The 49,267-nt window shown below is 64.0% G+C and carries 45 protein-coding genes and 1 pseudogene; 23 read left to right on the forward strand and 23 right to left on the reverse strand.

All coding sequences use genetic code 11. The features are described 5' to 3' along the window. The 7 genes and pseudogenes from LH128_RS01245 to LH128_RS34940 form a co-directional block, all read left to right on the forward strand. On the forward strand, nt 1-906 hold a 906-nt coding region (locus tag LH128_RS01245; RefSeq protein ID WP_327195013.1), incomplete at its 5' end, for a nucleotidyl transferase AbiEii/AbiGii toxin family protein. A gap of 39 nt (nt 907-945) precedes the next feature. After that, complete coding sequence (locus LH128_RS01250; protein ID WP_008827752.1) at nt 946-6,093, forward strand: DEAD/DEAH box helicase; 5,148 nt, start codon at nt 946-948, stop codon at nt 6,091-6,093. Continuing rightward, nucleotides 6,093-8,879 (forward strand): DEAD/DEAH box helicase, encoded by a 2,787-nt coding sequence (locus tag LH128_RS01255; RefSeq protein ID WP_037517008.1) that lies wholly within the window; start codon nt 6,093-6,095, stop codon nt 8,877-8,879. The genes LH128_RS01250 and LH128_RS01255 overlap by 1 nt, the downstream gene beginning before the upstream one ends. After that, nucleotides 8,879-13,681, forward strand: coding sequence for an Eco57I restriction-modification methylase domain-containing protein (locus tag LH128_RS01260; RefSeq protein ID WP_008827754.1), 4,803 nt, complete (start codon nt 8,879-8,881; stop codon nt 13,679-13,681). Before LH128_RS01255 ends, LH128_RS01260 begins: the two co-directional genes overlap by 1 nt. Before the next feature lie 106 nt (nt 13,682-13,787). Then, complete coding sequence (locus LH128_RS01265; RefSeq protein ID WP_202950077.1) at nt 13,788-15,647, forward strand: chromosome segregation protein SMC; 1,860 nt, start codon at nt 13,788-13,790, stop codon at nt 15,645-15,647. Next, on the forward strand, nt 15,644-16,420 hold the full coding sequence (locus LH128_RS01270) for an HNH endonuclease (protein ID WP_008827756.1): 777 nt from the start codon (nt 15,644-15,646) through the stop codon (nt 16,418-16,420). Before LH128_RS01265 ends, LH128_RS01270 begins: the two co-directional genes overlap by 4 nt. A gap of 717 nt (nt 16,421-17,137) precedes the next feature. After that, a pseudogene (locus LH128_RS34940) lies at nt 17,138-17,434 on the forward strand (Arm DNA-binding domain-containing protein); the annotation flags it as partial. A gap of 40 nt (nt 17,435-17,474) precedes the next feature. Here LH128_RS34940 and LH128_RS34945 read toward each other — a convergent pair. From LH128_RS34945 to LH128_RS01285, 3 genes are all read right to left on the reverse strand, one after another. Beyond that, a complete protein-coding gene (locus LH128_RS34945) occupies nt 17,475-17,696 on the reverse strand; it encodes a hypothetical protein (protein ID WP_442800351.1) in 222 nt (73 codons plus the stop codon). Between the two features lie 71 nt (nt 17,697-17,767). Then, nucleotides 17,768-19,015, reverse strand: coding sequence for a type II toxin-antitoxin system HipA family toxin (locus tag LH128_RS01280; RefSeq protein ID WP_008827758.1), 1,248 nt, complete (start codon nt 19,013-19,015; stop codon nt 17,768-17,770). Beyond that, nucleotides 19,008-19,343, reverse strand: a complete 336-nt coding sequence (locus LH128_RS01285; RefSeq protein ID WP_008827759.1) for a helix-turn-helix domain-containing protein — start codon at nt 19,341-19,343, stop codon at nt 19,008-19,010. The genes LH128_RS01280 and LH128_RS01285 overlap by 8 nt, the downstream gene beginning before the upstream one ends. Before the next feature lie 169 nt (nt 19,344-19,512). Between LH128_RS01285 and LH128_RS32955 the strand changes: the two genes are divergently transcribed. After that, on the forward strand, nt 19,513-19,764 hold the full coding sequence (locus LH128_RS32955; RefSeq protein WP_172704866.1) for a hypothetical protein: 252 nt from the start codon (nt 19,513-19,515) through the stop codon (nt 19,762-19,764). A gap of 6 nt (nt 19,765-19,770) precedes the next feature. Here LH128_RS32955 and LH128_RS01290 read toward each other — a convergent pair whose 3' ends face one another. The 7 genes from LH128_RS01290 to LH128_RS01320 all read right to left on the reverse strand — a co-directional run bounded on the left by LH128_RS01290 (nt 19,771) and on the right by LH128_RS01320 (nt 25,082). Beyond that, the gene (locus LH128_RS01290; RefSeq protein ID WP_008827760.1) at nt 19,771-21,249 is read right to left on the reverse strand and encodes a hypothetical protein; all 1,479 of its coding nucleotides are present in this window, start codon (nt 21,247-21,249) and stop codon (nt 19,771-19,773) included. Nucleotides 21,250-21,279: 30 nt separating this feature from the next. Then, a complete protein-coding gene (locus tag LH128_RS01295; RefSeq protein ID WP_008827761.1) occupies nt 21,280-21,681 on the reverse strand; it encodes a DCC1-like thiol-disulfide oxidoreductase family protein in 402 nt (133 codons plus the stop codon). Beyond that, nucleotides 21,678-21,875, reverse strand: coding sequence for a hypothetical protein (locus tag LH128_RS01300; protein ID WP_008827762.1), 198 nt, complete (start codon nt 21,873-21,875; stop codon nt 21,678-21,680). Before LH128_RS01300 ends, LH128_RS01295 begins: the two co-directional genes overlap by 4 nt. Nucleotides 21,876-22,060: 185 nt before the next feature. Further along, nucleotides 22,061-22,468 carry a hypothetical protein gene (locus tag LH128_RS01305; protein WP_008827763.1) on the reverse strand — a complete coding sequence of 136 codons (408 nt, stop codon included), beginning with the start codon at nt 22,466-22,468 and terminating at the stop codon, nt 22,061-22,063. Between the two features lie 171 nt (nt 22,469-22,639). After that, entirely contained in the window at nt 22,640-24,058 is a 1,419-nt protein-coding gene (gene tldD, locus LH128_RS01310; protein ID WP_008827764.1) for a metalloprotease TldD, read from the reverse strand. Nucleotides 24,059-24,112: 54 nt separating this feature from the next. Beyond that, nucleotides 24,113-24,322 carry a zinc-finger domain-containing protein gene (locus LH128_RS01315; RefSeq protein ID WP_008827765.1) on the reverse strand — a complete coding sequence of 70 codons (210 nt, stop codon included), beginning with the start codon at nt 24,320-24,322 and terminating at the stop codon, nt 24,113-24,115. Between the two features lie 190 nt (nt 24,323-24,512). Further along, a complete protein-coding gene (locus LH128_RS01320; protein ID WP_008827766.1) occupies nt 24,513-25,082 on the reverse strand; it encodes an FMN-dependent NADH-azoreductase in 570 nt (189 codons plus the stop codon). 91 nt (nt 25,083-25,173) lie between these two features. Here LH128_RS01320 and LH128_RS01325 point away from each other — a divergent pair, with 91 nt between their 5' ends. From LH128_RS01325 to LH128_RS01335, 3 genes are all read left to right on the forward strand, one after another. Then, the gene (locus LH128_RS01325) at nt 25,174-25,599 is read left to right on the forward strand and encodes a winged helix-turn-helix transcriptional regulator (RefSeq protein ID WP_008827767.1); all 426 of its coding nucleotides are present in this window, start codon (nt 25,174-25,176) and stop codon (nt 25,597-25,599) included. A gap of 116 nt (nt 25,600-25,715) precedes the next feature. Continuing rightward, nucleotides 25,716-26,039, forward strand: a complete 324-nt coding sequence (locus LH128_RS01330; protein WP_202196460.1) for an usg protein — start codon at nt 25,716-25,718, stop codon at nt 26,037-26,039. A 77-nt stretch (nt 26,040-26,116) separates the two neighbouring features. Then, nucleotides 26,117-26,662, forward strand: a complete 546-nt coding sequence (locus LH128_RS01335) for an NADPH-dependent FMN reductase (RefSeq protein ID WP_008827769.1) — start codon at nt 26,117-26,119, stop codon at nt 26,660-26,662. Nucleotides 26,663-26,819: 157 nt separating this feature from the next. Here LH128_RS01335 and spt read toward each other — a convergent pair whose 3' ends face one another. The 3 genes from spt to LH128_RS01350 form a co-directional block, all read right to left on the reverse strand. Further along, the gene (gene spt, locus LH128_RS01340; RefSeq protein ID WP_008827770.1) at nt 26,820-28,037 is read right to left on the reverse strand and encodes a serine palmitoyltransferase; all 1,218 of its coding nucleotides are present in this window, start codon (nt 28,035-28,037) and stop codon (nt 26,820-26,822) included. 5 nt (nt 28,038-28,042) lie between these two features. Further along, the gene (locus tag LH128_RS01345) at nt 28,043-28,282 is read right to left on the reverse strand and encodes an acyl carrier protein (RefSeq protein WP_008827771.1); all 240 of its coding nucleotides are present in this window, start codon (nt 28,280-28,282) and stop codon (nt 28,043-28,045) included. An 88-nt stretch (nt 28,283-28,370) separates the two neighbouring features. Beyond that, complete coding sequence (locus LH128_RS01350; protein ID WP_008827772.1) at nt 28,371-28,733, reverse strand: response regulator; 363 nt, start codon at nt 28,731-28,733, stop codon at nt 28,371-28,373. A 51-nt stretch (nt 28,734-28,784) separates the two neighbouring features. Here LH128_RS01350 and LH128_RS01355 point away from each other — a divergent pair, with 51 nt between their 5' ends. The 5 genes from LH128_RS01355 to LH128_RS01375 are packed head-to-tail and all read left to right on the forward strand — an operon-like array spanning nt 28,785 to nt 32,060. Further along, nucleotides 28,785-29,069 (forward strand): DUF3572 domain-containing protein, encoded by a 285-nt coding sequence (locus LH128_RS01355; protein ID WP_289357446.1) that lies wholly within the window; start codon nt 28,785-28,787, stop codon nt 29,067-29,069. After that, nucleotides 29,066-29,728 carry a hypothetical protein gene (locus LH128_RS01360; protein WP_008827774.1) on the forward strand — a complete coding sequence of 221 codons (663 nt, stop codon included), beginning with the start codon at nt 29,066-29,068 and terminating at the stop codon, nt 29,726-29,728. Before LH128_RS01355 ends, LH128_RS01360 begins: the two co-directional genes overlap by 4 nt. After that, nucleotides 29,715-30,179: a RidA family protein gene (locus LH128_RS01365; protein WP_008827775.1), complete on the forward strand. Its 465-nt coding sequence runs from the start codon at nt 29,715-29,717 to the stop codon at nt 30,177-30,179. Before LH128_RS01360 ends, LH128_RS01365 begins: the two co-directional genes overlap by 14 nt. Further along, on the forward strand, nt 30,160-30,927 hold the full coding sequence (locus LH128_RS01370) for a glycerophosphodiester phosphodiesterase family protein (protein WP_008827776.1): 768 nt from the start codon (nt 30,160-30,162) through the stop codon (nt 30,925-30,927). The genes LH128_RS01365 and LH128_RS01370 overlap by 20 nt, the downstream gene beginning before the upstream one ends. Next, nucleotides 30,924-32,060: a GNAT family N-acetyltransferase gene (locus LH128_RS01375; RefSeq protein WP_008827777.1), complete on the forward strand. Its 1,137-nt coding sequence runs from the start codon at nt 30,924-30,926 to the stop codon at nt 32,058-32,060. The genes LH128_RS01370 and LH128_RS01375 overlap by 4 nt, the downstream gene beginning before the upstream one ends. A gap of 1 nt (nt 32,061) precedes the next feature. Here the strand turns inward: LH128_RS01375 and LH128_RS01380 are convergent, their stop codons facing one another. Beyond that, on the reverse strand, nt 32,062-32,397 hold the full coding sequence (locus LH128_RS01380; protein ID WP_008827778.1) for a hypothetical protein: 336 nt from the start codon (nt 32,395-32,397) through the stop codon (nt 32,062-32,064). A 325-nt stretch (nt 32,398-32,722) separates the two neighbouring features. Here LH128_RS01380 and dksA point away from each other — a divergent pair, with 325 nt between their 5' ends. The 5 genes from dksA (at nt 32,723) to LH128_RS01405 (ending at nt 36,034) form a co-directional block, all read left to right on the forward strand. Further along, nucleotides 32,723-33,181, forward strand: coding sequence for an RNA polymerase-binding protein DksA (gene dksA / locus LH128_RS01385; RefSeq protein ID WP_008827779.1), 459 nt, complete (start codon nt 32,723-32,725; stop codon nt 33,179-33,181). A 196-nt stretch (nt 33,182-33,377) separates the two neighbouring features. Next, nucleotides 33,378-33,752: a PilZ domain-containing protein gene (locus LH128_RS01390; RefSeq protein WP_008827780.1), complete on the forward strand. Its 375-nt coding sequence runs from the start codon at nt 33,378-33,380 to the stop codon at nt 33,750-33,752. A 65-nt stretch (nt 33,753-33,817) separates the two neighbouring features. Further along, nucleotides 33,818-35,350, forward strand: coding sequence for an ABC transporter substrate-binding protein (locus tag LH128_RS01395; protein ID WP_008827781.1), 1,533 nt, complete (start codon nt 33,818-33,820; stop codon nt 35,348-35,350). A gap of 72 nt (nt 35,351-35,422) precedes the next feature. After that, on the forward strand, nt 35,423-35,812 hold the full coding sequence (locus LH128_RS01400) for a DUF4112 domain-containing protein (protein ID WP_008827782.1): 390 nt from the start codon (nt 35,423-35,425) through the stop codon (nt 35,810-35,812). 24 nt (nt 35,813-35,836) lie between these two features. After that, the gene (locus LH128_RS01405) at nt 35,837-36,034 is read left to right on the forward strand and encodes a hypothetical protein (RefSeq protein ID WP_008827783.1); all 198 of its coding nucleotides are present in this window, start codon (nt 35,837-35,839) and stop codon (nt 36,032-36,034) included. On the opposite strand, the gene arfB is transcribed toward LH128_RS01405, so the two are convergent. The 4 genes from arfB to pabB all read right to left on the reverse strand — a co-directional run bounded on the left by arfB (nt 36,035) and on the right by pabB (nt 40,410). Continuing rightward, nucleotides 36,035-36,451, reverse strand: coding sequence for an alternative ribosome rescue aminoacyl-tRNA hydrolase ArfB (arfB, locus tag LH128_RS01410; protein ID WP_008827784.1), 417 nt, complete (start codon nt 36,449-36,451; stop codon nt 36,035-36,037). Further along, nucleotides 36,448-37,149: an RluA family pseudouridine synthase gene (locus LH128_RS01415; RefSeq protein WP_202196461.1), complete on the reverse strand. Its 702-nt coding sequence runs from the start codon at nt 37,147-37,149 to the stop codon at nt 36,448-36,450. The genes arfB and LH128_RS01415 overlap by 4 nt, the downstream gene beginning before the upstream one ends. A gap of 145 nt (nt 37,150-37,294) precedes the next feature. Next, entirely contained in the window at nt 37,295-38,461 is a 1,167-nt protein-coding gene (locus LH128_RS01420) for a pyridoxal phosphate-dependent aminotransferase (RefSeq protein ID WP_008827786.1), read from the reverse strand. A gap of 152 nt (nt 38,462-38,613) precedes the next feature. Next, on the reverse strand, nt 38,614-40,410 hold the full coding sequence (pabB, locus tag LH128_RS01425; RefSeq protein WP_008827787.1) for an aminodeoxychorismate synthase component I: 1,797 nt from the start codon (nt 40,408-40,410) through the stop codon (nt 38,614-38,616). A 180-nt stretch (nt 40,411-40,590) separates the two neighbouring features. Here pabB and LH128_RS01430 point away from each other — a divergent pair, with 180 nt between their 5' ends. Both LH128_RS01430 and LH128_RS01435 read left to right on the forward strand, forming a co-directional pair. After that, nucleotides 40,591-42,105 carry a helicase HerA-like domain-containing protein gene (locus tag LH128_RS01430; protein ID WP_008827788.1) on the forward strand — a complete coding sequence of 505 codons (1,515 nt, stop codon included), beginning with the start codon at nt 40,591-40,593 and terminating at the stop codon, nt 42,103-42,105. 207 nt (nt 42,106-42,312) lie between these two features. Beyond that, nucleotides 42,313-44,913: a M1 family metallopeptidase gene (locus LH128_RS01435; protein WP_008827789.1), complete on the forward strand. Its 2,601-nt coding sequence runs from the start codon at nt 42,313-42,315 to the stop codon at nt 44,911-44,913. Nucleotides 44,914-44,939: 26 nt separating this feature from the next. Here the strand turns inward: LH128_RS01435 and LH128_RS01440 are convergent, their stop codons facing one another. The 5 genes from LH128_RS01440 to LH128_RS01460 form a co-directional block, all read right to left on the reverse strand. Continuing rightward, a complete protein-coding gene (locus tag LH128_RS01440) occupies nt 44,940-46,391 on the reverse strand; it encodes a sensor histidine kinase (RefSeq protein WP_008827790.1) in 1,452 nt (483 codons plus the stop codon). Then, the gene (locus LH128_RS01445; protein ID WP_008827791.1) at nt 46,391-47,134 is read right to left on the reverse strand and encodes a response regulator; all 744 of its coding nucleotides are present in this window, start codon (nt 47,132-47,134) and stop codon (nt 46,391-46,393) included. Before LH128_RS01445 ends, LH128_RS01440 begins: the two co-directional genes overlap by 1 nt. Nucleotides 47,135-47,166: 32 nt before the next feature. Beyond that, the gene (locus LH128_RS01450; RefSeq protein WP_008827792.1) at nt 47,167-47,904 is read right to left on the reverse strand and encodes an EF-hand domain-containing protein; all 738 of its coding nucleotides are present in this window, start codon (nt 47,902-47,904) and stop codon (nt 47,167-47,169) included. A gap of 209 nt (nt 47,905-48,113) precedes the next feature. Beyond that, nucleotides 48,114-48,509: a cupin domain-containing protein gene (locus LH128_RS01455; RefSeq protein WP_008827793.1), complete on the reverse strand. Its 396-nt coding sequence runs from the start codon at nt 48,507-48,509 to the stop codon at nt 48,114-48,116. 1 nt (nt 48,510) lies between these two features. Beyond that, the coding region (locus tag LH128_RS01460) for a M24B family metallopeptidase (RefSeq protein WP_008827794.1) at nt 48,511-49,267 on the reverse strand (757 nt) is incomplete at its 5' end.

Genomic DNA, 49,267 nt, shown 5'->3' on the forward strand with positions numbered 1-49,267 from the left:
CCCGCGCCCCCCCCCCCGCCAATGGCTAAGGAGCTCAAGAATATCGGCGCTTCGGTGCGCGCCCGCCTCCTGCAGGTCGCCAAGGCGAGCGGTCAGAGCTTTGATCTTGTCCTAACGCGCTTTGCGCTCGAACGACTCCTCTTCCGGCTCAGCCAATCACCGCATGCGGACCGCTTCGTTCTAAAAGGCGCGATGCTGATGATGAGTTGGTTTGAGGATCCATATCGCGGCACGCGTGACCTCGATCTGTTGGGGTTTGGCGATCCTGAACCCGAGGCGATGCTCGCGACATTTCGGGACATCCTGGCCCTCAACGACGATGATGGTGTGGAATTTGACGTCGAAGCTCTTCGCGTCGACCGCATTCGCGAAGAGCTCGAGTATGGCGGGCTGAGGCTGCGGACAACCGCCTCGATCGGCGGTGCCAGGATCAGTCTGACGATCGACATCGGCTTCGGTGATGCGATGGAACCAGGCGCAGAGATGCTCGACTATCCCTCCATGTTGGCGTTTCCCGCACCGCGTCTGCGTGCCTACGCGCGTGAAACTGTTATTGCTGAGAAGTTTCAGGCGATGGTCGCGCTCGGGCGGGCGAACAGTCGCATGAAGGATTTTTACGACATCTGGATCCTCAGCAAGTCGTTCGATTTCTCCGGCGACAGGCTCGCTCGCGCAATCGCTGCAACATTCGCCCGGCGCGAAACAGCGATCCCTGTCGATTTGCCCGATGCGCTAACGCCGGCTTTCGCCAACGATGAACAAAAACAGCGACAGTGGAACGCCTTTGTCAGGGATGTTTCCGCTAATCCAGGAAGCTTGGAAGATGTCGTGACCAGCTTGGCTGATTTTCTAATACCGCACGCTATACAAGCGCGCTCTTCAAATAATAATGGTTCAAAGTTGTAATTCGGATATCTCTTTTGGAGATAACTGAAGGGGGGCGTCGTGGATATATTCGATCTCGATCAGGCGTTGATAGAGCGATACGAATCGTTCGCGCGCTCCTTTTCGGAGATCCATGCGCCGGAAATTCGCGCTCAGGTCGATGCTGCATATAATGAACAGCGTTTTTGGCCAGAGCCCCTCATTACTATCAATCCGCATTTCGAGGCCGGTCATTCTATTGATCAGCTTGTCGCTAAGGGTGTGTTGGATCCGACCCTCAGCAAGATATTCGCCAGCGGTCCTGACCGGGCGCCGATCAAGCTTCACCGCCACCAGGAGCGTGCTGTCGCGAAAGCGCGCAATGGTGAGAGTTTCATCGTCACAACCGGTACAGGGTCCGGAAAATCGCTCTGCTTCTTCCTGCCGATCGTGGATGCAGTCGTGCGCGCGCGGCGCGCAGGCGAGGCGCAGCGGACGCGCGCGATCATCATTTATCCCATGAACGCGTTGGCCAACAGCCAACTTGAAGAGCTTGAAAAGTTCATCGGCGGCTCGGGGGTCGAAGAGGAATTACGCCCGACCTTTGGTCGCTACACAGGCCAGGAAAGCGATGCGGAGCGACAGGCCATTGCCAAGGCCAAGCCCGATATCTTGCTCACGAACTTCATGATGCTCGAACTGCTCATGACGCGTCAGGACGAGCTCGATCGCGCTGTCATCGCCAATGCAGACGGCTTGGATTTCCTGGTGCTTGACGAATTGCACACCTATCGCGGCCGACAGGGCGCAGACGTTGCGATGCTGGTGCGGCGCGTCAAGGACCGCCTCGTCAAAGAGGGCAAGCTGCTCTGCATCGGCACCTCGGCGACGATGTCGAGCGCGCAGGATGAGATCGAGCGAGCAAGTGCCGTTGCTCGTGTCGGCAAGCTCATTTTCGGGGAAGAACTGAGCCCGGCCTCGATCATCGACGAAAATCTTGCCCGGGCGACGGATCCCCGTATCAATAGTACGAGTCTAGGAGCATCACTGGTAGATGCCGTCCGAGCGCCAATTCCCACCGGCCTCAGCGACAAGGAGTTGTACAGCAATCCGCTTGCCTGCTGGATCGAGACCGAGATTGGACTCGCTGAAGGCGAAAAACTGCGTCGTCGCCCCCCGATGACGATGAGCGACGCGACCTCCAAACTAGCAGCCCAGACGAAGATCCCCCCAGAGGAATGCAGGAGCGCTCTTGCCGGGATGCTGTCTTTGATGGGCCGCCGCGAAGATCTTCGCGGCGGCGTCAGCGACCGTGCATTTCTGGCATTTAAGCTTCATCGCTTTATTTCCGGCGCCGGGCATGCCTACGCAACGATCGAATCTGCCAGCGGCCGGCGTGTCGTGTTGGAGGGGCAGGTCTTCCATCCCTCCGATCCGAATGCGCGCTTATATCCGGTCTTCTTTTGCCGAGAATGTGGCCAAGAACACCATAGCGTCCGCATTGAAAATGCGCTCGATGGTATCCGGGTTCTTGCGCGGGCCATCGACGAGCCGGCGAGTGAAGACGCAGAACCAGACGGCTCGCGAACCGGCTTCCTAATTCCCGCGGTCAATGCCGACTTTCAGTTCGGTGGCGCCGTCGCTGACTATCCGGACGATTGGCAGGAAACCACGCCGGCAGGCCAGGAACGCCTTAAAGGAGGACATCGCGGCAAGCATGAAGGGCAACTCCTTTTCGTGAAGCCTGATGGGTCGCTCGGCGACGATGGAGTGCCGACATGGTTCTTCGGCGGCAAATATCGCTTCTGCCCCCATTGCCGCCATCAGCCGCCCCAACAGGCTCGTGACATCAACAAGCTAGCGGGGCTGTCGGCTGAAGGCCGTAGTTCGGCGACTACGCTCATCGTCTCGACCATCCTGGCGTGGATGGAGGCGGACGGCACGCTTGAGGAAAGCACACGGAAACTCCTGGGCTTCACAGACAATCGCCAGGATGCGGCCCTGCAGGCAGGGCATTTCAATGACTTCATTTTCGTCAGCTTGCTTCGTGGCGGTATCTTACGTGCCGTGCGGGACGCAGGCGAAAAGGGCCTCGCCGACGTTCGGTTCGGGGAGGCTGTTCGCAAGGCGCTTGGCTTCGATTTGGAGGAGTCTGAGCGGCTCTCCGATTGGATGGCCGACCCGCGCGTAAAGGGATTCCACAACCGGCAGGCCGCTGAGGAAGTGCTAACGTCGATCTTGGCACATCGTGTTTGGGCGGATCTCCGGAAGGGTTGGCGCTTCACAAATCCCAATCTCGAAGAAGCCGGCCTCGTGGAGGTGCGGTTTCCGGGACTGAGTGAACTCGCAAGCGATGACGAGGAGTTTTCCGACAATCCGCGACTGGCGGCCAGCACGCCCCAATTGCGGGCCCGGCTCTTCACGCTGCTTTTCGACTATATGCGTCGTGGCCTTGCGATCGCCACCGAAGCGTTGGATCGCCAGCGGATATTGCAGGTCGCCGAGACCTCCAGAAATCACCTGCGCGATCCCTGGCTGATCGATCAGAACGAAGAACAGGAACTGCGGCAGGCCGGATTCCTGATGCTCGATCCGCCGAGCAAGGCGGAGATCAGCGCGGCGGAAGATGTACTGATTGTACGAGCAGGCTGGCGGACGGCGTTGGGTAAGGCGCTGCGCAGCAAGGATCTGTGGGGGGAGCAGCTCCCGGTCAAAGAGTATGACGACGTTATCGCCACGCTCCTGCGTGCGGCCGAAAACCACCAGGTCGTCCGGCGGGTCGTCACTGGCGGAGAAGCTCCTGCGTGGCGCCTGTCATCGACCGCCTTGCGCCTCTTTCCGGCGACCAAGAGGGCCGATGGGAAACGCGAAAATCCCTTTTTCCGGGCGCTCTACGAGGATGTTGCGGAGATGCTAGCGCAGGAGGGCAACCTGCCTTTCGCCTTCGAGGCTCGGGAGCATACCGCCCAGGTCGACCAGAAAGTTCGTGCTTGGCGTGAAGATCGGTTCCGGTTCGGGAAGTCAGATATCGAAAGGATCGCCCAGAACCGGGACGAAATGCGCCAGGAAGGCGAACCCGCGAGTTTCCTCCCGGCGCTGTTCTGCTCTCCCACGATGGAGCTCGGTGTTGATATCAGCGCGCTGAACGCTGTCTTTCTTCGGAACGCACCGCCAACACCGGCAAATTATGTGCAGCGAGCCGGCCGTGCTGGCCGCAGTGGTCAAGCAGCGCTGGTCGTGACCTATTGCGCTGCGCAGTCCCCCCACGACCAATATTACTTCAATAATCGGCAGGGGCTTGTCGCGGGCGTGGTGAAGCCGCCAGCCCTCGATCTTGCCAATCGAGATCTGCTGCGGAGCCACCTCCATGCCGAATGGCTGGCGGCTGCCGTGGTGCCGCTGAAGCCAGCCATCCCTGAAAACTTGAACATGGCAACACCGGAGATGCCGATCTCCGATCCAATCCAAGCGGCGTTCGAAAAGCTTGCCGCAAGCGGAGCCGCAAAGCCGACGATGCGCCGCCTTCTTGATCAGACTGTCAGTGCGGTCGAGTTAGCCGACGCTCCGTGGCTGGCCGATATCGATGCCTTCGTTGATGAAACCAACCGGGAAGCTGCGCAGAATTTCGCAAGCAGCTTCAGTCGGTGGCGGGAGCTCTACCGAAGCGCACGCCGTGAGCAAGATGAGGCACATCAAATTCAGCAGAAGACGTCCTTCAAACCGGGCGAACGCAAAGAGGCTGCGCGCCGTCATTTCCGGGCGACTGAAGAACTTGACATGCTCGAGCGCGGACAGGCTTCGAACGGCTCCGATTTTTACACATATCGATATCTCGCGACTGAAGGCTTTCTGCCGGGATATAATTTCCCGCGTCTTCCGCTCTATGCTTTCATCCCTGCGACCAAACGTGCGGCCGTGCTGCAAAGGCCGCGTTTTCTCGCCATTTCCGAGTTCGGTCCCAACAGCCTGATTTATCACGAGGGGCGCGCCTACCGGGTTGTCCGTGCGAAGCTGCCGGCGCACGGTCGCCTCGACGATGGCAAACTGGCAACCACGAGCCTCATCTTATGCGGCGAGTGCGGAGCGGCTCACACTGATGACAAGCTCGAGCGATGCCACGCGTGCGGCGCGTCGTTGGCCGGTGTGGATCGGCTCGACAATGTCTATCGGATCGACAATGTCGAAACCGCACCGTCGTCTCGGATCACGGCGAATGATGAAGACCGGCAAAGGCGCGGCTTTGAGATCCAGACCGTTTTCCAGTGGCAATTCGAAAAGGGCGTTCCCGATATCCGCACGCTCACCTTGCGTTCGGAAGCAGGGCCGTTGCTGTTTCTCGATTATGGCGCGCGCGCGAAGCTATCGCGCGTCAACAAGGGACTTCGCCGTCGGAAGTCCAAGTCGATAAATGGGTTCTGCATCGATCCGACGTCAGGCCGATGGGTAAAGGATACGCTCAACGGCGGGGATGATGATGACATGGATGTCACGGTCCCGAAGTCGCAGCGGATCGTGCCGATCGTCGAGGACCATAAGAACGCGCTGCTGGTACGGCCGCTTGCAAATTTTGACGAGCGGCAAATGGCAACCCTGCAGCACGCTCTTCTGCGAGGCATCCAGATTGTTGCCGAGCTTGAAGAAGGCGAGCTCTTGGGCGAGCCGTTGCCTGCGCGCGAGGACCGCAAGGCAATCCTGCTTTACGAGGCGACCGAGGGGGGAGCAGGTGTTCTGAACCGCCTTGTCTCCGATCCGCGCCGAACGGCGGAGATCGCCCGTCAGGCGCTGGATCTCATGCACTATGATTTCGCGCCGGACGGGACTGGGCTAAAGGAGCGGTCGGATGCTTGTGTCGCTGGCTGTTACCGCTGCCTGCTCTCCTACTTCAACCAGCCCGACCATAATCTGATCGATCGTCGAGACGCGGAGGTCACGGCCTTTCTCTGCCAGCTTGCAGAGCCTGAGGTCGTGCAGGCAGAGCCGGTGGAGGCCGCGAGCGGCTGGCTTGGTGCGATAGGCCGGTGGGGATTGCCAGCGCCATCCCCGCGCAAGGTCGACGGCACTTTATACGAGCTTTATTGGCCAAGCTTTCAGGTGCTCGCGGTGTCAGGTCGTGTACCGGACAGGCTGGCTGCGGCATGCGCCGACTTGGGGGTGGATATCGTCGAGCTTCCCGAGGTGCCTGGCGAAGCCGCGCCGAGGGATTTGGTTGAGTTGTTGGGGGCGGCGTAGTGGAAGCGGTCAGATTTTCACCGGGGGATCTTGTCGAGGCGCGAGGACGCGAATGGGTCGTCCTTCCGTCTCCGGATGACGACATCCTCAATGTGCGGCCCTTGTCAGGTTCAGAAGCCGATGCGCAACGGATTGCGCTCGCGCTTGAAGTCAATCCCGTCAGGCCTGCGCGATTTGCTCCACCAACACCTGAGCGGCGAGACACCCAGGACGGTGCGCGATTGCTGGCGGATGCGCTGCGTCTGTCGCTTCGCCGAGGCGCCGGCCCGTTCCGGAGCGCTGCACATCTCGGCGTGGAGCCGCGCGCCTATCAGCTCGTGCCGCTGATGATGGCTTTGAAGCTGCCGGTGGTGCGGTTGCTGATCGCCGACGATGTGGGGATCGGCAAGACGATCGAGGCGGGATTGATCATTCGCGAGATGCTCGACCGTGGCCTGATCGACCGCTTCTCAGTGCTGTGTCCGCCCCATCTCGTCGAGCAATGGGTGAGTGAGCTTGCAGAGAAGTTCGACATTGACGCCGTGGCGGTGACCTCGGCCAGGGCGCGCAGCCTGGAGCGTGGTCTTCCTGCGGCTCAAAGCCTATTTGAAGCCTATCCGCACACTGTCGTCAGCCTCGACTATATCAAGGCTGACAGCCGCCGCGACGAATTTGCACGGGCGTGCCCGTCCCTTGTGATCGTTGATGAAGCGCATGCCTGCATCGGCGGAGATCGCGGCAGACATCAGCGTTTCGAGCTTCTCGAACGCCTCGCCTCTGATGAGGAACGCCACATGCTGTTGCTGACGGCAACGCCGCACAGTGGTGATGAAGCGGCGTTCGATCGTCTGCTGGGCCTCATTAGCCCGGACTTCGCGGGAGGTCCCCAAGGCGATGAGAATGCGCGCACGCGATATGCTCGCCGCCTTGCCCAGCATTATGTCCAGCGACGCCGACCCGACATCACGGAGTCCGGCTGGCACGAAAAGCGAACCTTCCCTGTTCACCAGGTGAAGGATGAGCCCTTCAGTCTCAGCGGCGAATTTCGCGCGTTCCATGATCGTGCCCTGGACTACTGCCTGGCTGTTACCCAGCGCGCCGGCGCCGACCAGCGCAGCCGACGGCTTGCTTTCTGGGGGACGCTCGCGCTCATGCGGTGCATCGGCTCCTCGCCGGCAGCCGCGACAAACGCGCTGCGCAATCGCTTGGCCGGGGTGGCGGATGAAGAGACGATCCAGCCCGTCGTGTTCGACGAAGATGAAGGCCTGCTCGACCAAGGCGATGTGGAGCCTGGCACGGCTAGCGCCAGCGCCGAAGAGCGCGGTGAACTCGCCGAGCTGATCGCGATTGCAGAGTCCCTTGATCGCCGTCGCGGCGAGGATCCTAAGGTGGCGCGGCTCCTAAAGGTTCTGAAAGGGCTGCTTCAGGAAGGAGCCAAGCCGGTCATCTTCTGCCGGTTCATCGCAACGGCGGAGGCGCTGGGCGAAGAGATCAAGCGTGCTTGGCCAAAGGCTGACGTGGCAGTCGTGACAGGACGCCTGCCGCCTGAAGAGCGACGAACTCGCATCGATCAGCTCGAGGATTCCGAGAGTCGAATCCTCGTCGCGACCGACTGCCTGTCCGAGGGGATCAATCTGCAAGCGCTGTTCGATGCCGTCGTTCATTACGATCTTAGCTGGAATCCGACCCGACATCAGCAGCGCGAGGGGCGCGTCGACCGATTTGGTCAGCGTTCGCCGGTCGTCCGCTCGGTGACGATCTTTGGCGACAACAGCGCGATTGATGGCGCAGTCCTGCAGGTCATCCTGCGAAAAGCGGACGCTATTCGTAAGGCGACAGGCATTTCGGTGCCGATGCCCGAAGACAGTGAAGGCGTGACCTCCGCGCTGATGCAAGCGCTTATGCTACGGGCTGGCGGACATCGAGAGCAGATGGCCTTCGATTTCGGCCTTTCAAGTGAACGGCTCGATAGCAAATGGCGCGACGCCGAGGAAAATGCGAAAGCAAGCCGCGCACGCTATGCGCAAGGTGCGTTGAAGCCCGATGAGGTGCTGCCGGAATGGCGGCAGATGCGCGCGCTAAACGGCGGCCCGACCGAAGTCGCCCGCTTTACGGAACGCGCTTTGAAGCGCGCGGGTGCGCCGCTGGAAAAGGCCGGACGGCATTATTTGGTGCATCTGGATGCGATGCCTGATGCCATTATGGAGCGCGTGGAAGCGCGTGGTCTGCGTGGGACGCGAAGGGTTGGCTTTGAGGATGATCCGGCGCCGGGTGTGACGCACCTCGGGCGTGCCCATCCCCTGGTTGCAAGTTTGGCAGAAAGCTTGGCGGAGGGAGCACTGGATCCGGAGGGGGCAGCATTCCGCCCCCTTGGCCGGTGTGGCGCCTGGCGCACCCGTGCCGTCGCCCAGATGACAACACTGATGCTGTTGCGCCTTCGTTTCAAGCTCATCACTAGCGGCCGTACAAACCGCCTGCTGCTGGCCGAAGAAGCGACAGGGATCGCGTTTGGCGGAGTGGCTCCGGCGCCGATTCTCGAAGGACATTCTGCCCTTGAGCTTCTCGAGGCAGAGGCGGCCGGAAATCTTGATGAACTCGCCGCTGCGCGTCAGCTCCAGAGAGCTCACGAACGACTAGTCGGTTACCAATCCGCGATTGAGGCCTTCGCAGCCGAACGCGGAGCGGCACTCTCCGCCGACCACCTTCGGCTGACGGAAGCGGCGCGCGGTGGGGCGACGGTCGAGGTGGTTCCCGTTTTGCCAGCGGATGTCATAGGTCTCTATGTCCTCCTTCCGGAGGGCGAGTGATGGCCCGGCATCTTAAGCGCTCCGCCAATATCGGGCTTACTGCCGTCTCGATCGAGGGAGGATTGATCTCTCCCGATCAGGTTGCGGTGATCGCCGCAACTGCTCCAGACCAGAAAGCAGCCGCGGAATACGGCTGCCCCAAAGGGACGAATCTGCGCGACGAGATCACGCGCTATTTCAGGATCGGCCAAGCGCATTGGCAGGCGTATACTGGGTTAGAAGCGCCGACCGAGCTTCAGACTACCGCCTTTGTTAAGAGCCTGCTCGAGGAGGCGTTCGGGTTCGAAGGCCTGCAGGGCCCGAGTCTGCGCCAGCAGGATGGTCATACTTATCGTATCACCCTTGAGGCAAAGGGCGGCAGGGTGCCCGTCGTTGTGGCTGCACCTCTGCCTGAAGCGGATGCGTTCACCAAAGCGCTTCCGCACCTTGGCGACGATCATGGCGGCACTATCCCGAGACGATCGCCGAGCGTGTTGCTGCAAGACTGGCTGAACGCAAACCCCGAGTTCCTATGGGGCCTGGTGTTCGCGGGTGACCGTCTCCGTCTCATGCGAGATAACGCCAGTTTCACCCGTCCAGCCTATATTGAAGCAGATTTGGGGGTGATCTTCCGCGAGGAGATGTTTGCGGATTTCACTGCGACGTGGCTGCTTATCCACGCAACGCGTTTCGGCGGGCAAAATGCTGCGGCGGCCGATTGCGCGCTTGAGCGCTGGCGCGAAGCCGGACTTCGGGCCGGAACGGCGGCGCGCGAAAAGCTCGGGGTCAACGTTCGAGAGGCCCTTCTGGCCCTAGGACAGGGGTTCCTAGACGCGAATCCAGACCTTCGAAAAGAGTTGGATGAAGATCGCCTCGGCGTCGCCGGATGGTTCGAGCAACTTCTGCGCATCGTCTACAAGCTGATGTTTCTCGCCGTCGCAGAGGACCGCGAGTTGCTTCATGGGCCAGGTACATCGGCCGCATCACGCGGGCTCTATGCCTCAGCTTACGGCTTCGGGCATATGCGAGAACGCTCGGCCCGCCGATCTGCGCACGACCATCATCATGACGCATGGGAAGGGGCAAAGATCGTCTTTCGAGGTTTAGCCCGTGGTGAAGATCTCTTAGGGTTACCGGCGCTCGGTGGTCTGTTCGCTTTCGGGAAGACGCCAAATCTGGATAGCGCGAAGCTGCCGAACAGAGCATTCTTGCGCGCCGTGTTTCATTTGAGTTGGCTGATCGAGGACGGTCGTCGCGTCCGGATCAACTGGCGTGACATGGCGACGGAAGAGCTGGGCTCAGTTTACGAGGGCCTTCTCGCACTTGTCCCAATTCGCGAGGACAGTGGTCGACGCTTCGCTTTCGCTGAGGGCGATGAGACACGCGGCAATGAGCGTAAAACCAGCGGTAGCTACTATACGCCAGATAGCCTGGTTCAGACTCTGCTGGATAGTACCCTCGATCCGGTACTCGCCCGGGCCGAAGCCGAAGCTGGCGTTGATGCCATGCTGAAACTCTCCGTAATCGATCCAGCCTGCGGATCCGGTCATTTCCTCCTTGGCTCTGCGCGGAGAATAGCAAGCCGGGTCGCATTGCTGCGTGACAGCGAGGCGCCGGACTATCCAGCCGCGATGCGCGATGTCGTCAGTCATTGTATTTACGGCGTCGATCGGAATCCGATGGCCGTTGAACTCGCGAAGGTGGCGCTATGGATCGAGACTGTAGATCCAGGAAAACCGCTTACATTCTTAGATAGCAACATCCGCTGCGGGGACAGCCTGATTGGCGTCTTCGATGTCGATATGTTGAAGAACGGTATCCCCGACGAGGCTTACAAGCCGCTTACAGGTGACGATAAGGAAATTGCCAAAGCTTACGGCAGGTACAACAAGCAACAGCGCGACGGTAAGGGAGCAACAGGCCTCTTATCTGAGTTGCGACCGCCAAAGAGCTTGTCGCGCGCAGATAGTTTGATCAATGAGCTGCCCCAAGACAATTTGGGCGAGGTGGAGGCAAAAAGCCGCACTTTCACCGAGATGCGCGCTTCGGACGAATGGCGGCATCTCAAATCCGCGAGCGACTTATATGTTTCCGCGTACCTCTACACTGCGGCTTTTTTTGCGCCCAAGCCTGCCAATGCTCTGGGATATGATGATCTGCCGCTTACAGAGCATGTGTGGAAAGCCGCCGCTGGTCGGGAGGTCGCAGCACACTTGACGGAAGGCGCGGAGGCAACCTCCCGCGCAGTAGCTGCTTTCCATTGGCATATCGAATTTCCGCGAATCTTTGAGTCTGGCGGCTTTGACGTCGTCATCGGTAATCCGCCATGGGAGCGGATCAAACTTCAGGAACTGGAATTCTTCGCCTCTCGCTCCCCAGCGATCGCAAATGCCGCAAATAAAGCCGAGCGTGAAAAGCTGATTAAGCAGCTTGAGAAGGCTCACCCTGAAAGTGTGGATGGCCGATTGTGGCAGGAGTTCCAGTTCGCCAAGCGCACAGCCGAGGCCGCGAGTGAATTTGCCCGTTCCTCCGGTCGGTACCCGCTCACGGGTCGCGGGGATGTCAATACGTACGCTCTATTTTCAGAACACTTTGCGCGCCTTACTAAGCCGGAGGGCCGGGCGGGTATTATTGTGCCCACGGGCATTGCTACGGACTTGTCAACCTCAGCTTTCTTTGGCGATCTTGTCGCCAGAAAGCGTCTCGTGCAACTGATCGACTTTGAAAATCGCGAACGCATCTTTCCAAGTGTATATTTCCGTGTCCGCTTCTGCCTCCTGTCGATCGGCAAGTCGAGCAGCTCTCGATTTGCCTGCATGCTTACAGACCCTGCACAGTTGGACGACGCAGAACGCCGCTATGTGCTTTCAGCGGATGACATAGCCCGGATCAACCCAAACACGAAAACATCGCCACTTTTCCGTTCGCGCGCGGACGCGGACCTGACGGCGAAGGTCTACGGGAAGACGCCTGTTCTCATCGAGGAGCGAGAGGCTTCGCAGGGCGGTGAGGTGAACCCGTGGGGCATCTCGTTCCAAACGATGTTCCATATGTCTGGAGATTCCAGTCTGTTCCGGGCGGAGCGGGCACTGATAGCGGAGGGCTGGTCGCGGGCGGGGCGTGACTGGATTCGCGAGGGGAAAGACGGCGAGGAACGCCGTGTGCCGCTTTACGAAGCGAAGATGATCCACCACTTCAATCATCGATATGGCGACTTCAAGGACGCTGCAGAAAAGGACGACGCCGACTTTCGTGAGATTCCGCAGGCCGATCCTGCAACGCTGTCAGACCCTTCTTATGAGCCGACACCACGATACTGGGTGCCCGCTGATGAGGTGAGCTTGCGCGCTGCTCGAGTTCCTCCGCCCCTTAAGCGGTGGATTCGTGAAGGCAAAGCCGAGCATGCATTGAAAGCGCTCGCTGAATGGCTGGTTGGCTATTACGCGATTGAGGAAGTAGCTCTACGCGAGAGCGAACTGATTAGAATTTTGGGAGCCGAGCACGCTTGGCGCTCGGTGCTTGGAACATCACCCGACCGTTTCCTCTTGGATCCTCGAACGCGGGCGAACGGCCAGGATGCTCAACGCGAGACACCGCTGACGAACGACGACATCCAGTTCCTGGCAAGCGGGCCACGCAACCCCTTAGATCTTGCAATTGCTTTGGTGCGCCGCAAGCAACCCCGTTGGCTCGTGGGTTGGCGGGACATTACGAACGCGACCAATGAACGCACCGTAATTGCCTGCGTATTCCCAAAGGTCGGAACCAATCACAAGCTTCCGCTTGCCTACCTCAGATCTGATGCACAAGGCGGGGCCGCCTTTGTGGGTCAACTGAGCTCGCTATGTTTCGACTACGTTGCGAGGCAGAAGCTTAGCGGAACATCGCTAACCTATTTCTATCTCAAGCAGATGCCTGTTCTTCCGCCATCCATATTTTCGCGCGACGACTACCGCTTCATCGTCCAACATATGTTGGAGCTAACCTATACCAGCGAACTGATGCGTCTGTGGGCAGAAGACCTTGGTTATTCCGGGGCTCCTTTCGCTTGGGACGAGGGGCGCCGCGCATCCTTGCGTGCAGAACTCGAAGCTTTTTATGCGTTGAAATTTGGATTGGGTCGGGACGAGCTTCGTTATGTGCTCGATCCTTCGGACACAAAGGGGGCCGGCTACCCCTCCGAAACATTCCGTGTACTCAAATCAAGAGAGGAGGCGCGGTTCGGAGAATACCGCACTCGTCGGCTCGTGCTCGCGGCTTTTGATCAGCTTTCAACGTCGCGGCTTGCAACCCCTCCCATTGAAGTTCGCACGCCTCAGTCAGTTCCTACGATCTTTCCAGATGGTGCACTGGCTCGGCCGTCGCAAACACAGCCGGGCGATGTCGGTGCGGTCCTCACCGCTGTCCTCAAGACGTTGGATCGCGCAGTGCCGATCCGGGACGTACGTCTTGCGACTGCCCTAATTTTGGAGCCGCGGCTGCTAGTTGCACTGCTTCCAGTAGATCAGGCAACAGAGTGGCGTCGGCGCGTTGGCCAGGAAGCGGAACCGTTAACGAACAACATTGTCGCGTTCGCAACGCGCAATAATGCGGCTTGGGGCGTCGCTGTTCAGAATCACCGCGCTAATGGTCGGCTCATAGAAAATCTACAAAGCGGGACCTGGGCTCCAGGGGCGGGATTGGAGGCGGTTTATACCGCAGGTTGGCCCGACGGCCGCGCGGCGTTTGTGGTGGAGGCATTGAAAAACGTCAACTTAGACGCGGCGATAAATTCGCTGCCCGCCGACGTACAGCAGTGGGTGACCCATGCCGCAGCAGCCTGACCTTCTAGACCCGCAGCTTCTGACGGTAACTCCTGCTGAAGGGTTGGAAGGGCCGCGGCTTTGGGTTCGACGCCTTGTCATATGGAAAGAGCCCGGTGGGGAGAAGGTGCGGGATATCGAACTTCGTCCCGGCCTAAACATTGTCTGGTCACCCGACGGAGCAGACGATGCTGCCTCGGTAGGTCAAACAAGTGCTGTTGGTCATGGTAGTGGCAAGACGCTTTTCTGCCGGCTTATCCGCTATTGTCTTGGTGAAGACCGTTTCGCCACGGAGCCGCAGCGTGATCGGATCGGTACAGCATTCCTGAATGGCATCGTGGGTGCCGAGGTCATACTAGACGGTATCTGTTGGGCGATCGTACGCCCTCTCGGCCTCCGTCGAAGACACATGGCTGTGCCGGACGGAAATCTCGATGAGATCGCCGCTGGCGAGGGCGCTTCAACGGGAATGGAGCCGTTCGTAGAGGCCGTCGATCAGCAAATAATCACCACGGCACTTGCCCGATTGGTTCGCCCGCAAGCGAACGGCTCCGTTTGGCCGGTCGCGCTCGCCTGGCTCACGCGGGACCAAGAGTGTCGATTTGACGATGTCCTTGACTGGCGGTCGCCGACCTCGGACTCCGATTCGCCTATGCCCGCGAGCGGGCAGGAGAAGGGACCAAGGCTTGAGGCGCTCCGGTCGTTTCTGATGGCGATCACGCCTGAGGAACAAGCCACGCGTGGCGAAGTCAATGGCCTCAGCGAGGAGCGCCGAGTTCGGGATCAAGAGATTGGCCATCGCCGGTGGGAAATCGAACGCACGCAAACTCGGCTCGTTACGGGTCTCGACCTTGACGGTCAGTCGCTTCCAGAGATGCCATTGCTGATCGACGTCATGCGCAGGTCCGCCAGCGCGCGCTTGGCGTTGGCAAGCAAGATTCCGACTGGCGGCGACGCTGAACTCGCCGCAGCACGCGAGCAACGAGAGGCTGCGAGAAATGAATGGGCGCGCCTTGAAGGCGACCGTATCCGAATTGGAGCGCTAATTCCCGCTGAAGAACGCACATTGGCGATGATACGCGGGGAATTACCCGGTCTTTCCTATTCGAAAGTCGAGGCTGAAAGCCCGATCTGCCCGATATGCGAGGTCCCTATCGACCGAGCCTTGGCAGAAGGCTGCAAGCTCTCGCACAAAATTCCTGATGTCGACGCCTGTCGGCAGCGTTGGAATCAACGACAGGCTGATCACGACGCCCAAGCGAAGCGAGTGGAAGACTTGCGGCAAGAGCAGACGCAGCTCTTGCCCCAGATTGCTCTGGCCAAGCAGCACTTCGACCGATCGGTCGATCACGTCACGAACATCGAGAAAGCCCGCGATGCGCGAGAGTCCTCTTGGTACGCTGCCCGCAGGCTCCAAGACGACGTTGAGCGCCTTGCCGAACTCTTCGAAATGCAGGAGGCGGGTATCAAGCGCTTGCGCGAATTGGGTACAAAACTTGAGACCGAGAGAGAGCGGCTTGGCGCCTTTCGTGACAAACAGGCCCGCGTTTTTGGACGCATAAGCGAGAAGTTCGACCCGATCGTTCGACGGCTGGTCGGCCACGATGCAAAGGGTCGGATCACCCTTAGCGGGAATGGGCTTGATCTTTCGGTAGACATGGGGGGCGACCGCAGGACAGCCGCGATCGACTCTCTCAAGGTTCTGGCCTTCGACCTTGCTGCGATGTGCGTGAGTATCGAAGGCGCGACGCGTGTGCCGTCATTTCTGCTTCACGACAGCCCACGTGAGGCCGACCTTGGGCTGTCAATTTACGGCCGGCTCTTCGATATCGTTCAAGATTTGGAACGCGTCGGCGGAAAGCCGCTGTTTCAGTACATCGTAACGACAACAACGGCGCCTCCAACCGAGTTCAGGGAACGTCCGTACCTGCAGCTAAAATTGCATGGCGACCCGCCGGCGGAGCGCTTGCTCGGGGTCGATTTATGACCACCACTGAGGGCCGTCTTGCGGCTTATCCATTCGTGCTTCTCTCTGAGTTGCGCGACGCCGCGAACGAACATGGATACCGCATCGGTCCTGAAGAGGCCGGTGGATGGGTCTTTTTCCGGTCAGCCAGTGCGCCAGGGGAGATCGGACTGGCCGCCGCAAGCGGCTCCGGTCCATTCTTTCTGTCCCTGATGCTGCCGGGAGTGGCTCGAGCGCTGGACGCTCAATCTGCGGCACCTTGGGCCAAAGGTCACGCAGCGGCCTTCATGTTTGCCACGCGCGATGAGCTGCATGCCGGGGTCCAAGCGGTGTACCGCCTGTCAGTTAGCTTGCCCAACTTTCCCCTTGAGAAATACGAAAGGGCCGTCGCGGGGATCGGCGAGACTGAAGGCGAGCGCGCGCAAAAATTCAGGATCGGACAGAATATCTTTCGCGATGCCCTGATGGAATACTGGAACGGAACCTGCCCGTTGAGTGGAATTTCGAGTCCTGCGCTGCTGAGGGCCTCGCACATGATCCCATGGTCCGATTGCACGACCGACGCGCAGCGACTCGACGTGCATAACGGACTTCTGCTGTCCGCTCTATGGGACGCTGCATTCGATGCCGGGCTGGTGACATTTGATGACGACGGTTTGGTTTTGACCTCGCCTCAGTTGGAGATCGCTGCTCACCAAGCGCTCGGGATAGGAAAGACGCTGCGGTTGGCGCTACGGGACGAGCACCGGCCTTATCTGGCGTATCACCGCAATCACGTTTGGATGCAGAGTTAGGCAAGCAGGAAGGCGGGAGCGTTCGCGAGGATCCGGTAGCGATCAATGGCGCTGCTTGACCAAACTTGATAGAGTTTGAGTGACGGTACTTCTTGAGGTGGCGGCGAGTGCGTTGCGGACCGCCGCATAGGTGATCATCGGGCGATTGATGTCGATAGATGGCGAAATCGCAAATATTTTTTACCGGTCATTTTCCTTTTGAAATTAAGAGCGTAACTTTTTGACGGCCCCTGCGTCGGCTTTTGCCCGTCGCCATCGCCTAATTTCCCAATACGTTCAAAGGGTTATAATGAGATTAAACAATCGAGTGGGAATGATTTTTACCCCTCTGGCGGTATCCGATTGCACGCCATGTTGCGATCTAACCGTATGAGAAAAAACGATAAAAATATCATCATCTATCGTCGTCTATCGAGGGGCAATGCTCCGATTTGACGGTATAGCGGACGGTATGGGGGAACTTGTTCGGTTAGGGGTTTACCTATACCGTCAGGGCTAAGAGAGCTGCTGACGGTATAGTTTTTGGCCATAAATATTTGAAATTACGAGATAAAATCGCTTCCAGCGACGCCTGTTTTGGCCTGACGGTATAATTGGCGCCTCTCTGCTGTTGTTTGGACAGATTTGGAGGCTCTCATGCTTACCAACACTTCTATTAAGGCACTGAAATAACAGAAAAAATTGTACAAGGTGAGCGATCGTGACGGTATGTAAGTCGTGGTCCAGCCGTCAGGGACCATCGTATTCCGCTGCGACTACCGGCTCAACGGACGGCGCGAGACGCTGACGCTCGGTCGATATGGTCCCGACGCCCTTTCGCTAGCCAGGGCTCGCGAGAAGCTAATCGACGCGAAGCGGGCCATTTCTGAGGGGCGGTCGCCTGCTCAAGAGAAGCAACAAGACAAGCGTCGACTGAAGGAGGCGAAGCGGTTCGGCGAGTTCGGCGAAAAGTGGTTCCAGGAATCGCGCATGGCGGACAGCACGCGGGCTATGCGGCGCTCCATCTACGAGCGCGACATTCTGCCGACATTCCGAAACAGGCTGCTGACGGAGATCACGCCGGACGATCTCCGTATGATGTGTGGGAAAAGTGAAGGATCGCGGCGCTCCAGCCACAGCCGTCAATGTGCGCGATATCGTGAAGCTGATCTTTGCATTCGCCATCCTGCATGGCGAGATGGTCGCCAACCCAGCGGATGAGGTTGGACCACGCGCCATAGGCGGCGCCCGGCGTCTGAAGCACCTCGCGAATGCCGGCGTCCTCGATATCCGCCACGTCCAGGTCGACTGTAGCGGCGTTGACGGGGCTGGCCGACGGTGGATCGAAGCTGTGAAGGAAGGTTCTCGTCATAGGGCCAGCGCCCGCTTGAGGTCGTCATGCTCGAAGGCGCTGGCCATGCGGTTTATCTCAGCCGGTCTCGCGCCGACCGCCTTTGCAGTTTCGCGCCAAGTTGAGGTCACGGTCGCCACGTCCTTGATGACCGTGCGAGCCTGCGCCAACGTGAGGGCGAAGAACTCCGAGGCCTCTTCCAGAAGGTCGAGCGAGCAGGTGCCCTCATCGAGATCGATGTTGGTCGTCAGCACTCGCGCTTTGATATCGGTCGGCACGGGATTGAGGTCATACGCTGGGGACAGTGACCATCCGGCCTTACCCAGCCAGAGGAAGCCGTGATTGCGCAGATGATCGTCGACATTTGAGATCAGCACATTGAAGACGACACGGCGATAAAGGGCGTGGGCATCGGTCTTCCCCTGCGCGCCATGCTCGGCCAGGGCGTCGACGATCTCCGGATAACTGCCGCGCTCGCCATCCTTGGCTCCCATCATCGCCATCGCCGACAGGAAGGGAATGCGGACCGCACCCTCTCGATCGAAGCGCCGCGACAGCATGACCTTCTTGCCGGCGACATCGATCAGTTCGTGAAGCGGCGTGGCGATGCCGGCTTGGCCCGCCAGTCGTAGGGCGATCTCCTCCCATGTCTCCATGCTGTAGTCGTCGGTCTCTTTGGGAAACTTGGCGATGGAGAGATGACCGTGCTGGTCCACGACCGAGGCCTTGGGCCGCGCTCCGCCAAGTGACGAGCCGGGCGCAAAGATGAGCTGGAGGTCTTCGTCGGTTTCCTCATCGCGCAGAATGCGTTCGGTGATCTGAAGCAGTCGGCCGAGTTCGATCAGGGCGGGCACGGCGGCGCGGATCGGCGCTTGGAATTGTTCTTCGCCGACCCAACGGAAGCGAAGCGCGCCAAGTCGGGTCTCGTCGGCGACGCCGAGCAGATAGTCGCTTTCGGCCAGACTGCGCACGGGGCGGCCATCGCGCTCGGCGCTGCGCCGCTCCGAGCGTTGCATGAGGCGGCGTCCCCAGGTGTCGGGCGCGGAATCGCCGATAGAGCCGAAGGTCGCCAGACCAGCGGGTGGCGCGAATGCCCCGCGCGTCAGGGCCAGAGCCGGCTCAAGCGAGAAGCGATCCGGGTCCTCAAGCCAGCCGCGATCATATTCGAACATGATGGTCTCGGCGCCACGGACGCGATTGCCCCGCGCCAACCCGATTGGGCGCGTGTGGCCATGAAGGTCGAGATGAACCTCGAAATCAGCCATCGCGCGACGCTCCGGTCGGCCGCTTCGGGTGGGCGTGCTTCGGCAAATCGGCGCTGGCCAATGCCTGACCGACGCTGTCGTTGCCGATATCGGCGATCTGGCTCAATCCTTCCAGGAGACCGAGCGCCTGAAGGACGCCGGCATAGATACCGATGCTGACATTGGTATCGCCCGCCTCGATCTTTTGGAGCGTCGAACGCGACGTGAAGGCTCGCTCGGCCACAACTGACATCGGCAGCCGACGACGGCGACGGGCATCATGGATGTCCGCGCCAAGCTTGCGCAGCGCGCGCCTCACCGCGGCGGGCGGATTATGGGGTGTCGGCATTTGCTACCTTCGCACTACAGACTGGAGGGATGTGTAGCGCGAAGATTACAATTTCTCTATAGGGAACTGAGCCGATTGGTCCGTCGCCCGATTGGCAAAAAATGCCTATGACGGTATAGCCCAGAGAGGCGCGAATGCCGGCCAGAGTAACCTGGCGTAGAAACGGCGAATGACGCTGGGGACGAGCAGTTTGGACCCTGCAATTTCGTCGTCGGCGATAGATGGCGAAACCATTGAATTTGGCATATGGCCAAAAAGTCCAATGATTTCAAAAGCGCTGTTCTTTGTCGGTGTCGCTGACGGTATAGTTTTGGGCGAGAAATATTTTTTCCCTAAAAATCAATCGGTTAGGATGTTAGGAAATAATCGAGTGGGAGTAAGCGGCAAGCCCGGTCCGATCGGCTGGGGGTCGGCTTCCTGACCGGTCCTAGTGCGTGCAGACCTTGGGCCGGTTGGGGTCGACCTGCTTGAAGATGAGCAGCTTGCGTTCAAGCCAGGTCGCGGATTCCAGCGTCAGGCTGGCGGCCGTCGCCTGCTCGATCAACTGGCCGTCGTGAACATAGGTTACCCACTGGTCGGGATGACGGCGCAGGAATTCCTCGATCGAGAACAGCACGTTCATCCGGCCCTCTTTCGCCGTGCGGGTGAGCGAGGGGCTTGACGAGGCGACGACCTGCACCACGTCCCGCTGGTAGTCGAACAGATAGGGCGGGCGCGAGAACAGCAGGTGGTTGGTGGTGCCGCCTTCTGTGTGCAGGTTGCTGAACATGTTGATCGAACTTTCGGTCTTGAGCCCGAGGTAGGGTGACAGGCAACTGACGAAGTAGAGTACCGGGACGATCCAGTTCCATGCAGCATAAGGACTGCGACCGGCGGTTCCTCCGCGATAGGGCAGGTACAGCATCGCTGCGTAGATCATCGCGGTCATCGCCACGCCGCCGACCACTGCCCAGGTCAGGATGAAGATCGAGTGCAGCAGCATGAGCGCGGGGCGGCCCGGGTTCGCGAGCGCCAGCAGCAGCACGACCAGCGTGGCGATCGCCAGAAGCGCGGCTATCGGCGCCAGAATGCCGATGCGGCCGAACAGGCTGCGCAGCGGCTCCACGACATGACGGCAGGTGATCTCGTAGATCTTCGCGCTGGCCTCGCGCGGCATCGTCAGCATGTAGAGCGCGAAGACGAGGCTGGAGAAGTCCATGTACCAGCTGTAGGCCGAGATCGGAATGATATAGTGGAACACCAGCGCGCTGGTCAGGCCGATCGCGAACCACCGCTTCCAGAACAGCGCGACGATGGCGATACCCTCGATCACGAACGTCGACCAGATCGCAAGGTAACGGCCGACGAGGTTGTCCTCCAGCCCGAACGGCTCGGCCAGCGGCTTGTAGAGGCCGACCGCGCAACTGACGGTGGGATCGAGGAAGTCGGTATTTATCTTATGGAAGATCCCGTAGAAGTACATCGTCGCGAGGATCAGTCGCGCCGGGGTGCGCAGGGACTCGTAAAGGCGCTCGCGGGTCAGTTTCCCCTGCGCGGCCAGCACTGTACCGCTGAGCAGGATGCACAAGTCGAACATCGTGGTGATCGTCTTGTTGTTGGATGCGACGGGCAGACGCAGTGCGTAGAGCAGGACTGTGCAGGCGGCGAGGGCGACGAAGGCGTAAGTCTTGCGCGGGAACAGGATCGTCATCACGCTGGTGGCCACGACCGACCACGCCAGCAGCATGTAGAGCGCGCCTTCGCGCCCGGTCAGGCCCCAGGGATCGCCGACGATGCTGAACAGTGCCGCGACGCCCCAGCACGGCGCCACCGCGGTCAGGCCGTCGAATGTGGGCGTTGCTGCGCCCTGCGATAGGCTGCGCCACGCGACCGGGCGGAAAAGCGAAGTGCCTGGTGCTGACGACATAAGTTACCCCTCGGTGTCGTTAGGTGCCGGTCAGTCCCCGGCGGCAGGGGACTGTGCGATGCGCTTGCGCGCGCGCAGCCACAGGGTCGCCCTTCGCCCCGCCTTCAGCCAGGGATAGCTGAGCCGGGCAATGGCGGGGCGGGAAAAAAGCAGGGCATTCATGCGGTTGAACAGGCTGGAGGGCGACGCCAGCAGCGCCAGCGCATGCACAGCGTCGGAGCCGTGGTAAATCCGTTCGCGGTAGGAGAAGACCATGCCGTGGTCGAGGTCGAAGCCTTGCGCCGCGATCGCGGCCACGCGCGGGTCGTCGCTGCGCGCATCGACGAGTTCGACGGGGCCGACGCTGTCGCGCAGCCTGAGCATGCGCACGTAGTTCTGGCAGAAGATGCACTCGCCATCGTAGACGACCAGCGCCGGCACCTCGCCGCTCACGGGACGTCCTTGCCGAGTTTACCGGGAGGATCGCGGAAGGATTCCCTCTCGCAGTCGCCGTAGAAGGCGCAGCCGGATACCACAGGGATATTGTGCAAGGCATCGACTATGCCCACGAGGGTCAGGATGACGCTTGCGTAGACGGCCGCGCGCTTGAGAGGCGTCAGGGCCTGCGGGTGGGTGGGGTCCTGCACGGCCCGAATCCTCCACGGTGACGAGATCGAATTGATCTCGGTACATGAGGAGGTTTTCAGACTTGGCGCGGCAGGACAACCGTATCGGAGTGGCTAACCCGTTCGGATAGTCGCTGCGATGCAGCAAAAACGAAGAAAACGGTCGGGGAAATCCCCGACCGCCTTCTTCGTGCGACCGCTCAGGCTCAGTTGGCCGATGCGACCTTCTTATAAGGGACGAAATCCTGCAGGCCGACGAAGCCATTCCACATGAAATTGGCATTGCGGTCATGCAGTTGCACGGTGTCGAGGCGGCACAGCTGCGAGGTGTACAGTCTGGTCACCATGACATCGTCATCGTCCAGCCGATCCACATTGGTCGGCCGGTTGACATAAAGTGTACTGCCGACCCGGTAGACGATCGCGGTCTTGTCGATCACGGTCGTGTTCTGGGTCTGCGAATAGGGGATGCAACTCACCGGCTTGCCGGCTTCGCGCCCGTCCAGCATCTTGGCGAGCTGTTGCTCACCGGTCAGCTTGGTGCGGGCCTCGGCGGCAGGCATGGCGAGCAGCGAAGCGACAGCGAGTGTCGCGCAGATCGCAAGCGTCTTCATGGCCTTCTTCCTCAGTTAACGCACCCCGCGTTGATCTTGTGTGTAGCACGATTCGTCTGAACTTGGGCTGACTGTTTGCGCCCTTCGACAGGCTCAGGGTGAGCGGGAGTAGTGTATCCTCTAAACCCGCTCAGGCTGAGCATGTCGAAGCCCCGCCGACTATACTTCGGCTCAGGCGGTTCCGCCCACCGTCAGTCCCTCGATCAGCAGGGTGGGCTGTCCGACACCGGCGGGCACGCTCTGGCCGCCCTTGCCGCACACGCCGACGCCGCGGTCGAGTTCGAGGTCGTTGCCGATGCCCTTGACCTTGGTGAGCACCGAGGGGCCGTCGCCGATCAGCGTCGCGCCCTTGATCGGAGCGCCCAGCTTGCCGTTCTCGACCATGTAGGCCTCGGTGCAGGAGAACACGAACTTGCCGGAGACGATGTCGACCTGGCCGCCGCCGAAGTTCTTGGCGAAGATGCCCTTCTTCATGCCAGCGAGCAGTTCTTCCGGATTGTCGTTGCCGGCCTTCATGAAAGTGTTGGTCATGCGCACCTGCGGGGCATGGGCGTAGTTCTCGCGGCGGCCGTTACCGGTGGGCTCGACGCCCATCAAGCGGGCGTTGAGGCGGTCCTGCATGTAGCCCTTGAGGATGCCGTCCTCGATCAGCACGGTCTCGCGCGTCGGGGTGCCCTCGTCGTCGATGGTGAGCGAGCCGCGGCGGTTCGGGATCGAGCCGTCGTCGACGATGGTGACGCCGGGTGCGGCCACCCGCTCGCCGATGCGGCCGGAGAAGGCCGAGGTGCCCTTGCGGTTGAAGTCGCCTTCGAGGCCGTGGCCGATCGCCTCGTGCAGGATCACGCCGGGCCAGCCGGGGCCGAGCAGCACGGGGAACTCACCGGCGGGGGCGTCGATGCTTTCGAGGTTCACCAGCGCGGTGGCGAGGGCGGTGTCGATGCCCTCATTCCAGTTCTCGGGCTTGAACAGGTCGTCGTAGAGGAAGCGGCCGCCCATGCCGAACGAGCCGGTTTCGCGCCGCCCGTTGCTTTCCGCCACGATCGAGACGTTGAGGCGCACCAGCGGGCGCACGTCGGTCGCTATGTAGCCGTCCGGGCGGACGATCTCGACCACCGACCACGAGCCCGACAGGCTGGCGCTGACTTGCGCCACGCGCGGGTCGCGGGCGCGGGCGGCGGCGTCGATCATCTCCAGCAGGCGTACCTTCTCGGCGAAGGGCACGAGGTCGAGCGGGGAGACGTCGGTGTAAAGCTTGGCGTTGGTGCGCTGCGGGGCGGCCGGGCGGATGCCGGTGGCGGGATCGAGCAGGCGCAGCGTTTCACCGGCGCGGCGGATGGCGGCGGCGGAAATCTCGTTGGCATGGGCGAAGCCGGTCATCTCGCCCGAGACGCCGCGCAGGCCGAAGCCCGCGTCGCGCGAATAGTCGGCGGTCTTGAGGCGGCCGTCATCGAAGCCGAACGCCTCGCTGGCGACGAACTGCATGAACAGTTCGCCATCCTCGCAGGACTTGAGCGTCTCGGCGGCGAGCGCCTGTGCCTCTTCGGGCGAGAGCTGGGTGTAGAGCAGCGAGCGCGGGTCGGTCATGGTCATGCCGCCGATATAGGCAGCATTATCCCCGCGCGAAAGACAAGAACCGCGAAGGGATCAGGCGGCCTGCTGGTCTGCCCCGTTGTCGGCAACCCCGCCCTTGAGCACGAAGCGGCGGTCGCAGTAGCCGCATTCGACATAGCCCTTCTCGTCGATTTCGAGCCAGACGCGGGGATGGCCGAGCGCGGCTCCGCCGGGAATGTCGGTGGCCCCGTCGCAGGAGACGCGGTGGGAATCGGTGAATACGGTTTCGGGCGCGTTGGTCATGGTGTCGCCGGATTACCAAGGGTTTGCGGCGATTTCCAGATGGAATGCGCGTGGGATGGGAAGGAAGGCCCACCCCCTCCCCCCTCCCGCAAGCGGGAGGGGGGAGGAAAAGCGCTGGGCTACCCCTCCCGCTTGCGGGAGGGGAGCGAGACTTGGACCGCAGGTCCTAGTCGCAGCGGGGTGTGCTCTATCAGGCCGCGACGGCCAGCGAACCCGCTTCCTCGATCGCGGCAGCGACCGACTTCGCGCGGGTGTCGGCGTCGATGGCGATGCCTTCGGCCAGCACGAAAGTCGGCTCGGTCACGCCGATGAAGCCGAGCACCGCGCGCAGGTAGCTCTCTGCGTGCTCGAAGGCGGCGGCAGGCTGGCCCTCGCCGTAGTAGCCGCCGCGGGCGAGCGCGACGTAGACCTTCTTGTCGCCGGCGAGGCCCACGGGGCCTTCGGCGGTATAGCGGAAGGTCTTGCCGGCGATGGCGATGCGGTCGATCCAGGCCTTGAGCTGGCTGGGGATCGAGAAGTTGTAGAAGCCCGCGCCGATCACCACCACGTCGGCGTCGAGGAACTGCGCCAGTTCGGGCGTTCCCTCGGGGTTGCCGAGGACGTCGAGGGTCAGGTGCGCCAGCGGCTCGGCGGCGAGGTCGCGGTAGGTGACTTCGAGCGAGGGATCGGCCGTGGTCAGCGAGGATACGATGGCGGCGGAAATGGCGCGGCTGGCCGAATTGTCGCCGAGAATGCTGGAATCGAGGTGGAGGAGCTTCATGGGAGGGTGCCTCAGTCTGGAAATGTGACCAGGTCTAGCTATGTTGCTGGAATGATCGCGCCAAGAGCGCATATTTTCGGGACCTGGTACCATGAAGCTGACTACGTTCGACGAAGCTGACCGGCCTGCCGCCGCCCCGCAGGAAGCGATCGTCCACGACCCCAACGGCAAGGACTGCCGCCTCGTCGGCGACATTCTCGCCCGGGTCGGGGACAAGTGGTCGATGCTGGTGGTGATGACGCTGCTCGAGGCGCCGCTGCACTTCAACGAGTTGAAGCGCGCGATCCGGGGCGTGTCGCAGCAGATGCTCTCGCGCAATCTGCGCGCGCTGGAGCGGGACGGACTGGTCGAGCGTACCGTCCATGTCGGTGTGCCGGTGCGGGTGGAGTATGCGCTGAGCGACCTTGGTCGGTCGCTCGCAGGCCCGGTGCAGGCGCTGGGCGCCTGGGCCGCCCGGGCACGTCCGGCGATCGAGGCGAGCCGCACCGCGTTCGACCGGGAGCACGATGCCCAATGAGGGTAAATCTTCAAGCCACCGGGATTTTCCGCTCCTCTACAAGCGCTTGACTGCCGTAACCGTTATGTCATCCTGCGATTGCTGCACCGCAAGGTAGCGGTGCCGGAAGGAGGTCTATGGCTGGTCGACCGGTTGGAGCTTCGTCGGATTTTCGTGGTCTTGTGGATTCTCAGGCTTCCGCGGATTTTCTCAGGCAGCTAGCGGGCTATGGCCTCACGACTGTCGAGATTCACTATTTCCTGCCCGACCATCCCCGCTTCCTGCAGCTTTTCGCCTTTCAGCAATACGACGTGGCACCGCGCTTTCCCGTGCTCAAGGGCTTCCTCGATTACTGGACGCGCGAGATCGAAGGTCCGCTTCATTCGGTGCGTATCGCCCACAATCACCTGATCGGGCCGCAGGAATGGCGTGCGGTGGACGGGATCATCTCGATCCACTGATAGACTGGCCACTGACGGGGTCTTGCTCCTGACATGCTGCGGGTGGATACCCGGCGCATTCGCAAGAGGAGACAGCCATGTCCAAGATCGCCGTCGTCGTCGGCAGCCTGCGCGCCGAATCGTTCAACCGCAAGCTGGCGGAGGCGCTGATCCGCCTGCCTGCCGCCGAGGGGCATGATTTCACCTTCGCCGACATCGGCGCGCTGCCGCTCTACGATCAGGACGACGACGATGACCAGGCCGAAAGCGTCAAGGTGCTGAAGGCGCTGGTTTCAGGTTCGGACGGCGTGATGTTCGTGACGCCGGAATACAACCGCTCGATGCCGGGCGTACTCAAGAACGCGATCGACAACGCCTCGCGGCCTTATGGCCAGAGCGCCTGGGCGGGCAAGCCTGCGGGTGTGATCGGCGTGTCGGTGGGCGCGATCGGGACCGCGCTGGCGCAGCAGCACTTGCGCAACGTGCTGGCCTATCTCGACATGCCGACGCTGGGCGCACCCGAGGCGTTCCTGCAGTGGAAGGAGGGCCTGCTGAACGAGGACGGCACCGTGGGCGCGCAGTCGGCGGACTTCCTTGGCGGCTGGATGACGGCTTTCCTGGACTACGTGGCCATTCACAGCTGACGCAGTTCCTCCCCGGAACGGGGAGGGGGACCACTCGAAGAGTGGTGGAGGGGCATAGGCCAGAATTACGTGGGCCGGAGGGGCAGCGCTTTGCGGCGCGTGCCCCTCCACCATGCTGCGCATGCTCCCCCTCCCCCGATGGGGGAGGAGCCGGAAATCAGATGATCCCCACCGCAGTCCCGGCGCGGGTGAACATGCCGATGATCTGCTGCACCTGCTCCGCCGAATGCTCGGCGCAGAGCGAGCAGCGCAGCAGCGTCATGTTCGCAGGCGTCGCCGGCGGACGCGCGAGGTTCACGTAGAGGCCCTCGTGCAGCAGCGCTTCCCACATCATCGCGCCGCGCTCCAGATCGGGCATGATGACCGAGATGATCGCGCTCTGCGGCTCGGTCGTGCCGAGCTGGAAGCCCGCGTCGGTCAGGCCCTTGTGCAGCGTGCGCGAGCTGTCCCACAGGTGGGCGCGCTTGTCGGCGGCGGTCATCAGCTTGCGAATCGAGGTGGTCGCGGTGGCGACGACGCTCGGCGGCAGGCTGGCGGTGAACACGTAGGGGCGGCAGACCAGGCGCATGATCTCGAACTTGGGATGGTTCGAGACGCAGAAGCCGCCGACGGTGCCGACCGACTTGGAGAAGGTGCCGATCACGAAATCGACGTCATCGAGGCAGCCCTGCTCCTCGGCCACGCCGCGTCCGTTGGGGCCGATGAAGCCCATAGAGTGCGCCTCGTCGACCAGCACCATCGCGCCGTACTTCTTGGCGACCGCGATCATTGCCTTGAGCGGGGCGATATCGCCCAGCATCGAGTAGACGCCCTCGAGGATCACCAGCTTGCCGGCGCCCTCGGGAATGCGCTTGAGGCGCTTTTCCATCGCCTCGATGTCGTTGTGCTTGAAGGGCACGACTTCGGCGTCGCCCATCTTGCAGCCGTCCCAGATCGAGGCGTGGCTGTCGATGTCGAGGACGATGTAATCGCCTTTGCCGGCGATGGTCGAGATGATCCCGAGGTTGGCCTGGTAGCCGGTCGAGAACACCATGGCGTGGTCCATGGCGTAGAAGTCGCAAAGCGCCTCTTCTACCGCCTTATGGCCTGCGTAGGTGCCGTTGAGTACCCGGCTGCCGGTCGTGCCGGAACCGAAGTCGTCGAGCGCCTGCTTGCCCGCCGCGATCACGTCGGGGTCGAAGGTCATGCCCATGTAGTTGTACGTGCCCAGCAGAATCGTCTCGCGCCCGTTGCACATGGCGACGGTGGGGGAGATGACACGCTCCATGACCAGCCCGAACGGATCGGTCACGCCGGTGGCGAGCAAGTCGCTGCGCATCTTGATGAGCGGGTCGAACTTGCTGAAAAGATCGGTGCTTTCAACGGTCTCGGTCATCGCGTTCAGCCCTTGAGCTTGACCACGGCATCGACGAGCTGGCCGTAGTTCTCGATCTCGGCCTGGGCATTCATCGAGATGATGATGTCGAACTCGTCCTCGATGGCGGCGACGAAGTCCATCACCGTCAGGCTGTCGAATTCCAGGTCGTCGGTGAAACGGGTGGCATCGGTCACTTCGACGCCCTTCTTGTTGAAGGGCTCGATCAGCGCGGCGATGCGGGCCGAAGTCTCTGCGCGGTCCATGGGTATCTAACTCCGAAAGCGTCGGGCGGCTCTCTGGCCGGGAATTGCGGCGCAAAAGCGGCGCGGGTGTAACATGTCAAGGGCGCGCTTACAGCAGCGCCCGTACCGCCTGCATGAACGGGCCGATCGAAACCGGCTTCGCCAGATAGCCTTCGGCGCCTGCCTCGCGGATGCGTTCCTCGTCGCCCTTGCCGGCGTAAGCGGTCACCGCGAGTACGGGAATCGTGCGCAGGACGGGGTCCTTCTTCGCCGCCTCGATCAGGTCCAGCCCCGAGACATTAGGGAGCTGGATGTCCATGATGACGAGATTCGGCACGAATTGCCGCGCCTTGTCGAGCGCATCGAGGCCATCGGCGCACGGCTCCACCGCGTAGCCCTGACTGCGGAGCACATCGCAAAACAGCTTCCGGTTGAGATCGTTGTCCTCGACAACGAGGATTCGCTTTGCCATTCGACGCCCTGATGACCATCTGGGGTAATATACCCCGTCTATTCCGTCCGAGTGAGACTGACAATTCTTCGAGAGCCCTCATCCCCATCCGATCCGCAGGCGCTGGCCCTGAACGCCCTCGGCTGGGTGCTGAGCGATCAGGACCGTGCCGAGCGTTTCCTGTCGCTCACCGGCCTGACGCCGGAGGAACTGCGCGCCTCGCTGGGTGAGCCCTCCACGCTGGGTGCGGTGATGGATTTCCTGTGCGCGCACGAGCCGGACCTGCTGGGCGCGGCCGACGCGCTGGGCGTTCAGCCCGAGACGCTGGTTGCCGCACAAAGGAAGCTGGGCGCATGACAAAACCGCTGCTCATCACCGACTGCGACGAAGTGCTGCTCCACATGATAAAGCACTTCCGCGACTGGCTGGCCGAGGAAGAAGGCGTCCATTTCGATATCGAGAACGGCGAGTTCTACAAGTCGATGCGCCGGATCGGCAGCGACACGCCGCTGGAACAGGCGGAGATGTGGACGCTGCTCAACGGCTTCTTCGATTCGCAGATGCACCGCCAGACGCCGATCGAAGGCGCCGTCGATGCGATCGCCGCGATCCGCGAGCACGCCGACGTGGTGGTCCTCACCAACCTCATGGATTTCCGCCGCGAGGCGCGCGAGGCGCAGCTGATCGAACACGGCATGCCGCTGCGCGTCTTCACCAATCAGGGACCGAAAGGCCCGGCGCTCCAGGCGATCCTCGACGAGTACCAGCCCAGCCGTGCGGTCTTCATCGACGACCTGTCGCAGCATCATGGCTCGGTCTTCGAGGTTTCCCCCCATGTTCGCCGACTGCACTTGTGCGGTGAACCGAAGATCGCCCCCAACATCAAGTGCGCTCTCCAGCTCGGCCACGCCCACGCGCGGATCGATGACTGGAAGACCGCGCTCCCCTGGCTGCTGACCAATCTTACGGCCCCCAGCCTGACCCGCGAAGAAGAGGAATTCCATGAGCAAGATTGATGACCGTCTCGCCGAACTCGGCCTGACCCTGCCTGCGGCGGCGGCCCCGGTTGCCGCGTACGTTGCCGTGGTCGAGGCGGGTGGCCTGGCCCACGTTTCCGGCCAGTTGCCTTTCGTCGATGGCAAGCTCGTCACCGGCCGTCTGGGCGAGGATGTCTCCATCGAGGCGGGCACCGAAGCAGCACAGGCCTGCGGCGTGATGATCCTGGCGCAGCTGAAAGCCGCGCTCGGCTCGCTCGACCGGGTGGAGCGGATCGTCAAGCTGGGCGGTTTCGTCAATTCCACCGGCGATTTCACCGACCAGCCCAAGGTCATCAACGGCGCCTCCGAGCTGATGGTCGCGGTGTTCGGCGATGCCGGCAAGCATGCGCGCAGCGCGGTCGGCGTGCCGGTGCTGCCGCTGGGCGCCGCCGTCGAAGTGGACGCCATCGTTGCCGTTCGCCCTGCTTGATCGCTGGCGTGCGCCTGCACCCGATCCGCGCAAGGTCGCGTGGATCGGGGCGCAGGACTATGCCCATCGGGGGCTACACGGCAGCGGCGTGCCGGAAAACTCGCGCGCGGCCTTCGCCAGGGCCATCGCGGCAGGCAACGGCATCGAACTGGACGTGCAGCGTTCCGGCGATGGGCAACCGGTCGTCTTCCATGACGATACGCTCGATCGCCTGACCGGCGAGAGCGGCCCCACCGAGCGCCGCAGCGCGGCGCAGCTGGGCACCATAACTTTGACGGGCACGGCAGAGACCATCCCGACCCTGCGGCAGGTTCTGGCGCAAGTCGGCGGCAAGGTCCCGGTGCTCATCGAGATCAAGTCCGACCGCAAGGTTCGCATGGCCGCGCTGTGCCTGGCGGTGCGCCGGGTGCTGGAGGGTTATACCGGCAACCACGCGGTCATGAGCTTCGACCCGCGCGTATCGCGCTGGTACTGGCGCCATTCGCCGCACACGGTGCGCGGCCTCATCGTTTCCGAGGGCGAGGACCGGGCGCTGCCCGGCAAGATCCGCCGCCGCCTGTCGCTGTGGCATGCCCGGCCCGATTTCCTCGCCTACGACGTGCGCGATCTGCCGAGCCGCTTCGCTGCCGCGCAGCGAGGCCGGGGCCTCCCCGTCGCGACCTGGACCGTGCGCGAGCCCGAGCACGACGAGCGCGCCGCCGCTTACGCCGACGCGGCCATTTTTGAGATTCGCGAAGGGGACGCGTGAGCGAGGGCGCCTTCACCGCCCGTCTGCTCGGCGCCGTGGGTGATCTGCCCGCCGATCAGTGGGATGCGCTGACCGATGGGGCGAATCCCTTCGTCGCTCACGCCTTCCTCACTGCGATGGAGGAATCGGGCAGCGTCGGCGGCCGCAGCGGCTGGACGCCATTACCGCTGGTGATCGACGGTCCTGACGGCAGCCTCGCCGCCGCGCTTCCGGCCTACCTGAAGGAGCACTCGCAGGGCGAGTACGTCTTCGACCATGCCTGGGCCGATGCCTGGCACCGGGCCGGCGGCTCGTACTATCCCAAGCTGCAGATTGCGGTGCCTTTCACCCCGGCCACCGGCCCGCGCCTGCTGACACCGCATCCCGAACTCATGCTGCCGCTACTGCGCGCGGCGGAGACGCTGTGCCGTGACAATGGCCTCTCCTCCGCCCACGCGACCTTCATCGAACCGGCGCAGGTCCCCGTGTTCCAGAAGGCCGGATGGCTGCTGCGCGAGGACATTCAGTTTCATTGGGAGAATCGCGGCTACGCGACTTTCGACGATTTCCTCGGGCAACTGTCGTCCCGCAAGCGCAAGGACCTGCGCAAGGAGCGCGAGAAAGCGCAGGAGGGCGTCGAGATTCGCGCTCTGTCAGGCGATGAGATCACCGAGACGCACTGGGAAGCGTTCTGGGATTTCTACCAGGACACCGGCGCGCGCAAATGGGGCCGTCCCTATCTCACGCGTGAGGCGTTCAGCCTGCTGGGCGAGACGATGGCCGATCGCATCCTGATGGTGCTGGCCTTCATCGACGGGCAGCCCGTCGCCGGCGCGCTGAACTTCATCGGCGATGAGGCGCTGTACGGACGCTACTGGGGCGCCGTCGTCGACAAGCCGTTCCTGCACTTCGAACTGTGCTACTATCAGGCGATCGATGCCGCGATCCGGCTGGGCCTGGGCCGTGTCGAAGCGGGCGCGCAGGGCGGGCACAAGCTGGCGCGAGGATACGAGCCGGTGCGCACGATCTCGGCGCACTACATCGTCCATGATGGTCTGCGGGCCGCGATTGCCGACTATCTCGAGCAGGAGCGGGCAGGGATCGCCATCGACCAGCTCCGGCTAGGCGGGCATTCGCCCTTCCGCAAGGCCTAGCTCAGGCAGCCTTGCGGACCGTCGCGCCCAGCCACTGGCGCGCGCGGCGCTGGGCTTCGGCGATTTCACGGGCTGTCATGTCGTCGGCGACTTCAGCGCGGCAGACGGTGGCTTCCTCGTGCCCGCCCACGGCGGCGAGGTTGAACCACTTGTGCGCTTCGATGAGGTCGCAAGGGGCGCCGTGGCTGCCGGTCGAGAATGCGACACCGAGATCGAAATAAGCCGAAGCATCGCCCTGCGCGGCGGCGGACAGCGCCTCGGCGATGACCATGTCGCCTGCGAAGTCGTTCGCGGCGGCCGGCGTGGCGAGATCCTGGTTAATCCAGACAGTTTCCATCGTAATCCCCGTGCCTTCAAAAAGGGTTGTGACCGCGTGGACCTCAATCGTTTGCAAATGGCCCCTGCGTTCGATTTGGCCAATCTGTCCGACGGCGATCAAGAAATGGTTAACGGCGACTGCGAGCAGGTCCCGCCTGCGGATTAACTTTGTGTCACCCGGAGACGGCGTTAAGAATTTTGTGGATCGCCACGGATATACGCTTGTGCGGTCAAGAGTGCGGAATTATAGGCCGCCTCAACTGCGGATCGTTGTACGGTTACCGGAAAAAATTCGGGGCTGCAGGGCGTTGGCGATCTGTGGAAGCACTGCGGAGTTTCTCTGGATGGCAACGGCCCTAGCTGACGAAATTGATGTACTCGCCAAGGCAAAGCGTGCAATTGGCGGCGCCTACATTTCCGAACCTGACGAAGAATACATGAATGAGGCACAGCAGGATTATTTCCGGCGGCTGCTTCTGGCATGGAAAAAGTCGATCCTCGATGCGGCAGCAGGCACGCTGCAGCAGTTGCAGGACGGCCCGATTCGCGAACCCGACCTCAACGATCGTGCCTCGAGCGAGACCGACTGGGGTATCGAACTGCGCACCCGCGACCGCCAGCGCAAGCTGATCGCCAAGATCGATTCGGCCATGCGCCGCATCGAGGAAGGCGAATACGGCTACTGCGAGGTCACCGGCGAGCCGATCGGCCTCGGTCGTCTCGAAGCGCGTCCGATCGCGCCCATGACCGTCGAGGCGCAGGAAGCGCACGAGCGCCGCGAAAAAGTCTCGCGCGACGACTGATTGGATCGCGGCACCGGCCCGGTGCCGCGATTCCGACAAACAAGGTCAAGACCCGGCTCCGACTCTGTCCGGAGCCGGGACATTAAGCCTTTGTTTGCCAATGGCGGCTAGGAATACGGGCCAAAGCACGGTAGTTTGCCGCGCATTGGCGGCACGATCGTGACGTGCATTTTGAAACGCCCCGGACGAAGATCGCATGAACCAAGGTGAAAATCGGCAGATTGCGCGCGACAGCCTGTTCCTCATGGCTGACCTTCGCGTGGACGGTCTCGACGGCGATTTCCGGATCAAGGTGCGCAACCTCTCGGCCGGCGGCATGATGGGCGAAGGCAACGTGCGCGTCGTGCGCGGTACCGTCGTCTCGGTCAACATCCGCAATATCGGCTGGGTCGAAGGCTCGGTCGCCTGGGTGCAGGAAAGCCGCTTCGGCGTCGCTTTCCGCGAGGACATCGATCCGCGCCTCGCCCGCGCGCAGGCCGGCCAGGCCGGGCAGGTCGAGCATATGACCCCCGATTACTTGCGCAACTACCAGGCCCCGACGACCGACGCGACGCTCCTGCGCAAGATCTGAGAGGGAAAGCGGAAAAATCCCGCGCGCCGGTTGCGAGGCGCGGGAAATCGGCTACTCCCTGTTCCATGCTGTCCAAGCGCCAAGCCTCGCGGGTGCTGGCCGTTGCGGCCGCCTTCACGCTCGCCTCCTGCAGCGGCTACGATAACTCGGCGCTGGGCGTCGCAGTGGTCGGGCAGCCCGGCGATCCCTTCTCCGAAAGTTCCGATCTCTCGGCCGGAGCCGTACTGGTCCGCGCCTCGACGGTGGAGGGGCTGGTCGCCTTCGACGATGCGGGGCGGGTGATCCCGGCGCTCGCGGATCGCTGGATCGTCACCGACGACGGACAGAGCTACATCTTCCGTCTGCGCGACGGCAACTGGGCCACCGGCGAGCCGATCACTGCCGATTCGGCGCGCCGGGCGATCAATGCCGCGCTCAAGGCGCTCGATGACGGGCCTTTGGCGCATGATCTGTCAGGCATAGACGAAGTACGCGCGATGACCGGGCGCGTGATCGAGATCCGCCTCGCGCGGCCGACGCCCTATCTGCTCCAGCTGCTGGCGCAGCCGGAACTGGGCCTCTACCGCAAGGGCCGGGGCACCGGCCCGATGAGTGTGACGCGCGCGGGCAGCATGGCGACGCTCAGCGCGATCGATCCGGCGAAGCTGGGGATGCCGCCGATCGACAAGTGGGCGGAGCGCACGCGGCAGATCCACTTGCGCGCGCTGCCGGGCGCGCAGGCGGTGGCGGCTTTCAACGACGGCAGCGTCGATCTCGTGCTCGGCGGACGCATCCAGGATTTCCTGCAGACCCGCTCGGTCGGCATCCTGCGCGGGACGATCCAGCTCGATCCGGTGGTCGGCCTGTTCGGGCTGCAGGTGATGAACGACAAGGGCTTCCTGTCCGAGCCCGCCAACCGCGAGGCGCTGGCCATGGCGGTCGACCGGGAGGGACTGATCTCGCCCTTCGGCGTCGGCGGCTGGGCCGCGACCACGCGCATCGTCACGCCCAGCCTCGATGGCGATCTCGGCACCATCGGCGAACGCTGGGGCGAGCAGACTCTCGAACAGCGCCGCGCTGTCGCCGCTGCACGCGTGAGGGCGTGGCAACCGCCGGCGGAACAGCATTCCGCATCGGTGGCCGCATCGGTGGCCGCATCGGTGCCCGCATCGGGGACGCCTCGCCTTCGCCTGAGCCTCTGGCTGCCCGAAGGCGTGGGCGCCACCGTCCTGTTCAATCGGCTCGCAGGGGATTTCGCGGCGATCGGGGTCGGGCTGGACCGGGCGAAAGACGTGGACAGGGCCGACCTCGCGCTGATCGACGACGTCGCCCGTTATCCGCGCGCGGCGTGGTATCTCAACCGCCTGTCCTGTCATGCGCGCCGCGGGCTCTGCTCGCAGGAGGCCGATGCGCGGGTGGCCGAGGCCGGGGCGGCTTCCACCCCCGCAGAGCGCGCCGCGCTGCTGACCGAGGCCGAGGCCGAACTGACCGGCGCCAACGTCTTCATTCCCTTCGGCACGCCGATCCGCTGGTCGCTGGTTCGCGGAAGTGTGGACGGGTTCTCGGCGAACCCCTGGGGCTGGCATCCCTTGATGCCGCTGGCCTGGCTTCCCAAATAGCAGTCTGCGGCACCCGAGGCCGCTGTTCGACAAGAGGCGGGTAGACACGTGGTTACGCAATCGGCACGGCGCATGGACTTCGAGGTTCCGCTCGGCAACGATCCCGTTTCGATCCGCCGCCGGGTAGAGGCGCTGGAACGCGTGCTGGAGCGTGCCTTCGTCGTACCGGGCATCCGCCGGGAGGTCGGCCTTGACGCCGTGATCGGACTGGTGCCGGTCGCAGGTGACCTGATCGCGGCCGCCATGGGCCTCTACATCGTGTGGGAGGCGCGTAATCTCGGCATGTCGAAATGGCAGCTGGCGCGCATGACCGCCAATGTCGGGTTCGATACGCTGGTCGGTGCGATCCCCGTGGCGGGCGACCTGTTCGACTTCCTGTTCCGCTCGAACAGCCGCAACCTCAAGATCATCCGCAAGCATCTCGACAAGCATCATCCGCATACCCGGGTTATCGACGCCTGACCTCTTCGCGGCTATGAGCGGGGCATGAAAACCGCCTGCCTCGCCATGGCCGTGCTTGCACTGGCCGCCTGCTCGAAGTCCGACACCGCGCCCGGTCCGGGCGGCGTGACGATGGGCGAGGCCCGCGCGCTCGACGAGGCGGCAGCGATGCTGGATGAGCGGCGGCCGCCTGCGGAGGCCGTCGCTCCTGCCGAGGCGCAGGCTAGCGAGGCTGCGCAGTAATCAATCGAAGCTGACTTTGCCGCGCCCGGCCTTGACCGAGCCGCGCAGCTTCTTGCCTTTCAGGCGCTGCTCCTTGCCGACGCGGTTGAGGCGGCTCTTGGCGCGTTTTTCGGGCAGCTTGTGTGCTTCGGTGAGCATTTCGGCCAACCGCTCGCGCGCGTCGGCGCGGTTGGCTTCCTGCGTGCGGAAGCGGCGCGCGGTGAAGACCAGTTCGCCGCGAGCGGTCATGCGGCTGCCGGCCAGTTCCTTCAGCCGCGCGAAGACCGGCGGGATCAATCGCAGCGCATAGACGTCGAGGCGCAGTTGCACCGCCGTCGCCACTTTGTTGACGTTCTGGCCGCCTGGACCGGCGGAGGCGATGAAGCTCTCGCTCGCCAGCGCCTGCGCGCGGCCTATCGTGGCCTCAAGATCGCTCATTCATCGGGAGATTCGGGCACGGGTTCGGACGGGGCTTCGGACGCGATGTCCGCAAAGCCGAAGGCGGCGAAGTCGGCGGGCAGGGGGGCTACGGCGACGATCGGCGCCTTCTCGCCGCCGCGCGGCACCGTCAGGCCTGACGCGTGAAGCATGGTGCGCGGGGCGCCGCTCTTGGTGCCGTAGACCGGATCGCCCAGCAGCGGGAAGCCGAGGCCCGAGGCGGCATGGACGCGGATCTGGTGGGTGCGGCCGGTTTCCGGGCGGAATTCGACGAGGGTGAGGCCGTTGCGGGTATCCAGCTTGCGCCAGTGGGTGACGGCGGGCTTGCCCTTGCGCGCGGGGATCATGCGCCAGCCATCCTTCGCGGTGCTGACCTTGGAGAGGTTGAGCGCGATCGTGCCCTCGTCTTCGGCGATTTCGCCCGCGACGATGCCGAGGTAACGCTTTTCGACCGTGCGCTCCTCGAAAGCGGCGGAGAAACGCTTGAGCGCCTTGGGGTTGCGCGCCAGCAGCAGGCAGCCCGAGGTGTCCTGGTCGAGGCGGTGGACCGGCGCGGGTTCGCGGTGAAAGCCGAGCTTGAGTTCGTCGAGCCGGTCTTCCAGGCACTGGCCGCCCGCGCGGGGACGGTCGAGCGGAAGGCCCGCAGGCTTGTCGATGACGAGCGCTTCGCCGTCTTCGAAGAGGATTTCGAGTTGCATCATCGTTTCTTTCGTCTTGAGCGGTACTTGCCCACCCCGTCCGGCTAGGCCCTTCGGACCAAGCCTCCCGACCCTCCCGCAAGCGAGAGGGTGATATTCTCGTCTCCCCTCCCGCTTGCGGGAGGGGTTGGGGGTGGGCCTTACCTCAACCCACCGCTTCGGCAATCCGCCTGCAGGCCTCTATCAGCTTCGCCTCGTCCGCCGCGAAGCTGATGCGGAAGCCGCCGTTGCCGCCGAAGGCCGAGGCCGGCACGATCGCAACGCCGTGGTCCAGCAGGTGCAGCGCCAGCTTGGCGTCGTCACCGAAGCGCTCCATCAGCGGCGCGGCATCGACCATGCAGTAGAAGGCGCCGTCGGGCACCGGCGTCGAGAGGCCGGGGATCGCGTTGATCGCCGAGACCACCAGATCGCGCCGGGCGCGGAAGCGTTCGCACCACTGGCCGAGGAAATCCTGCGGCCCCTCGAACGCGGCGACGGCGGCGGCCTGGCTGATCGAGCAGGGATTGCCCGAGGAGTGCGACTGCAGTCGCTCCATCGCCTTGATCAGCCACTCCGGCCCGGCGGCGACGCCGATGCGGAAACCCGTCATCGCGTGGCTCTTGGAGACGCCCGAGACGGTCAGGATGCGATCGGCAAGGTCCGGGCACAGGTTCGCCAGCGTGGCATGCGGCCCGCCTGTATAGTTGATCGGCGCGTAGATATCGTCCGACAGGACCAGCACGCGCGGATGATGGCGCAGCACTTCGCCGATGCCGAGCAGCGTTTCCGCAGGCAGGCAGGCGCCGGTCGGGTTGCCGGGGCTGTTGAGCAGCACCCACAAGGTATTCGGCCCGATCTGCGCTTCGAGGTCGGCCGGGGTGAAGCGGAAGTTGTCCTTGGCGTGGGTGTGCAGCGGCACCACCTTTCCGCCCGCGAAGCGCACGATTTCCGGGTAGCTGACCCACCATGGAGCAGGGACGATCACCTCGTCGCCCTCGCTGATCGTGGCGAGCATGGCGTGGAAGATCGCCTGCTTGCCGCCCGCACTGACGGTCACCTGCGACACGGGAACCTCGATCCCGAGGTCGCGCGCGAAGTGCAGCGCGGCGGCCTGCTTGAGCCGCGAGGTGCCGCCGACCGGCGTGTATTTCGTCTGGCCGCCGTCGAGCGCGGCCTTGGCGGCCTCCAGCACATGCGGCGGAGTGGCGAAGTCGGGCTCACCCACGGAGAGCGAGATAATGTCGCGCCCCGCTTCGCGAAGCTGGGTGGCGCGGTCGGTCATCGCCGTGGTCTGTGACGGGGCGATGCGGGAAAGGGCGGTGGACAGGTGCATTGTGGGGCGTCTCTTAGAACAGGAGCCGAGGATCGCAAAGCATCGTCCGGCGGGGGCTTCGACAAGCTCAGCCTGAGCGGAATTTAAAGACCTGCTCTCAAAACCGCTCAGGATGAGCTTGTCGAAGCCCCATCAGGCCGAACATCTACCATTTACAGCAGCCGCGCCGGGATCAGCCCGCGCAGGGCATTGCCGATGAAGAACCCACCCGCCAGATCGTCCAGCGTCAGCTGCGCTTCCACCGCGCGGCCCGAATCCAGCAATGAGCGGCGCAGCACGCCCGGCAGCAGGCCCAGCGTCGCGGGCGGGGTCAGCAGCATGCCGCCGCGCTCGACGAACAGGTTGGTGAAGCAACCCTCGGTGACGAGGCCGTCGTCGCGCAGCAGGATCGCCTCGTCCGCGCCGTTCGCGCGCGCCACTTCGAGGCCCTTGTCGTAGAAGCCGCGATCGGTGGTCTTGTGGGCGAGCCGCCAGTCGCCGCTGTCGACCGGCAGGCGCAGTACCGCGACGGTGGCGGGCTCCGTCAGAGGAGCGGGCAACTCGGACAGTTCGAGCGAGAATGCCCCGGTCCGGCCGACCACAAGGCGCAGCTTCGATGCGGCTTCCGCCTCGAAACACAGCGCCTGGATGGCGTTGCGCACCGCATGCCGGTCGAAGCCGAAGCCCAGCGTCGCGGCGCTCGCAGCTATGCGTTCAAGGTGCGGCTCAAGCAGCGCGATGCCGTCTTCGGGCGTGAAGCGCATCGTCTCGATCAGATCGAAGCTGGCAGGCGACACCACTTCTCCGGCAACCTGCACTTGCGACTCTCGCACGAAACCCCCTTTGACCAGACATTCCCGCCATTCGGGAAGCGCTTGCGAATCCGCGACCACGGCGGACCCGACCCCTAGGACAGCGCGACCGTCACGGTCGAGACGCAGAGTGCGGATTGCCACATTGAAAGCCGCATCGCCAGAGGGTTCGAGATAACCGATAGAACCGCAGTAAAGCCCGCGCGGTGTCCGCTCGGCTTCGGCGATCAGTTCCATGGCGCGGATCTTGGGCGCTCCGGTGATCGAGCCGCAGGGGAACAGGGCACGCAAAAGGTCGAGTCCGCCGCGCCCCTCGGGAAGCGTGGCACGCACTGTCGAGACCATCTGGTGGACGGTGGGGTAGCTCTCGATCGCGAAAGGGTTTTCCACCCGGACGCTGCCCGGCTCGGCCACGCGCGACAGATCGTTGCGCATGAGGTCGAGGATCATCAGGTTCTCGGCGCGGTCCTTGGTGCTGGCGGCAAGATCGGCGGCCAGCGCGGCATCGCCGGCGGCATCGCGGCCGCGCGGGCGGGTGCCTTTCATCGGGCGCACTTCCGCCTCGCGGCCCGAAAGGCTGAAGAACAGCTCCGGCGAGAAGCTGAGGTGCCAGCGCGCGCCGTCGTGGATGACCGCGCCGTAACCGGCCGCCGCGCGCGGGCCCAGCGCGGCGTAGAGCGCCAGCGGGTCGCCGCTCCACGGGCCTGCAAGCGGCAGTGTGAGGTTCGCCTGGTAGATGTCGCCCGCTTGAATCGCGCCGTGGATAGCGGCGAAGGCCCGTTCGTAGCTGCCGAGATCGACTTGCGGCTCCAGCGGCCCGATGGCGGGGCGTTCCGGCCCGGCACGGGCGGCCAGCCAGAGCGGGACCTGGGAGGGAGAAAGCGTCTCGTATCCGTCGAAGGCGCCGAACCACAGCAGAGGGGCGCCAGTTTCCCGCAAGCGCCCGGCGAGGCGCGGTTCCAGCGCCAGTCCGGCCTCGTAGGTCATGTAGCCCGCCAAATGCAGGCCCTGCCGCGAGAGGGCCTGCAGACGCTCCAGCGCGGGCAGCACCTCGTCACCGCGCATCGCCACTACGGTTTCGCGGGCGCCGCGGTAAAGCCGGGCATCGGCGGCGTCTTCGCTGCGGGCGTCATCGAGGAGGACGAAAGGGTCGGTCATGGGATCGGGCGGGCCTTTAGCGGGAGTTTGCCGCTGTGCCCACCCCGCTGCGACTAACTACGCCTGCGGCTTCGTAAGTCTCGCTCCCCTCCCGCAAGCGGGAGGGGTTGGGGGTGGGCCCTTCCGCAGCACCGATTGCCACGCTACACCCATGGTGCGACAGGGCTTGGAGACGACGGGATGAACGAGATTTTCCTCGGACTAGGCGGCGATGGAGAGCGGCAGGTGCTGCGCCTCGGCCGCGCCAACCGCCACGGCCTGATCGCGGGCGCGACCGGCACCGGCAAGACGGTGACCCTGCAGACCATTGCCGAGCAGTTCTCCGCCGCCGGGGTGCCGGTGTTCATGGCCGACGTGAAGGGCGACCTCTCGGGCGTGTGCATGGCCGGGAGCCCGCAGTTCAAGAACGCCGCCATCCTGGAATCGCGGGCTAAGGAGATCGGCATCGCCGACTATGCCTACGCCGACAACCCCGCGGTCTTCTGGGATATCTACGGCGAGCAGGGCCATCCGGTGCGCACTACGATCTCCGAGATGGGACCGCTGCTGCTGGCCCGGCTGATGGACCTCAACGAAACGCAGGAGGGCGTGCTCAACATCGTCTTTCGCTATGCCGACGAACAGGGCCTGCTGCTGCTGGACCTCGAAGATCTGCAGGCGATGCTGACGTACGTGGGGCAGAACGCCGCCGATCTGGGCCTCAAGTACGGCAACGTGTCCAAGGCGAGCGTCGGCACCATCCAGCGCCAGCTCCTCGCGCTCGACAGCCAGGGGGCGGCGCAGTTCTTCGGTGAGCCCGCGCTGGAGATCGCCGATTTCATCAAGTGCGACGATCAGGGGCGCGGCTACATCAACGTGCTTGCCGCCGACAAGCTGATGCGCAGCCCGAAGCTCTATGCCACGTTCCTGCTCTGGCTGCTGTCCGAACTGTTCGAGGTGCTGCCCGAGGTCGGCGATCCGGAGAAGCCCAAGCTGGTGTTCTTCTTCGACGAGGCGCACCTGCTGTTCGACGATGCGCCCAAGGCGCTGCAGGACAAGGTCGAGCAGGTCGTTCGCCTCGTCCGTTCCAAGGGCGTGGGCGTCTACTTCGTGACGCAGAACCCGATCGACATTCCCGAGGAGATCGCCGGGCAGCTCGGCAACCGCGTCCAGCATGCGCTGCGCGCCTTCACCCCGCGTGACAAGCGCGCGATCAAGGCGGCGGCCGAGACCTTCCGCATCAATCCTGCGCTCGACGTCGAGGCGGCGATCACCGAGCTGAAGGTGGGTGAGGCGCTGGTCTCCACGCTGGACGACGAGGGCGCGCCTACGATGGTGCAGCGCACGCTGGTGGCGCCGCCGCGCTCGCGGCTGGGGCCGATCACCGACAAGGAGCGTGCGATCGTCCAGTCGATCAGCCCCTTCGAGGGCAAGTACGACACCCGCGTCGACCGCGAGAGCGCGGAGGAAGTGCTCGCCGCCAAGGCCGCCGACGCCGCCGCCACTGCGCAGGAGGTGGAGGAGAAAGGCCGCGACGAGGTCGCCAAGCAGGAGCCCCGGCCTGTGGGACGGCATCGGCGGCAAGGTCGCCAAGGCCGCCGCCGGGGCTGCGGCCGCCAGCGCCGGGTCGATCCTCGCGCAGACGATGCAGGGCAAGAAGAGCCGCGCCAGCCCCAAGGCCTCGGCCGCCAGCGCCGCTGCCGGGACGGTGGGTGATGCGCTGGGCAAGGCGATCGGCTTCCCCGGACTTGGCAGGTTCGCGCGCAATCTCATCGGCGGATTGATGCGATAGTGCGAAGGCTCGTCGTCCCGGACTTGATCCGGGACAGGTGGCGATCCTTGGGCAGAAGCGCGTTGCACGCGCTGGCCGGCGGTCGGGTCACGGCCAGCGGTCCCGGATCAAGTCCGGGACGACGTATCGTGATGCTGCTTGCCCTTCTGTTCGGCAGCATGACCGTAGCCGCGCAGGCGCAATCGGTCCCGCTCGGGCGGCTCGACGACACTGCCAAACCTGCGGCCTACCGGCTGGACCTCACCATCGATCCGTCCCGTCCGCGCTTTTCCGGGCATGTCGAGATCGACGTCGTGCTCGCCGCGCCGGCCTCTTCCATCGTGCTGCACGGGCGCGGGCTCGACGTGTCGCGCGTCATGGCGCGGGCAAAGGGCCGGTCGGTTGCCGGGCGCTGGCAGCAGATCGACCCCATCGGCGTCGCGCGAATCGCATTCCCGGAAGACCTGCCCGCCGGGCCGGTCACGCTGGCCTTCGATTACGACGCCCCGTTTGCCGACGGACCTGCCGGACTTTTCCGCGAGCAGGTCGAAGGCGCATGGCATGTCTGGTCCCATTTCGAGGCGATCGATGCCCGCGCCGCGTTCCCCGGCTTCGACCAGCCCGGCTTCAAGACGCCCTTCACCCTCACCCTGCGCACGCCCAAGGGCCTGAGCGCGATCGGCAACGCGCCCGAAGCCGGGCCGCCGGTCATCGAGAACGGGCTGGAGGTGCACCGCTTCGCGCCTACCGCACCGCTGCCGACATACCTCGCCGCGATGATGGTCGGCCCTTTCGCTTCGCTGGCGGGGGAGGCGAAGTCTTTGCCCCTGCGCATCGTCTCGACCCGCCAGAACGCCGACAGGCTGGCTTTCGCGCTTGACGGTACGCGCCGCATCACCGGGTTGCTGGAGGATTATTTCGGCACGCCCTTTCCCTTCCCCAAGCTGGACCAGATCACCACGCCGGTCCTGCCCGGCGCCATGGAGAACGCGGGCGCGGCGCTCTATCGCGACGACCTGCTGGTGGTGGATGCCGGGGCGCCGGTCACCCGCCAGCGCGCCTTCGGCACGATCGTGGCGCACGAACTCGGCCATCAGTGGTTCGGCGATCTCGTCACTCCGGCATGGTGGGACGACTTGTGGCTGAACGAGAGCTTCGCCAACTGGATCGGCTACCGCATCGGTGACGCCTGGCGCCCGGACCTCGGCATCGCCCGAGATGCGCTGGGCACCGGATTCGAGGCGATGGAAACCGACGCACTCCTCGTCGGTCGGCCGGTGCACCAGTCCATCGACGACAGCCGCCGGATCGAAACCGCCTTCGATGCGATCACGTACGGCAAGGGCGGCCACGTCGTTGGCATGGTCGCGGCATGGCTCGGCGACGAGCGGTTCCGCGAGGGTGTGCGCCGGTATATCGCCGCGCATGCGGGGGGCACCGCCACCAGCGAGGACTTCTTCGCCGCGCTCGCCGAAGTCGCGGGCAATCCCAAGCTGGTGCCGGCGATGCGCAGCTTCGTCGAGCAGCAGGGCGTGCCGCTCCTTGCCATGCGGCGCGACGGGGACCGGGTCATGGTCACGCAGTTGCGCTACACCACGGCGGGCGTCGCGCCGCCCGAAACGCGCTGGACGATCCCGCTGTGCCTGCGACGCCGGGATGGCAAAGGGGGAGAAGCGCGCCGCTGCTTCATCATGGACCAGCACACGCAGAGCTTCATGCTGCCCGGAGAGGGGCCGGTGTTCCCCAACGCGGGCGGCACCGGCTACTACCGCTTCGAGCTGACCGCCGGCCACTGGCAGGAACTGATCGCCGGGGCCGACCGCCTGCCGGGCGGCGAGGCACTGGCGCTGGTCGATTCGCTCTGGGCTTCGATCCGCGCGGGGCGCGGCACCATCGGCGAGATGGCGCGGCTGGAGCGCAGGCTCATCCGGCACCCCGATCCTCATGCCGCCGACGCCGCCGACAAGGCGCTGGCGAAGCTGGTGCGCGAGAACATCGTCGGCGCACCGGGACGGCGGGGGTTCCGGCTCCTGCGCGAGAAGCTCTACGGGCCGCTTCTGAAGGAGTATGGCTTCGACCCGCGCGCCGGCGTTTATGCGCATGAGGGAGCAGCACGCGCGCAGCGGCGGGTGCAGGTGGTCAATGCGCTCGTCGGCACCAGCGCCGGGCGGCAGCTGCGAAAGCAGCTGGGCGCGGCTGCCGTGGCTTACCTGGCGGGTGATGGGGCTGCGCTTGACCCCGCGTGGTTCGACCATGCGTTCGATCTGTACCTTTACGACCGCGATGGAGCGGCGGTGCGCACGCTGGTGGACAAGGCGCTGGCTTCGGAGGACCCGGTATTTCGCCCGGCAGCGCTTGGCGCGGCGGCGCGCACGGGCTTTCCGGCGATGGCGGCGTGGCTGCTTTCGCTCGACGATCCGCGCCTGCGCGAGAGCGAGCGGCGCGATCTGCTCGACGGTATCATGGCACGCAGTGCCAGCCGCGAATATGGCTACGCCTGGGCGCTGTCCCACGTCGGGGCCTTGCTCGGCGGGGCGGATGGGCAGGCGGTTTCGACGCGCCTGCCGCAGATGCTCGGACGGTTCTGCTCGGTGGCCTGGGCGGACCGGATCGCGCGGGACTTCAAGGCGGCGTTCGCGGCGACGCCGGGGGCGCTCGAACTGGACCGCGCGGTCGAGCGGGTGCGCAACTGCGGGCTGCTCGACGACATGATGGGGGCCCAGATCGACGCGGAATTCGCGACGTTGCGGTAAGGTTCCTGCCCGAGCCGGGGAGGCACTCAGCTCAGCGGCAGCTCCAGTCTCACCGTCAGCCCTTCGATCTCGCCGGTGGGCGAAAGCCGGTTTGCCAGCACCAGAGCGCCGCCGTGCTGGTCGGCGATGGCCCGCGCCAGAGCCAGACCGAGGCCCGCCCCGCCGGTCGCCTTGTTGCGCGAAGGGTCGCCCCGCACGAAAGGATTGGTCATCGCCTCGATCTCGTCGTCGGGGATGCCGGGGCCGTCGTCCTCGATGCGGATCACCGCATGGTCTCCGTCCTTCTCCAGCCCCACCCTGGCACCGCCGCCGTAGCGCAGCGCGTTGTCGATGAGATTGCGCAAGGCGCGCCGCAGCCAGGTCGAGCGCAGTTCGAGGACGGTGCGCTGGGTGTCGCCGAGATCGACCGGCTCACCCATGTCCTCGTATTCCTCGACGACCGAGGCCACGAGCGCGGAAAGTTCGGTACGCTCGCGCGGGTCGCTTGGGCGGCCGACGCGGGCGAGCGAGAGGATGTCGTCGAGGGTGCGCACGATGTCCTCGATCGTCGCGGCCATGCGGCCGCGCTCGGTATCGTCCTCGACCGATTCGATGCGGACGCGCAGGGCCGCGAGCGGGGTCTTGAGGTCGTGGCCGATGGCGCCCAGCATCACGTCCTTCTCATCCAGCATGGCGACGATGCGCGCTTCCATCGCGTTGTGCGCGACGATCAGGCGCTGCATGTCGTCCGGCCCGCTGGGATCGAGCTGGCCGGCCGAGCCGGGGCTGACGGCGAATTGCTCGACCCGGCGGGTGAGCGCGGCCAGCGGCCTGGTGATACGCCGCAGGATGAGCGCGACGGCGCCGACGAGCACGAGGTAGATGATCACGGTCTGCACGATCAGCGGGCGGATCATGACGTTGAAGGCGCGCGGGCTGCGCACGCGGGCGACCATCCAGCTGGTCTTGCCTGGCTGCTTGACGCCGACCACCAGCAAGTGATCGTCCATCATCTCGCTGACTTCCGGCCCTTCGAGCCGACCATGCGCGGCGCGTTTGTAGGTATGAGTGCGGGCGAACGCATCCCGGCCGACGGTGCGGTGGACGACCACGATCTGCGAAGCGGGAAAGTCCTGTTCGGCCAGCGTGTGCTGCAGCCGCTCTTCCATGTCGGCGTCACGCTTTTCGCCGGTGCGCAGCGGGGAGCCCTCGCTGAGTTCCAGCGGGAAGCCGCGCAGGGGCGGCCCACCGAAAGGCGCGCGATCCCGGTCCCGATCGTTGCCGCGCAGCATCCGTCCAAGGGCACCGCGTCCGCGCGTCTCGGCAATGAGCTTGAAGGCGACGGCATTGCTCATGCCGGCCTCGTAGCCCTCGCGCTGGGCGCGGTAGACGAGCAGGGCGCCGATGCCCTGCACCAGCAGCAGCGCCGCCGCCACCGCGAGCAGCATCTGGCCCATCAGGCTGCGGGGCCTGATCACGGAAGGGATCGCAAGGCGCATCAGTCCTCTATCGGTACGCGGCGCACGTCCGCCGCCAGCATGTAGCCGCCGCCCCAGACCGTCTGGATAAGCTGGGCGTTGCGGCTGTCCTGCTCGATCTTGCGGCGCAGGCGGCTGACCTGGTTGTCCACCGCGCGGTCGAACAGGTGCGCCTCGCGGCCCTGCACCATGTCGAGCAGGCGGTCGCGGTTGAGCACTTGCCGGGGGTGTTCGAGGAAGGCCATCAGCAGCCGGTATTCCACCGAGGAAATGGCGACGACCGCGCCTTCGGCATCGATCAGGCGGCGCTTGAGCGGATCGAGCCGCCAGCCCTCGAATTCGAAGGCCTCGTTCTCGACCGGGGCGGGCGCGGCGCGCGAGGCGCGGCGCAGGACGCTGCGCACGCGGGCGACCAGTTCGCGCGGCTCGAAGGGCTTCACGACATAGTCGTCGGCGCCGATCTCCAGCCCGACGATGCGGTCGGTCGCCTCACCGCGCGCGGTGAGGAAGATCACCGGCACGTCCTGCGCCTCGACCAAATGGCGGCAGAGCGACAGGCCGTCCTCGCCGGGCATCATGATGTCCAGCAGGACGAGGTCGAATTTGGCGTCCCGCAGGCGCGAGCGGGCCTCGGCCGCGCTCGACGCCTGGACGACGGCGAACCCCTGCCGCGACAGGTAGTCGCCCAGGGGTTCGCGAAGGGAAGCCTCGTCGTCGACGAGCAGCAGCTTGGCCGGAGAAGGAGCAGGCGCGGTATCGTTCATCTCTAAATCCATGGCGTTACCGCGCCTTCCTGTCAGTTCGCAGCCTTCTTGTCAGCCTTCTTGGTCTCCCAGCGGGCCTTGCGCTCGTCCATGTGCGCCTTGCGGGCGGCTGCGCGCTCTTCCTTGGTCACCTTGCCGTCGTGGTTGGTGTCCTGCGCATCGAAGCGCTTGAGGGCAGCGGCAATGAACTCGGCCTGAGTGACGGCGCCGTCGTTGTTGGCGTCGGCCTGCTTCTCCATCATCATGCCGCCGCGATGGCCACCACGACCCATCTTGCCGTGCGTACCCCTATGTATTCCGGGGCGCATGCCGTCATGCTCGCCGCCGGGAGGGGGCGGGGGAGAAGCGCCGTCTTCGCCAGCCGGAGGCGGGGGCGGCGGGCCGTCCTTGCCGTCAGGACCGGGGCCGCCGGGGCCACGCCCTTCGGGACCGCGATCGGCCATGAACTCGGCCTTGGAGATCGAGCCGTCTCCGTTGGTATCGAGCTTCGCGAACATTGTCTCACGCATCTGCTGGTGCATCAGTTCGCGGTCGGCCTTGTCGAGCTTGCCGTCCTTGTTGGCGTCCAGCCTGGCGAAGAGTTCGGTCGCGCGGGCCTGGGCCTCGGCGCGGGCGATCACGCCGTCGCCGTCGGCGTCCATCCTGGGACGCTCCATACGGGGCTTCTGGGCTGCGGGTGCGTTGTTGGCAGGGGCCTGGGCGCAGGCCACGCCGCCGATCGTCAGTGCAGCAGCCGAAAGGCCGAGCAGCAGGGTCTTCATCGAGGTCATGTGTCTTGTCCCGTAACAATTGGATGAGAGCCACAGGACAGCAAGGGAAGGGAGGGGGAAGAACTGTCCTGCGGCTCTCTATGATCCTGTCTAAACGCCGGTTGTCGCGCAGTTGTGCCGGGACATGCGTTTATTGTCGTCAATTGTCACAAGTAGAGCGGGCGTTCATCTGCAAGCTATCCCTCCCCGCGCTTGTCTTGGAGGAGGATTTAGCGCGGGCGGCCCCGTGTGCCCATTCCCGCCGTCACGAACAGCGCGCTCGCGGGTTGCGAGACGTCGGCGGTGTGCCACACGCCCGCCGGGTTCACGATGTACTGCCCCGCCTGCAAGGTCTCGGAATGGAGGCGGCCATCGGGGTATTCCTGGATCAGCGTGATCTCTCCGGACAGGCATACGACGAGTTCGTCGCCCTCCGGGTGCATCTCCCACGAATCCCAGCTGCTCGAGAAATCGTACATGCTGACGAGGCGGCCCTCCCTCCCATCGGCTGCGGTGCGCTCCCCATAGGCCGCGTACCAGTCCATCCCGGTGAAGGCAGGCTGGTCCGCGACCTTCGCGCCAAGGCCGAGGTGGACCGGAAAGGTGCGAAGGTCGCGCGCCGTCATGTCAGAGCGGCTCGCACTGGGCGTGCAGCCACGTCAGCGCGTCTCCTTCCAGCTGCGGCGCGACGATCTCCAGCACCCGCGCGTGATAGTCGTTCCACCACGCGACTTCGGCCGGAGATAGCAGCGATGTGTCCACCAGGCGCCGCTCGATCGGTACGTGGGTGAGCGTCTCGAAGCCGTAGTATTCGCCGTCCGAGCCCGCGATCTCGCGCTTTTCGACGAGGATCAGGTTCTCGATGCGGATGCCGTATTCGCCGGTCTTGTAGTAGCCCGGCTCGTTCGAGAGGAACATGCCCGGCAGCAGCGGCTGGTCGGTGCCCGCTTGCCCGCCCGAGGACTTGGCGATGCGCTGCGGCCCTTCGTGAACGGCAAGGAAGCTGCCGACGCCGTGGCCGGTGCCGTGGGCATAGTCGAGCCCCACCTGCCACAGCGCATGGCGCGCCAGCACGTCGAGCTGGCTGCCCGCCGTGCCCTTGGGGAAGACCGCAAGGGCCAGCGCGATGTGGCCCTTGAGCACGCGGGTGAAGCGGTCCTTCACTTCGGCGAAGGGCGCATCAGGCCCGACCCAGACGGTGCGGGTGATGTCGGTGGTACCGTCGAGGTACTGCCCACCCGAGTCCACGAGGTAGACCGAGTTGGGTTCGAGCGTGAGGCTGGTCTCTTCCGACACGCGGTAGTGCGGGCTCGCTCCGTTAGGACCGGCGCCGGAGATCGTGTCGAACGACAGGTCGCGCAAGCTGGGATCGAGCGCGCGGAAG

The sequence above is a fragment of the Sphingomonas sp. LH128 genome (genome assembly GCF_000293195.2).
Lineage (GTDB): Bacteria > Pseudomonadota > Alphaproteobacteria > Sphingomonadales > Sphingomonadaceae > Novosphingobium > Novosphingobium resinovorum_A.

What these genes read in the sequence shown, in the direction of transcription:
- LH128_RS01380 (WP_008827778.1), bottom strand. Translation starts at nt 32,397, where the DNA reads ATGGAAACTGTCTGGATTAACCAGGATCTCGCCACGCCGGCCGCCGCG.
- LH128_RS32955 (WP_172704866.1), top strand. Translation starts at nt 19,513, where the DNA reads ATGACGCTGGGGACGAGCAGTTTGGACCCTGCAATTTCGTCGTCGGCG.
- LH128_RS01430 (WP_008827788.1), top strand. Translation starts at nt 40,591, where the DNA reads ATGAACGAGATTTTCCTCGGACTAGGCGGCGATGGAGAGCGGCAGGTG.
- spt (WP_008827770.1), bottom strand. Translation starts at nt 28,037, where the DNA reads ATGACCGAGACCGTTGAAAGCACCGATCTTTTCAGCAAGTTCGACCCG.
- LH128_RS01415 (WP_202196461.1), bottom strand. Translation starts at nt 37,149, where the DNA reads ATGCAACTCGAAATCCTCTTCGAAGACGGCGAAGCGCTCGTCATCGAC.
- LH128_RS01360 (WP_008827774.1), top strand. Translation starts at nt 29,066, where the DNA reads ATGACAAAACCGCTGCTCATCACCGACTGCGACGAAGTGCTGCTCCAC.
- LH128_RS01305 (WP_008827763.1), bottom strand. Translation starts at nt 22,468, where the DNA reads ATGAAGACGCTTGCGATCTGCGCGACACTCGCTGTCGCTTCGCTGCTC.
- LH128_RS01400 (WP_008827782.1), top strand. Translation starts at nt 35,423, where the DNA reads ATGGACTTCGAGGTTCCGCTCGGCAACGATCCCGTTTCGATCCGCCGC.
- LH128_RS01260 (WP_008827754.1), top strand. Translation starts at nt 8,879, where the DNA reads ATGGCCCGGCATCTTAAGCGCTCCGCCAATATCGGGCTTACTGCCGTC.
- LH128_RS01335 (WP_008827769.1), top strand. Translation starts at nt 26,117, where the DNA reads ATGTCCAAGATCGCCGTCGTCGTCGGCAGCCTGCGCGCCGAATCGTTC.
- LH128_RS01445 (WP_008827791.1), bottom strand. Translation starts at nt 47,134, where the DNA reads ATGAACGATACCGCGCCTGCTCCTTCTCCGGCCAAGCTGCTGCTCGTC.
- LH128_RS01350 (WP_008827772.1), bottom strand. Translation starts at nt 28,733, where the DNA reads ATGGCAAAGCGAATCCTCGTTGTCGAGGACAACGATCTCAACCGGAAG.
- LH128_RS01435 (WP_008827789.1), top strand. Translation starts at nt 42,313, where the DNA reads ATGCTGCTTGCCCTTCTGTTCGGCAGCATGACCGTAGCCGCGCAGGCG.
- LH128_RS01390 (WP_008827780.1), top strand. Translation starts at nt 33,378, where the DNA reads ATGAACCAAGGTGAAAATCGGCAGATTGCGCGCGACAGCCTGTTCCTC.
- pabB (WP_008827787.1), bottom strand. Translation starts at nt 40,410, where the DNA reads ATGACCGACCCTTTCGTCCTCCTCGATGACGCCCGCAGCGAAGACGCC.
- LH128_RS01325 (WP_008827767.1), top strand. Translation starts at nt 25,174, where the DNA reads ATGAAGCTGACTACGTTCGACGAAGCTGACCGGCCTGCCGCCGCCCCG.
- LH128_RS01270 (WP_008827756.1), top strand. Translation starts at nt 15,644, where the DNA reads ATGACCACCACTGAGGGCCGTCTTGCGGCTTATCCATTCGTGCTTCTC.
- LH128_RS01285 (WP_008827759.1), bottom strand. Translation starts at nt 19,343, where the DNA reads ATGCCGACACCCCATAATCCGCCCGCCGCGGTGAGGCGCGCGCTGCGC.
- LH128_RS01405 (WP_008827783.1), top strand. Translation starts at nt 35,837, where the DNA reads ATGAAAACCGCCTGCCTCGCCATGGCCGTGCTTGCACTGGCCGCCTGC.
- LH128_RS01365 (WP_008827775.1), top strand. Translation starts at nt 29,715, where the DNA reads ATGAGCAAGATTGATGACCGTCTCGCCGAACTCGGCCTGACCCTGCCT.
- LH128_RS01315 (WP_008827765.1), bottom strand. Translation starts at nt 24,322, where the DNA reads ATGACCAACGCGCCCGAAACCGTATTCACCGATTCCCACCGCGTCTCC.
- LH128_RS01455 (WP_008827793.1), bottom strand. Translation starts at nt 48,509, where the DNA reads ATGACGGCGCGCGACCTTCGCACCTTTCCGGTCCACCTCGGCCTTGGC.
- LH128_RS01450 (WP_008827792.1), bottom strand. Translation starts at nt 47,904, where the DNA reads ATGACCTCGATGAAGACCCTGCTGCTCGGCCTTTCGGCTGCTGCACTG.
- tldD (WP_008827764.1), bottom strand. Translation starts at nt 24,058, where the DNA reads ATGACCATGACCGACCCGCGCTCGCTGCTCTACACCCAGCTCTCGCCC.
- LH128_RS01290 (WP_008827760.1), bottom strand. Translation starts at nt 21,249, where the DNA reads ATGTCGTCAGCACCAGGCACTTCGCTTTTCCGCCCGGTCGCGTGGCGC.
- LH128_RS01280 (WP_008827758.1), bottom strand. Translation starts at nt 19,015, where the DNA reads ATGGCTGATTTCGAGGTTCATCTCGACCTTCATGGCCACACGCGCCCA.
- LH128_RS01320 (WP_008827766.1), bottom strand. Translation starts at nt 25,082, where the DNA reads ATGAAGCTCCTCCACCTCGATTCCAGCATTCTCGGCGACAATTCGGCC.
- LH128_RS01345 (WP_008827771.1), bottom strand. Translation starts at nt 28,282, where the DNA reads ATGGACCGCGCAGAGACTTCGGCCCGCATCGCCGCGCTGATCGAGCCC.
- arfB (WP_008827784.1), bottom strand. Translation starts at nt 36,451, where the DNA reads ATGAGCGATCTTGAGGCCACGATAGGCCGCGCGCAGGCGCTGGCGAGC.
- LH128_RS01420 (WP_008827786.1), bottom strand. Translation starts at nt 38,461, where the DNA reads ATGCACCTGTCCACCGCCCTTTCCCGCATCGCCCCGTCACAGACCACG.
- LH128_RS01330 (WP_202196460.1), top strand. Translation starts at nt 25,716, where the DNA reads ATGGCTGGTCGACCGGTTGGAGCTTCGTCGGATTTTCGTGGTCTTGTG.
- dksA (WP_008827779.1), top strand. Translation starts at nt 32,723, where the DNA reads ATGGCAACGGCCCTAGCTGACGAAATTGATGTACTCGCCAAGGCAAAG.
- LH128_RS01395 (WP_008827781.1), top strand. Translation starts at nt 33,818, where the DNA reads ATGCTGTCCAAGCGCCAAGCCTCGCGGGTGCTGGCCGTTGCGGCCGCC.
- LH128_RS01440 (WP_008827790.1), bottom strand. Translation starts at nt 46,391, where the DNA reads ATGCGCCTTGCGATCCCTTCCGTGATCAGGCCCCGCAGCCTGATGGGC.